The sequence below is a fragment of the Croceicoccus ponticola genome (assembly GCF_004004515.1).
In the GTDB taxonomy this organism is placed as follows: domain Bacteria; phylum Pseudomonadota; class Alphaproteobacteria; order Sphingomonadales; family Sphingomonadaceae; genus Croceicoccus; species Croceicoccus ponticola.
Map to the genome: position 1 here is coordinate 57672 of NZ_RXOL01000002.1, position 56731 is coordinate 114402.

54 protein-coding genes (2 of these 54 only partly in view) are annotated in these 56731 nt (G+C 64.0%); 24 read left to right on the plus strand and 30 right to left on the minus strand.

The features are described 5' to 3' along the window. Both rpoN and lptB read right to left on the minus strand, forming a co-directional pair. Window positions 1-388, minus strand: the 5' portion of a protein-coding gene (gene rpoN / locus EKN06_RS06295) for an RNA polymerase factor sigma-54 (protein WP_127612064.1). 1136 nt of this gene lie to the left of the window's left edge; 388 of the gene's 1524 nt are visible here — the first part of the coding sequence; it begins with the start codon at window positions 386-388; its stop codon lies beyond the left edge, outside the window. A gap of 37 nt (window positions 389-425) precedes the next feature. Further along, on the minus strand, window positions 426-1154 hold the full coding sequence (gene lptB, locus EKN06_RS06300; RefSeq protein WP_240654644.1) for an LPS export ABC transporter ATP-binding protein: 729 nt from the start codon (window positions 1152-1154) through the stop codon (window positions 426-428). Window positions 1155-1528: 374 nt separating this feature from the next. On the opposite strand from lptB, the gene EKN06_RS06305 reads away from it, so the two are divergent. The 3 genes from EKN06_RS06305 (at window position 1529) to EKN06_RS06315 (ending at window position 4789) form a co-directional block, all read left to right on the plus strand. Beyond that, the gene (locus EKN06_RS06305; protein ID WP_240654645.1) at window positions 1529-1927 is read left to right on the plus strand and encodes a hypothetical protein; all 399 of its coding nucleotides are present in this window, start codon (window positions 1529-1531) and stop codon (window positions 1925-1927) included. Window positions 1928-2018: 91 nt separating this feature from the next. Next, the gene (locus EKN06_RS06310) at window positions 2019-3362 is read left to right on the plus strand and encodes a TldD/PmbA family protein (protein ID WP_127612066.1); all 1344 of its coding nucleotides are present in this window, start codon (window positions 2019-2021) and stop codon (window positions 3360-3362) included. Window positions 3363-3364: 2 nt separating this feature from the next. Next, window positions 3365-4789 carry a mechanosensitive ion channel family protein gene (locus tag EKN06_RS06315; protein WP_240654646.1) on the plus strand — a complete coding sequence of 475 codons (1425 nt, stop codon included), beginning with the start codon at window positions 3365-3367 and terminating at the stop codon, window positions 4787-4789. A gap of 6 nt (window positions 4790-4795) precedes the next feature. Here EKN06_RS06315 and ppa read toward each other — a convergent pair whose 3' ends face one another. Next, on the minus strand, window positions 4796-5335 hold the full coding sequence (ppa, locus tag EKN06_RS06320) for an inorganic diphosphatase (protein WP_127612067.1): 540 nt from the start codon (window positions 5333-5335) through the stop codon (window positions 4796-4798). A 190-nt stretch (window positions 5336-5525) separates the two neighbouring features. On the opposite strand from ppa, the gene hisS reads away from it, so the two are divergent. The 8 genes from hisS (at window position 5526) to EKN06_RS06360 (ending at window position 15249) form a co-directional block, all read left to right on the plus strand. Next, a complete protein-coding gene (hisS, locus tag EKN06_RS06325) occupies window positions 5526-6755 on the plus strand; it encodes a histidine--tRNA ligase (protein WP_127612068.1) in 1230 nt (409 codons plus the stop codon). Window positions 6756-6761: 6 nt separating this feature from the next. Further along, window positions 6762-7835 (plus strand): peptide chain release factor 1, encoded by a 1074-nt coding sequence (gene prfA / locus EKN06_RS06330; RefSeq protein WP_127612069.1) that lies wholly within the window; start codon window positions 6762-6764, stop codon window positions 7833-7835. 1 nt (window position 7836) lies between these two features. Next, on the plus strand, window positions 7837-8691 hold the full coding sequence (gene prmC, locus EKN06_RS06335) for a peptide chain release factor N(5)-glutamine methyltransferase (protein ID WP_240654647.1): 855 nt from the start codon (window positions 7837-7839) through the stop codon (window positions 8689-8691). A gap of 296 nt (window positions 8692-8987) precedes the next feature. Continuing rightward, window positions 8988-9716 carry a DUF4167 domain-containing protein gene (locus EKN06_RS06340; RefSeq protein ID WP_127612070.1) on the plus strand — a complete coding sequence of 243 codons (729 nt, stop codon included), beginning with the start codon at window positions 8988-8990 and terminating at the stop codon, window positions 9714-9716. A gap of 33 nt (window positions 9717-9749) precedes the next feature. Continuing rightward, entirely contained in the window at window positions 9750-11354 is a 1605-nt protein-coding gene (gene lnt, locus EKN06_RS06345) for an apolipoprotein N-acyltransferase (protein ID WP_127612071.1), read from the plus strand. 43 nt (window positions 11355-11397) lie between these two features. Continuing rightward, complete coding sequence (gene metK / locus EKN06_RS06350) at window positions 11398-12645, plus strand: methionine adenosyltransferase (protein ID WP_127612072.1); 1248 nt, start codon at window positions 11398-11400, stop codon at window positions 12643-12645. A gap of 87 nt (window positions 12646-12732) precedes the next feature. Beyond that, window positions 12733-13422, plus strand: coding sequence for a lysozyme (locus EKN06_RS06355; RefSeq protein WP_127612073.1), 690 nt, complete (start codon window positions 12733-12735; stop codon window positions 13420-13422). Window positions 13423-13488: 66 nt separating this feature from the next. Next, window positions 13489-15249 carry a bifunctional metallophosphatase/5'-nucleotidase gene (locus EKN06_RS06360; protein WP_205693837.1) on the plus strand — a complete coding sequence of 587 codons (1761 nt, stop codon included), beginning with the start codon at window positions 13489-13491 and terminating at the stop codon, window positions 15247-15249. Between the two features lie 13 nt (window positions 15250-15262). Here EKN06_RS06360 and EKN06_RS06365 read toward each other — a convergent pair whose 3' ends face one another. The 4 genes from EKN06_RS06365 to EKN06_RS06380 all read right to left on the minus strand — a co-directional run bounded on the left by EKN06_RS06365 (window position 15263) and on the right by EKN06_RS06380 (window position 18084). After that, a complete protein-coding gene (locus tag EKN06_RS06365) occupies window positions 15263-15799 on the minus strand; it encodes a glutathione peroxidase (RefSeq protein WP_127612074.1) in 537 nt (178 codons plus the stop codon). 36 nt (window positions 15800-15835) lie between these two features. Further along, a complete protein-coding gene (locus EKN06_RS06370; RefSeq protein WP_127612075.1) occupies window positions 15836-16471 on the minus strand; it encodes a CoA transferase subunit B in 636 nt (211 codons plus the stop codon). Window positions 16472-16508: 37 nt separating this feature from the next. Continuing rightward, the gene (locus EKN06_RS06375; protein WP_127612076.1) at window positions 16509-17297 is read right to left on the minus strand and encodes a hypothetical protein; all 789 of its coding nucleotides are present in this window, start codon (window positions 17295-17297) and stop codon (window positions 16509-16511) included. Between the two features lie 79 nt (window positions 17298-17376). Further along, entirely contained in the window at window positions 17377-18084 is a 708-nt protein-coding gene (locus EKN06_RS06380) for a CoA transferase subunit A (protein ID WP_127612077.1), read from the minus strand. Window positions 18085-18220: 136 nt separating this feature from the next. Here EKN06_RS06380 and glnE point away from each other — a divergent pair, with 136 nt between their 5' ends. The 4 genes from glnE to EKN06_RS06400 all read left to right on the plus strand — a co-directional run bounded on the left by glnE (window position 18221) and on the right by EKN06_RS06400 (window position 23106). Continuing rightward, complete coding sequence (gene glnE, locus EKN06_RS06385) at window positions 18221-20926, plus strand: bifunctional [glutamate--ammonia ligase]-adenylyl-L-tyrosine phosphorylase/[glutamate--ammonia-ligase] adenylyltransferase (RefSeq protein WP_127612078.1); 2706 nt, start codon at window positions 18221-18223, stop codon at window positions 20924-20926. Between the two features lie 2 nt (window positions 20927-20928). After that, window positions 20929-21405 carry a peroxiredoxin gene (locus EKN06_RS06390; protein WP_127612079.1) on the plus strand — a complete coding sequence of 159 codons (477 nt, stop codon included), beginning with the start codon at window positions 20929-20931 and terminating at the stop codon, window positions 21403-21405. A gap of 83 nt (window positions 21406-21488) precedes the next feature. Further along, window positions 21489-22214, plus strand: coding sequence for a ferritin-like domain-containing protein (locus tag EKN06_RS06395; RefSeq protein WP_420810780.1), 726 nt, complete (start codon window positions 21489-21491; stop codon window positions 22212-22214). A gap of 202 nt (window positions 22215-22416) precedes the next feature. Beyond that, window positions 22417-23106 carry a M23 family metallopeptidase gene (locus tag EKN06_RS06400; protein ID WP_127612080.1) on the plus strand — a complete coding sequence of 230 codons (690 nt, stop codon included), beginning with the start codon at window positions 22417-22419 and terminating at the stop codon, window positions 23104-23106. Between the two features lie 144 nt (window positions 23107-23250). Here the strand turns inward: EKN06_RS06400 and EKN06_RS06405 are convergent, their stop codons facing one another. Further along, window positions 23251-24840 carry an MASE1 domain-containing protein gene (locus tag EKN06_RS06405; protein ID WP_127612081.1) on the minus strand — a complete coding sequence of 530 codons (1590 nt, stop codon included), beginning with the start codon at window positions 24838-24840 and terminating at the stop codon, window positions 23251-23253. Between the two features lie 109 nt (window positions 24841-24949). Next, a complete protein-coding gene (locus tag EKN06_RS06410) occupies window positions 24950-25831 on the minus strand; it encodes a UTP--glucose-1-phosphate uridylyltransferase (protein ID WP_127612082.1) in 882 nt (293 codons plus the stop codon). A 213-nt stretch (window positions 25832-26044) separates the two neighbouring features. On the opposite strand from EKN06_RS06410, the gene murA reads away from it, so the two are divergent. The 3 genes from murA (at window position 26045) to EKN06_RS06425 (ending at window position 29383) form a co-directional block, all read left to right on the plus strand. Next, window positions 26045-27328: a UDP-N-acetylglucosamine 1-carboxyvinyltransferase gene (gene murA, locus EKN06_RS06415; RefSeq protein ID WP_127612083.1), complete on the plus strand. Its 1284-nt coding sequence runs from the start codon at window positions 26045-26047 to the stop codon at window positions 27326-27328. A 43-nt stretch (window positions 27329-27371) separates the two neighbouring features. Continuing rightward, window positions 27372-29066, plus strand: coding sequence for a coiled-coil domain-containing protein (locus EKN06_RS06420; protein ID WP_127612084.1), 1695 nt, complete (start codon window positions 27372-27374; stop codon window positions 29064-29066). 65 nt (window positions 29067-29131) lie between these two features. Further along, on the plus strand, window positions 29132-29383 hold the full coding sequence (locus EKN06_RS06425; RefSeq protein WP_127612085.1) for a hypothetical protein: 252 nt from the start codon (window positions 29132-29134) through the stop codon (window positions 29381-29383). 58 nt (window positions 29384-29441) lie between these two features. Here the strand turns inward: EKN06_RS06425 and EKN06_RS06430 are convergent, their stop codons facing one another. Genes EKN06_RS06430 through EKN06_RS06440 form a run of 3 tightly spaced genes read right to left on the minus strand, consistent with a single transcriptional unit; the run spans window position 29442 to window position 30925 of the window. Continuing rightward, the gene (locus tag EKN06_RS06430; protein WP_127612086.1) at window positions 29442-29675 is read right to left on the minus strand and encodes a ribbon-helix-helix domain-containing protein; all 234 of its coding nucleotides are present in this window, start codon (window positions 29673-29675) and stop codon (window positions 29442-29444) included. Window positions 29676-29724: 49 nt separating this feature from the next. Beyond that, a complete protein-coding gene (locus EKN06_RS06435; RefSeq protein WP_127612087.1) occupies window positions 29725-30243 on the minus strand; it encodes a GNAT family N-acetyltransferase in 519 nt (172 codons plus the stop codon). A 4-nt stretch (window positions 30244-30247) separates the two neighbouring features. Then, entirely contained in the window at window positions 30248-30925 is a 678-nt protein-coding gene (locus EKN06_RS06440) for a uracil-DNA glycosylase (protein ID WP_127612366.1), read from the minus strand. Window positions 30926-31028: 103 nt separating this feature from the next. On the opposite strand from EKN06_RS06440, the gene EKN06_RS06445 reads away from it, so the two are divergent. The 3 genes from EKN06_RS06445 to EKN06_RS06455 are packed head-to-tail and all read left to right on the plus strand — an operon-like array spanning window position 31029 to window position 32899. Next, complete coding sequence (locus EKN06_RS06445; protein WP_127612088.1) at window positions 31029-31649, plus strand: ribonuclease D; 621 nt, start codon at window positions 31029-31031, stop codon at window positions 31647-31649. A gap of 43 nt (window positions 31650-31692) precedes the next feature. Next, window positions 31693-32337, plus strand: a complete 645-nt coding sequence (lptC, locus tag EKN06_RS06450) for an LPS export ABC transporter periplasmic protein LptC (RefSeq protein WP_127612089.1) — start codon at window positions 31693-31695, stop codon at window positions 32335-32337. Window positions 32338-32341: 4 nt separating this feature from the next. Then, on the plus strand, window positions 32342-32899 hold the full coding sequence (locus EKN06_RS06455; RefSeq protein WP_127612090.1) for an LptA/OstA family protein: 558 nt from the start codon (window positions 32342-32344) through the stop codon (window positions 32897-32899). 44 nt (window positions 32900-32943) lie between these two features. Here the strand turns inward: EKN06_RS06455 and EKN06_RS06460 are convergent, their stop codons facing one another. The 3 genes from EKN06_RS06460 to EKN06_RS06470 form a co-directional block, all read right to left on the minus strand. Further along, window positions 32944-34449, minus strand: coding sequence for an O-antigen polymerase (locus EKN06_RS06460; protein WP_127612091.1), 1506 nt, complete (start codon window positions 34447-34449; stop codon window positions 32944-32946). A 167-nt stretch (window positions 34450-34616) separates the two neighbouring features. Further along, window positions 34617-36854, minus strand: a complete 2238-nt coding sequence (locus tag EKN06_RS06465) for a pectate lyase family protein (RefSeq protein WP_127612092.1) — start codon at window positions 36852-36854, stop codon at window positions 34617-34619. After that, window positions 36851-37309 carry a hypothetical protein gene (locus tag EKN06_RS06470; protein ID WP_127612093.1) on the minus strand — a complete coding sequence of 153 codons (459 nt, stop codon included), beginning with the start codon at window positions 37307-37309 and terminating at the stop codon, window positions 36851-36853. Before EKN06_RS06470 ends, EKN06_RS06465 begins: the two co-directional genes overlap by 4 nt. A 142-nt stretch (window positions 37310-37451) precedes the next feature. On the opposite strand from EKN06_RS06470, the gene EKN06_RS06475 reads away from it, so the two are divergent. Then, window positions 37452-38693, plus strand: coding sequence for a glycosyltransferase family 4 protein (locus EKN06_RS06475; RefSeq protein ID WP_127612094.1), 1242 nt, complete (start codon window positions 37452-37454; stop codon window positions 38691-38693). On the opposite strand, the gene EKN06_RS06480 is transcribed toward EKN06_RS06475, so the two are convergent. The 8 genes from EKN06_RS06480 to gmd are packed head-to-tail and all read right to left on the minus strand — an operon-like array spanning window position 38690 to window position 46796. Continuing rightward, window positions 38690-40060 (minus strand): lipopolysaccharide biosynthesis protein, encoded by a 1371-nt coding sequence (locus EKN06_RS06480; RefSeq protein ID WP_127612095.1) that lies wholly within the window; start codon window positions 40058-40060, stop codon window positions 38690-38692. The genes EKN06_RS06475 and EKN06_RS06480 overlap by 4 nt on opposite strands. Next, window positions 40057-41292 (minus strand): WcaI family glycosyltransferase, encoded by a 1236-nt coding sequence (locus EKN06_RS06485; RefSeq protein ID WP_127612096.1) that lies wholly within the window; start codon window positions 41290-41292, stop codon window positions 40057-40059. The genes EKN06_RS06480 and EKN06_RS06485 overlap by 4 nt, the downstream gene beginning before the upstream one ends. Beyond that, window positions 41289-42251 (minus strand): GDP-L-fucose synthase, encoded by a 963-nt coding sequence (gene fcl, locus EKN06_RS06490; protein ID WP_276317272.1) that lies wholly within the window; start codon window positions 42249-42251, stop codon window positions 41289-41291. Before fcl ends, EKN06_RS06485 begins: the two co-directional genes overlap by 4 nt. Continuing rightward, entirely contained in the window at window positions 42248-43264 is a 1017-nt protein-coding gene (locus EKN06_RS15615; protein WP_164843972.1) for a hypothetical protein, read from the minus strand. Before EKN06_RS15615 ends, fcl begins: the two co-directional genes overlap by 4 nt. 5 nt (window positions 43265-43269) lie before the next feature. Continuing rightward, window positions 43270-44016, minus strand: coding sequence for a methyltransferase domain-containing protein (locus EKN06_RS06500; protein ID WP_127612099.1), 747 nt, complete (start codon window positions 44014-44016; stop codon window positions 43270-43272). Window positions 44017-44026: 10 nt separating this feature from the next. Further along, window positions 44027-44896, minus strand: a complete 870-nt coding sequence (locus EKN06_RS06505) for a glycosyltransferase family 2 protein (RefSeq protein WP_164843973.1) — start codon at window positions 44894-44896, stop codon at window positions 44027-44029. Then, a complete protein-coding gene (locus tag EKN06_RS06510; protein ID WP_127612100.1) occupies window positions 44893-45720 on the minus strand; it encodes an FkbM family methyltransferase in 828 nt (275 codons plus the stop codon). Before EKN06_RS06510 ends, EKN06_RS06505 begins: the two co-directional genes overlap by 4 nt. A 5-nt stretch (window positions 45721-45725) precedes the next feature. Then, the gene (gene gmd / locus EKN06_RS06515; protein ID WP_127612368.1) at window positions 45726-46796 is read right to left on the minus strand and encodes a GDP-mannose 4,6-dehydratase; all 1071 of its coding nucleotides are present in this window, start codon (window positions 46794-46796) and stop codon (window positions 45726-45728) included. A 58-nt stretch (window positions 46797-46854) separates the two neighbouring features. Between gmd and EKN06_RS06520 the strand changes: the two genes are divergently transcribed. Together EKN06_RS06520 and EKN06_RS06525 are read left to right on the plus strand one after the other, a co-directional pair. Then, on the plus strand, window positions 46855-48102 hold the full coding sequence (locus EKN06_RS06520; protein ID WP_127612101.1) for a glycosyltransferase: 1248 nt from the start codon (window positions 46855-46857) through the stop codon (window positions 48100-48102). After that, entirely contained in the window at window positions 48102-48659 is a 558-nt protein-coding gene (locus EKN06_RS06525) for a DapH/DapD/GlmU-related protein (protein ID WP_127612102.1), read from the plus strand. Before EKN06_RS06520 ends, EKN06_RS06525 begins: the two co-directional genes overlap by 1 nt. A 14-nt stretch (window positions 48660-48673) precedes the next feature. Here EKN06_RS06525 and EKN06_RS06530 read toward each other — a convergent pair whose 3' ends face one another. The 7 genes from EKN06_RS06530 to holA form a co-directional block, all read right to left on the minus strand. Further along, entirely contained in the window at window positions 48674-49852 is a 1179-nt protein-coding gene (locus tag EKN06_RS06530; RefSeq protein ID WP_127612103.1) for a tetratricopeptide repeat protein, read from the minus strand. Continuing rightward, complete coding sequence (locus EKN06_RS06535; RefSeq protein ID WP_240654648.1) at window positions 49839-52046, minus strand: GumC family protein; 2208 nt, start codon at window positions 52044-52046, stop codon at window positions 49839-49841. The genes EKN06_RS06530 and EKN06_RS06535 overlap by 14 nt, the downstream gene beginning before the upstream one ends. A gap of 73 nt (window positions 52047-52119) precedes the next feature. After that, on the minus strand, window positions 52120-52815 hold the full coding sequence (locus tag EKN06_RS06540) for a polysaccharide biosynthesis/export family protein (RefSeq protein WP_127612104.1): 696 nt from the start codon (window positions 52813-52815) through the stop codon (window positions 52120-52122). Next, complete coding sequence (locus tag EKN06_RS06545) at window positions 52812-54158, minus strand: O-antigen ligase family protein (protein WP_164843974.1); 1347 nt, start codon at window positions 54156-54158, stop codon at window positions 52812-52814. Before EKN06_RS06545 ends, EKN06_RS06540 begins: the two co-directional genes overlap by 4 nt. A gap of 88 nt (window positions 54159-54246) precedes the next feature. Further along, window positions 54247-54411 carry a hypothetical protein gene (locus tag EKN06_RS15620; RefSeq protein WP_164843975.1) on the minus strand — a complete coding sequence of 55 codons (165 nt, stop codon included), beginning with the start codon at window positions 54409-54411 and terminating at the stop codon, window positions 54247-54249. A gap of 213 nt (window positions 54412-54624) precedes the next feature. Further along, window positions 54625-56085 (minus strand): sugar transferase, encoded by a 1461-nt coding sequence (locus tag EKN06_RS06555; RefSeq protein ID WP_240654649.1) that lies wholly within the window; start codon window positions 56083-56085, stop codon window positions 54625-54627. 134 nt (window positions 56086-56219) lie between these two features. After that, window positions 56220-56731 carry the 3' end of a DNA polymerase III subunit delta gene (gene holA, locus EKN06_RS06560; RefSeq protein WP_127612107.1) on the minus strand. Its footprint extends 532 nt past the window's final position, so 512 of the gene's 1044 nt are visible here — the last part of the coding sequence; its start codon lies beyond the right edge, outside the window; the stop codon is at window positions 56220-56222.

The following is a 56731-nucleotide window of genomic DNA, read 5'->3' on the forward strand; positions in this document are numbered from 1 at the left end:
TCGGATCGAAATCCTCAGCCCCGCCGCCTCCGGACGACGACCCTGCACCAATGCCGGACCCCGTGTCGAAATCGCGGTCCAGCATGCCGTCGGGGATGTCGAGCGCGGCCTCGCCATCGCTGCCCCCTGCTTCGGGCAAGGCTTCGGGCAGAGCATCCGGGATTTGATCGCTGGTCGCGCCGCCAACTATGCCATCGCCAACTGGGGGGCCATCACTATCTGAACCGCCCGGCGCCAGGTCGACCAGCGGGTTGTCGGCCACGGCATCGACGATGAACGATTCGAGTTCGAGATTGGACAGCGCAAGCAGGCGGATCGCCTGCTGCAACTGCGGCGTCATCACCAGCGATTGCGTCTGCCGCAGGTCGAGGCGGGGCCCTATGGCCATCGGTCAACCGGATCATGGAAAAGCCGGGGCATCGAATTCAGAGCGTAAAGCCCTCACCCAGATAGAGCCGCCGCACATCCTCGTTCGCGACGAGGTCTTCCGGCGATCCGGCGAACAGCACCTGCCCGCCATAGATGATGCAGGCGCGATCGACGATATCGAGCGTTTCGCGGACGTTGTGATCGGTGATGAGCACGCCGATGCCGCGATTGCGCAAGTCGATCACGAGATCGCGAATGTCGCCGATCGACAATGGATCGATCCCGGCGAACGGTTCGTCCAACAACATGATCGAAGGTTTCGCCGCCAGCGCGCGGGCAATCTCGCACCGCCGCCGCTCACCGCCCGACAAGGCCATGGCCGGGCTTTCGCGCAACCGGGTCAGGCCGAACTCCTGCAACAGCCGCTCCAGCTCCTGCGCCCGCATGTCCTTGTCGGGTTCGACCAGTTCGAGCACGCAGTTGATGTTCTGTTCGACCGTCATGCCGCGAAAGATGCTGGTTTCCTGCGGCAAGTAACCGAGGCCTAGGATCGCGCGGCGGTACATCGGCAGTTTCGTGACGTCGACGCCGTCCATCAGGATGCGGCCCGCGTCGGGCTTCACCAGTCCCATGATCGAATAGAAGCAGGTCGTCTTGCCCGCGCCATTGGGGCCGAGCAGGCCGAACACCTCGCCCTTGGCCACCGATAGCGAAATGTCGGTCAGTACCGCGCGCTTGTCGTAGCTTTTGGCGATGGAGACGACTTCGAGACCGCCCTTGGGCATCGGGCGCGCAGCGGATTCGACCGGGGCTGCCGAGGTTTCGATCGCGGCGAGGGTTTCGATGAGTCATCTCCGTCAAATCGGTTTGCATGGGCCATCGCCGCCGTCACGGCTTGTGCGATGCCAGTCGCTTCGCCACCTTCATAAGCTGCTGCGGCCACGGTTTGAAGCCCCGCTGGCACCATTTGGCAGGAAACGTGCATGGCTGCCCCGCCATCGCAGCCTGTCCCGCCATGATGCGCGGCGGAATTCCGCGACTGCGCGCACCTTGACGGGGCCGATTGCGACGTGGTTTACTCTGCGAATGCGACAAGCTGGGCCGGGCGTGAGACGAAATCGCGCCCATTTCGACGCGGCATTCGGGAAAGGGACCATCGATGGACATCTCCGGCGACAAGACCGGCAAGGCGTCCGCCTTCTGGAAACCGCACCATGTCGCGCGCGTGCAGAAAGACTGGCGTCGGCGGATCAGCGACAATCTTGCTTACGGCCTGCTGGTTTATACCGGGCTCCAGATTTTCGTGACTTTGAAACAGCTGAAGGAAGTCAGCAACTCGATGCTGCCCTACCTTGCGCTTGTCGTTCTGGTTGCCGCAATCATCCCCGCCGCTCGCCTGCTCGAACGGCATTGGGATCGGCTGGACGACGCAGGCGCGTACGATCCAATCCATGCCGCCCGGTTCAATCGCGACCGGATCATCATCTGGGCCGTCGCTATCGGACTGCCCTTTGCGCTGGCCGGGATTGCCCGCGCTATGGCGATGATGGCTGAATAATCGCAAGAATCTCCTGTCTTGCCGAGGTCAGCGCCAAGCCCTACTGCTGTCGGCATGATCATTTCAATCGTAACTAGATACTGAGCGCCTGATGTTGAACGAGGGGGAGGCGCTCGACCGTTGCGCCGAATTGATGGCCTGCGCACGGCGGTTGGGCGCGGACGAGGCCGACGCGGTCTATGTCGGCAGCCACTCCGAAAGCGTACAGGTCCGGCTTGGCAGCCTTGAGGGCGTGGACCGATCCGAATCCGAACATTTCGGCCTTCGCGTCTTCATCGGCAGGCGGCAAGCGACCATCGGGTCGAGCGCGATCGACACCGGCAGCCTCGAGGAACTGGCAAGCCGCGCGATCGCCATGGCGCAAGTCGCGCCCGAAGACGAAAACGCCGAACTGGCGCCCGCCGACATGCTGATGCGCGGCCCCGCCCCCGATCTCGATCTGGTCTCGGACCTCCCCGGCCCGGCCGAACTGCGCCACGCAGCAGAAGAAGCGGAAGACGCCGCCCGCGCGGTTGCTGGGATCACCAACAGCGAAGGAGCATCGGCAGGAACCGGCGGCAATACGATCGCGCTGGCCACCAGCCACGGTTTTGCCAACAGCTATCGCCAATCGCAACATTCGGTTTCGGCCTCAGTCGTCGCGGGCGAAGGCAGCGGGATGGAGCGCGGTTCGGACTGGCGGGTTGCCCGCCATCGGGCCGACTTGATCGAAGCAGCGAAGATCGGGGCTAAAGCCGCGGAACGTGCGGTCGCAAGGCTGCACCCGGGATCCATGCGCAGCGGGGCGATGCCCATCGTGTTCGACCCTCAGGCCGGCCGTTCGCTGCTCGGCCATCTCGTATCCGCCATTGCCGGCCCCGCCATCGCGCGCGGCGCCAGCTTCCTGCAGGAACGCGAAGGTCAGCAGGTGTTCGACAGTGCGATCACCATCATCGACGATCCGCTCCGCCAGCGCGGGCTCGGCTCGCGCCCCTTTGACGGCGAAGGGCTGCCGACCGGTCCCGTCGCGCTGATCGACAACGGCGTGCTGACTGGCTGGATGCTAGACGCCGCATCGGCGCGAAAGCTGGGCCGTCGTCCGACCGGCCATGCCGTGCGCGCAGGCGGCACCGCGCCAAGCGTTTCTTCGTCCAACGTCGAATTGCTGCCGGGCACGCAAAGCGTTGCGGAACTGATCGCGGACATCGGCGAAGGCGTGCTGGTGACCGAAATGATCGGGCACGGCATCAACTTCGTCACCGGCGATTACAGCCGGGGGGCATCAGGCTTCCTGATCAGCAACGGCGAAATCGCCGGACCGGTCGCGGGCATCACCATTGCCGGCAATCTTGCCGACATGTTCCGCACCATGCGCGCGGCGAACGATCTCGAGATCATATATGCCACCAACGTGCCGACGCTGCGGGTGGACGGAATGACGGTCGCCGGAACCTGACCATGCGGGCCATGTTCGCCACTGCCCGCCTGATGCTGACTGCGTTGACGCTGGCGATGGTAACGGCGCTTGCGGCGCCATATCCGGCATGGGCCGCCATTGCCGCGATACCCGATGTGGCAGAGGAAACTACTACCCCCACCCCGCCAACGGCAGCCATCGAGACAGAACGCGACGCCGACGCCGACGCGCGCATCGCCGAACGCATCGGCGCGATCTTTGCCGCAATCGACGCATTGGGTGCGGTCGAGGTGGAAGCGAACGAAGGCGTTGTGACGCTCACCGGCAGCGTCGCATCCGCCTCGGACGCAAAACAGGCGGAAACCATCGCGTCGCGCGTTGCCGGCGTCGTGACGGTCGACAACGCGATAGAGCGGGATCTTGCCGTCGACCGGAATCTTGCGCCGACTATTTCGGCAATCATCGACGAGGCGCGCAAGCTTTGGCGGATGCTGCCGCTGTTCGCCGTGGCGTTGGTGATCGCGGCGATCGTGATGGTGCTGTTTCGCTGGGTGTCGGGCCTGAATTCGCTGTGGCGGCGGATCACGCCCAATCCGTTCATCGCCGAACTCCTGCAAAGCGCAATCCGGTTCGTCGGCGTGCTGGCCGGACTTTACCTCGCGCTGAAAATCTTGGGCGCGACGGCATTGCTGGGTGCACTGCTTGGTATATCAGGGGTCATCGGCATCGCCATCGGCTTTGCCGTGCGCGACACCATCGACAATTACATCTCGTCGATCATGCTGTCGCTGCGTCAGCCTTTCCGGGCCAACGATCTCGTCGTAATCGAAGGGAACGAGGGCCGCGTCATCCGCCTGACCAGCCGCGCCACTGTACTGATGACGCTGGACGGCAATCACTTGCGCATTCCCAATTCCACCGTCTTCAAGGCGGTGATCCTGAATTACACCCGCAATCCGCAGCGGCGTTTCGAATTCGATCTTGGCGTCGATGCCGACGACAATCCGCTGGATGCGATGGCGGTCGGCGTCGCGGCGCTGTCAGCGCTCGATTTCGTATTGAACGACCCCGAACCGGGCGCCCGCATCCGGGAAGTTGGCGATTCGAACATCGTCCTCACCTTCCTGGGCTGGATCGACCAGTCGCAGACCGATTACCACAAGGCGCGATCGCTCGCGATCGAGGCGGCGAAGGCGGCGCTGGAAACGAACGGCTTCGCCCTGCCCGAACCGATCTATCGCCTGCGCATCGACCCGCGCAGCGCCCCTCTGCCCGGCACGCCGCAAGAAGTGCGTGACAGACCGGATCGCGAAGTGGCGCAACCCGAAAAGCCAAGCCGGAAACCACGGACGGCAGCGGCTTCGGACAGCACGGCGCCCGAAACCCACGTCTCGGACCTGGTGGACCGAGAGCGGGCTGCGGGCGGCGAAACCGACCTGCTCGATGCGAGCAAGCCGATCGAATAGGGGCCGTCAGGCCTGTTTGTTCTCGTTATAGCGATCGATCGATTCGATCACGATACGCTTGGCTTCCGCCGCGTCGCCCCAAAGGCCGACGCGCACCCACTTTTCGGCTTCGAGATCCTTGTAGTGGGTAAAGAAGTGCTCGATCTGTTGGAAGATGATCGAGGGCAGGTCCTTCGTTTCGCCGACATCGGAATAATACGGGAACGTCGTGTCGACCGGCACGCAGATGAGTTTTTCGTCGCCGCCATGTTCGTCTTCGAGGTTCAGCACGCCGATGGGGCGGGCGCGAACGACACAGCCCGGGATGAACGGGCTGCGCGCGATGACGAGCGCGTCGAGCGGATCGCCATCGGGCGAAAGCGTGTGCGGCACAAAACCGTAGTTCGCGGGGTAGCGCATCGGCGTGTGCAGGATGCGATCGACGAACAGCGCGCCCGATTCCTTGTCGAATTCGTACTTCACGGGCTCGCCGCCGGTGGGCACTTCGATGATGACGTTAAGGCTTTCGGGCGGGTTGTCCCCGATGGGAATCTTGTCGATCTGCATGAGATTTCCTGTCGTCTCGCAAGCTTGATGGTCATGCCGCACTGCAGCACAGCCACGGCGTTGCGCCGCCTCTAGCGCGCGGGGCCGGTCGCGCCAAGGCCCGCTTTGGTCTAATTCGCAAGAAGCGTCGGGACATCGGTTCGCCTCGGGCGCTTCCCTCGCGAAGGGAACGGCGCTAAGGCGCGCGACCATGAGCGGCCCCATCGAAACACCCCAGCCGATCCGCGGCACCCAGGACATCTTCGGCGACGAGGCGGAGGCCTTCGCCTTTGTCGTCGAGACTTTCGAACGCGTGCGCAGGCTTTACCGCTTTCGCCGGGTGGAAATGCCGGTGTTCGAAAAGACCAGCGTCTTTTCGCGCAGCCTTGGCGAGACGACCGACGTCGTTTCGAAGGAAATGTACTCGTTCGAGGATCGCGGCGGCGAATCGCTGACCCTGCGCCCAGAATTTACCGCCGGAATGGCGCGCGCCTACCTGACCGACGGGTGGAAGCAGTACGCCCCGCTGAAGGTTGCGACCCACGGGCCGCTGTTCCGGTACGAACGCCCGCAAAAGGGACGCTATCGCCAGTTTCACCAGATCGACGCCGAAGTGATCGGCGCGGCCGAACCGCAAGCGGACGTCGAGCTGCTCGTCATGGCGGACCAGCTGCTGCACGAGCTGGGCATAGCGGACGGCGTGACGCTGCAACTGAACACGCTGGGCGATGGCGACAGCCGCGAAGCGTGGCGCGCCGCGCTGGTCGAATATTTCCGCGACCACCGGGCCGATCTGTCGGAAGATTCGCAGGACCGGCTGGAGCGGAATCCGCTGCGCATCCTCGATTCCAAGGACCGCCGCGACCGCCCGTTCGTCGATGGCGCGCCCAAGATCGACCAGTTCCTTTCGGGCGAAGCGCAAGAGTTCTTCGGCGCGGTGACGTCCGGCCTCGATGCCGCTGGCGTAAAGTGGAACCGGATGGATTCGCTGGTGCGCGGGCTAGATTATTATCGCCACACCGCGTTCGAATTCGTGACCGACCGGCTGGGCGCGCAAGGGACCGTGCTGGGCGGTGGCCGTTATGACGGTTTGATCGAGGCGCTGGGCGGCCCGCACACCCCCGCTGTCGGCTGGGCCGCAGGGATCGAGAGGCTGGCCATGCTGGTCGGAGAACGGACCGAAGCCGTTACCGACGTGATCGTCGTGGTGGAAGACGATGCCGCGATGAATGATGGCGTCGCCGCCGTGTCCCGCCTCCGTCGTTCGGGCGCCAGCGCCGAACTCTTCGCCAGCGGCTCACCACGCAAACGCTTCGACAAGGCGGTGAAGCAGGGCGCAAAGGCGATCTATGCGCTGTCGATCCGCGACGGTCAGGTCGCCACCCGCATCAAGGCCGAAGGCGACATGGCTGCCACGATCGAGGCGGCGCTGGCCGACTGATCGCCGATGCAGGTATCCGACCAACGCCTTTCCCAGATCGCCCACCGCTTTTCCGAGCTTGAGGCACGGCTGGCATCAGGCACGCTTGAAGGCGACGAGTTCGTCCAGGCCAGCCGCGACTATGCCGAACTGGAACCTGTCGCGCGCGAATCCGCCCATGTCGCGGCGATGCGCGCCGAGCTGGCCGATCTGAAGTCCATGCTGGCAGATCCCGAAATGAAGGCGATGGCGGCAGAGGATATCGCCCGGATCGAAGGCGAACTGCCACAGGTGGAGCAACGCCTTGCCGTCGCGCTGCTGCCCCGCGATTCGGCCGATGCGCGCCCCGCGATGCTGGAAATCCGGGCCGGCACCGGCGGGGACGAAGCCGCGCTGTTCGCCGCGGATCTGTTCCGCATGTACGAACGCTTTGCCGCCGAACAGGGGTGGAAGGTCGAAACGATTTCGATGAACGCATCGGACATTGGCGGGTTCAAGGAAGTGGTCGCCACCATTCGCGGCACCGGCGTCTTTGCCAAGCTGAAGTTCGAAAGCGGGGTCCACCGTGTCCAGCGCGTGCCTGTCACCGAAAGCGGCGGGCGCATCCACACCAGCGCCGCGACCGTCGCAGTCTTGCCCGAACCGGACGAAGTCGACGTGCAGATCGCCGACGGCGATCTCAAGATCGACATCTATCGCGCATCGGGTGCGGGCGGGCAGCACGTCAACACCACCGATTCGGCGGTGCGCATCACCCACCTGCCCAGCGGCATCGTCGTGACGCAACAGGACGAACGCAGCCAGCACAAGAACAAGGCCAAGGCGATGCAGGTCCTGCGCGCGCGGCTGTACGAAAAGATGCGCGACGAAGCCCACGGCGCAGAGGCCGAGGCGCGCAAGGCCATGGTCGGCAGCGGCGACCGTTCCGAACGCATCCGCACCTACAACTTCCCGCAAGGGCGCGTGACCGATCACCGCATTGGCCTCACCCTGCACAAGCTGCCCGAAATCCTGGAGGGAACCGGCCTTGGCGAACTGATTGACGCGCTGATCGCCGAAGATCAGGCCGCGCGGCTTTCGGCGCAGAACGAGCCGGCCTGACATGACGGGCGCCGGCGGCATGACCGTGGCCGAAACGCTGCGCGACGCCGCCCGCGCGCTGGAACCGGTCAGCACGACCCCAAGGCTCGATGCCGAACTGCTGATGGCCCATGCGCTGGGTGCCAGCCGATCCGACATGCTGTTGCGCCATTCGCTCGACGCGGTGCCTGATGGGTTCGCCCCGCTGCTGCAACGCCGCCTTTTGGGCCAGCCGGTCGCGCAGATTGTGGGAGAGCAAGAGTTCTACGGCCTCAGCTTTGCAATCACGCCCGATGTCCTGATCCCGCGCGCCGACAGTGAAACCCTGATCGAGGCGGCGCGAGAGGCGCTGACGGGCAAGCCCCCGTCGCGCATCCTCGATTGCGGGACCGGGCCGGGTACCTTGCTGCTGGCCGCGCTGTCGATATGGCCACAGGCGCAGGGCATCGGCATCGAACGCAGCCCCGCCGCACTGGCAGTGGCGCTTGGCAACGCAAGCAGGCTCGGCATGGCGACGCGTGCCGACATGCAGGCGGGCGACTGGACCATGCCGGGATGGGCCGACGCGCTGGGCCGGTTCGACCTGATCCTCGCCAATCCGCCCTATGTCGAGGATGCCGACCCCGATCTTGCCCCCGATGTCCGCGCCCACGAACCGGCCAAGGCGCTGTTCGCTGGGGCCGACGGGCTCGACGCCTATCGCGCGCTGGTCCCGCAAGTGCCCGCCCTGCTGACGCCGGGGGGCATCGCCCTGTTTGAAATCGGTTCTCGCCAGGCGGCGGCGGTGACTGCCATCGCGCTGGCGGCAGGGCTCATCGCAACACTCCACAGCGACCTTGCGGGCCATCCTCGCGCGCTCTTGTTTTCCAAGGCTTGAACAACCATTTCGCGAATGGGGGTTGGCAGGACCGGTTTTTGCCGATAACCCCGAAGCTGGACATGCGGATGGACGAAAATTCCCGTCCCGCCTGTCTATCCTTCCGTTCCGAACCGTCGGTGCCTGCCTTGGGCAGGTTCGATCTTGGACCGTGGAGAGGGTCTGTCGCCTCGCGAATCGAACTTGGGGCGGTCGGCCTGAAAAGGCCCGTCCGTTGCATTTCGCTCCGGGCGTTACCGACTGGGTGCGCGCTGAGGCGATGAAACGCCCGCGCCGGACAAGGGAACAGTCATACTTTGAACAACAACAATCGTGGCAACAATCGCCGACGCGGCCGTAACAACCGGGCGCCCGGTGGCGGCCAACCCGTTAACCGGATCGACAGTCGCGCGCGTGGAAACGCGCCGCAGATGCTCGACAAGTACAAGAAGATGGCGGAAGAATCGCATCGCAACGGCGATCGCGTGCAGGCAGAATACTACCTGCAGTTCGCGGACCACTATTTTCGCGTGATCGCGGACGGCAAGGTGCGTCAGGACGAACAGCGCCAACGCCGCGACGGCGAGCGTTTCGACCGCAACGACAACGATAGCGACGGTGACAACGATCGTGAGGGCGAGCGTGAGAGCGAAGGCTACACGCAGGATCTCGACAACGAACGGGACGCGGAGATCGAAAGCGCCGAACGCGCGCAACGTCGCAACGACCGGGATGCCGAGAGCGAGAGTTCCGAGCGTCCGCGCCGTCGGAACGACAGTGCCGAGGAAAACCCCTTTACCCGCGATAATCGCGATAATCGCGAAAGCCGTCCGCGGCGACCGCGCCGCCCAAGGGAAGACGAAGGCGGTTCCGTTCGAAGCGAGACCGAGGAAGCCGTCAGGAACGACGGTAGCCTCGACCCGCAGGCGCTGCCGCCCGCGATCGGCGAGATCGAGGACAAGCCGAAGCGTCGCGGTCGCCCGCGCAAGGTGAAGCCCGATGGGGTCGACGATGGCGCTGACGTGAAACAGGCGGTCAACGGCTGACAACCGGGCGCAAAGCCCTATTCGGCGCCCGTGATGATCGTTTCGAAAACCCGGGCCGTGCATATCCTGCGATCCTGTCCTGCCCCGCTCGCCGCGTTCCTGTCGGGCGCGGCGGCGGCAGCGGGATTTCAGCCCTTGGCCCTATGGCCGCTGACGCTCGTCGCATTGGCGGTCTTGCTGCATCTGCTGTCCCTTGCGCAAGGCGCGCGGCGCGCGATGCTGCTGGGCTGGCTGTTTGGCGTCGGTCACTTCTGGGTCGGCAACACGTGGATCGCGACCGCCTTTACGTATCAGGCTGAAATGCCCGCATGGCTGGGCTGGATCGCGGTGTTCCTGCTGTCGCTGTTCCTCGCGATATATCCCGCGATTGCCGCCATCGGCGCATGGCTTATCGCCCGGCGCGGCGGATTGGCCGTGCTGGTGCCCGCCTTTGCCGGAACGTGGATCGTGGCGGAATGGCTGCGGTCATGGGTGTTCACCGGATTTGCATGGAACCCGCTGGGCGTCGTGACGCTGGGCGGATTTGCACGGCCTGGCCTCGCGCTTCTCGCGCCGTGGCTGGGCACATATGCCCTTTCGGCCATCGTAGTGCTGTTGGCCGCGTCATGGCTGTGGGCCGTGCATGCGTTCAAAACGGGCAAGGTCGCCCCGGCCATTGCGGCTGCGTTGGTGCCTGTCGGGCTGATGGTCGCCCCCTTTCCCGCACCCGGTCAAGGCGAAGGCACCCTGCCCTATCGGCTGGTCCAGCCCGACATCCGTCAGGAAGTGCTCAACGATCCGCAGCATTACGAAGCGAACTTCGTCCAGACTGCCGTCCTGTCGGGCGATCCGGTGCCGGCCGGGCAAACCACACTGTTCCTCTGGCCCGAATCGGGCGTTCCGGATTTCCTGCGCACCGGCTACCCACGCCGCTATTACATCGCCACTACATATGCCGCCGATCCCGAACTTGCGCGCAGACGCCTTGGCGATGTCGTCGGGCCGGGCGGAATCCTGCTGACCGGTACCGTGGATCTGGTGATGGACGCGCGAGCAACCCGGGCGGTCGGAGCGGAAAACGTCGTCACCGCCGTGGCTGCCGATGGCAGAATCGCCGGTAGCTATGCCAAGGCGCACCTTGTTCCTTACGGCGAATACCTGCCGATGCGTTCGCTGCTCGAACCGCTGGGCCTTTCGCGGCTGGTGGCAGGAACGCTCGATTTCAGGGCCGGGCCGGGGCCACGCACCATGGATCTTGGCAAATGGGGCCGCGCGGGCGTGCAGATTTGCTATGAAATCGTGTTTTCGGGTCAAGTCGTGGACCGCGACAGCCGGCCCGACTATCTGTTCAACCCATCGAACGACGGCTGGTTCGGCAGCTGGGGTCCGCCGCAGCACCTTGCCCAGGCACGGCTTCGCGCGATCGAGGAAGGGCTGCCCATCCTGCGGTCGACCACCACCGGCATCAGCGCGGTGATCGACGCGGGCGGAGTGGTTCGCAACCATGCGGGATTGCATGAAGCGCGCCGCCTTGACGGCAAGGTTCCGCCTGCGCTCGCACCCACGCTTTTTGCGCGGACAGGCAATCTGTTGCCGCTTGGCTGGGCGATGCTGCTGCTTGTCGCGGCAGTGGTTGCCAGTCGCCGCGCCCGCCGCTAAAGCACCATATAAAGAAACCTTTATACGACTTTTCGGGAAACCCATGCGCAACAACTTCCTCTTCACATCTGAATCGGTATCCGAAGGTCACCCTGACAAGGTTTCCGACCAGATTTCCGACGCCATCGTCGATCTCATGCTGTCCAAGGATGCAGAAGCGCGCGTCGCTTGCGAAACGATGACCACGACGCAGCTTGTCGTGCTTTCGGGCGAAATCCGCTGCAAGCCGATGTACGACACCGCGCGCGAGGAATGGGCCGCCAACGGCTACTGGGCGCCCGGCGCGAAGGAAGAGATCGAAAAGGCCGCGCGAGATGTCGTGCGCACGATCGGCTACGAACAGGACGGCTTTCACTGGGAGCGCCTGCGGTTCGAAAACTTCCTTCACGGCCAATCGGTCCAGATCGCGCAGGGTGTTGATTCCAATGCCGATTCGGAAAAGGACGAGGGTGCCGGCGATCAGGGCATCATGTTCGGTTTTGCCTGTGACGAAACGCCCGACCTGATGCCCGCCACGCTGGATTACAGCCACAAGATCCTGCAGCGGCTGGCCAAGGATCGTCATTCGGGTGCGGCCCCGTTCCTGGAACCCGATGCCAAGAGCCAGGTCACGCTGCGGTTCGAAAATGGCGTCCCCACCGCATGTACCGCCGTCGTCGTGTCCACGCAGCACAAGCCGGGTTACGACAGCGGAGAGCGCGAGGCGGAACTGAAAAACTACGTCAGGGGCGTGATCGCGGACATCCTGCCGCACAATCTCTTGTCGGATGAAACCGATTACCACATCAACCCGACGGGTTCGTTCGAAATCGGTGGCCCCGATGGCGACGCAGGGCTTACCGGCCGCAAGATCATCGTCGACACTTACGGCGGCGCGGCACCGCACGGTGGCGGCGCGTTTTCGGGCAAGGACCCGACGAAGGTCGACCGGTCGGCTGCCTACATTTCTCGCTATCTGGCCAAGAACATCGTTGCGGCGGGCCTTGCCAAGCGCTGCACGATCCAGCTGTCCTATGCGATCGGCGTGTCGCACCCGCTGTCGCTTTATGTCGACACGCACGGCACTTGTGCCGAAGGCGTGACGGATGAGGCGCTGGAAAACGCGATCCGCAGCATCGAAAGCCTTGGCGGGCTGACCCCGCGCGGCATCCGCACCCGGCTCAAGTTGAACCGCCCGATCTATCTGCGTACCGCAGCTTATGGACATTTCGGGCGTCCGGCACAGGATGGCTTCTTCCCGTGGGAAGCGACCGACCTGATCGGCGAACTGAACGCCGCGCTGGGCCGTTAAACCGGGCCGCCGCGCCTAGATTTTATTTTCCTACAACATCGGGCACGCACCATTGGGCGGGTTTCCTATTTCACGGAGACCCGCCCAATGTCCCACCTTTACGATCCCGCGCACCCCACGATCACGCCACGCATCGCCGCCGAACTGATCCATCATGAAGGGCTGGTCCGCGAAGCCTATCGCGATTCGGTGGGTGTCTGGACGTGGAGCGTGGGGATAACCGACGCATCGGGCCATCGCGTCGGGCGCTATCGCGACCAGCCGCAACCGCTGTCCCGTTGTCTCGAGGTTTATCTCTGGGCCTTGCAGAACCGCTACCTGCCCGCCGTGCTCGACGCATTCGGCGCAGTGCGGCCCGAAGAGCACGAGCTGGCCGCCGCGCTTTCGTTTCACTGGAACACCGGGGCAATCGGGCGGGCCGAATGGATGCGCCACTTGCGCGAAAGCGACCGCAAGCGCGCGCGCCGGGCCATGCTCGACTGGTGCCGCCCGGCCAGCCTCGCCACTAGGCGCAAGCGCGAGCAGGCGTTGTTCTTCGAAGCGCGATGGGCAGGAGACGGCACGGCGATCGTCTACGAAGTCGCCAAGCCGTCATACCAGCCCACGCGAGGGAAACGGCACCCGATGCTCGACACACTGACGCTGCTGCTGGGGGGCGGCCCGGCGCGCGATGCTGAACCGACGGGGGCTGAGTTTGATCAAGGGCCGACCAAACAGTGCGCCGATAACAGCGATCAATCCGGCGAGAACTGGTTCACTCGTCTGTTCACCTGCTGACGCTTCGTCGCATGCCGCGCTTTCGCACCTGACGCGGGGCGGCGGGGGCCCTATGGCTGGCCGGACATGATTCGACCGCTGCTTCCCCTCGCCGCCCTGTCCCTCACCATTTCGGCATGCGCGACCCTGCCCGGGACAGAGCGGACAGGGCCGGTTTCATCGCCGCAGCCGGTCACGGTCCGCATCGCGGGGATGAACGATTTTCACGGCAATTTGCGCCCGTTGAAAAGCCCGATCAACGTGATGACGCCCGACGGGAAGGTCGTGCAGGCTCCCGCTGGCGGAGCGGCTTGGCTTGCCTCTGCCATTGCCGCCATTCGTGCGCAGTCGGCCTATTCGATGGTGATTTCGGCGGGCGACATGATCGGGGCGAGCCCGCTGGAATCCGCAGCATTCCTCGACGAACCTGCGATCGGTGTCGCAAACCGGATCGGGGTGGATTTCAACGCAGTCGGCAACCACGAATTCGACAAGGGCTGGCGCGAGCTGAAGCGCATCCAAGACGGCGGGTGCGAGAAATTCACCTTGCGTGAACCCTGTGCGGTGGAACCGGATTTCGCGGGCGCCCAGTTCCCGTTCCTTGCCGCCAACGTCATCGGCCCCGGCGGCGAACCGCTATTCCCGGCCTATGGCCTCAAGCAGTTTGGTGAAGGGGAAGGCTCGGTCACCGTCGGCGTCGTCGGGCTGCCGCTGCGCGATGTGCCCGATCTCGTCACGCCAAGCGGTGTCGCCGACCTGACGTTCGGGGACGAATCGGATGCGATCAACCGCGCCGTGGACGAACTCGTCATAAGGGGCGCCGACGCCATCGTCGTCACAATCCATCAGGGGCTATATACCGACCCCGGATCGGACGCGAACGGCTGCAACAGTGTGTCGGGCGACCTGCTGCCGATCCTCGCCCGGTTGGACCCGCGCGTCGACCTCGTGATTTCGGGCCACACGCATTTTGCCTATGTCTGCGATTTTGCCACCATTGATCAGGCGCGCCCCTTCCTTGTCACCAGTGCTGGATACGGCGGTTCGCTCGTCACCGATATCGCGCTGACCATCGACCCGGTCTCCAACGCGGTTGTCGCCCGTTCCGCACGCAACATCGTGGTGCAGAGCGAGGGCATGGCTAAGGACGGTACGCCTTTGCCGGTTCACGCATCGCTGGGCCTGATCGTCCCGGATTCCGCCGTGACCGCATATGTCGCGCAGTACGTGGGGGCGGTCGATGAAGTCGCGAGGCGCGTAGTCGGGCGACTTTCGGACGAGGCAATCCTGCCCGACGACGACAGCCTTGAAACCGCGCTTGGCGACATGATCGCCGATGCCCAGCTGGCCGCCACCCGGGACGTGGGCGCACAGATCGCCTTCATGAACAATTCGGGCGTGCGCGCCGGCCTCGCTCCAAACGCGGATGGCGCTGTGACCTTCGGCGATATTTATGCCGCGCAACCCTTTGGCAATACGCTCGTCACCATGACGCTGACCGGTGATCAGCTGCTCGACGCGCTTGAACAGCAGTTCAACGACAATGCAGTCAAACGGCAGATCCTGTCCCCTTCGGCCGGCTTCGCCTTCAGCTACGATCGCGCAAGGAAAGAGGGCGACCGAGTCGTCAGCGCAACGCTGGATGGCGCAGCCATCAATCCGCTCAAATCCTATCGCGTGACGGTGAACAGCTTTCTTGCCGCAGGCGGTGACGGGTTCACCGTGTTCACCACGGGCACGCAGACGACGACCGGCGGCAACGATCTCGATACGCTGCAATCGTGGCTGGGCGCGGTGCCGGTTCGCCAGCTGCCCGTAACGGACCGCGTGGCGAACCTGACCCGCTGACGCGAAACGCTGGTTAAAGCGCGTCTTCGATGGCGCCGATCAGTTCGGCATCGTCGGGCGCGGTCGTCGGCGAAAACCGGGCGATGACATCGCCGTTGCGGCCGACGAGGAACTTTTCGAAGTTCCACAGCACTTCGGGATCGGCATTGGGCGTCATGCCGAAACCGCGCAGCTTTTCGCGGAACGCTTCGGGATCGCCCATCTTCGTCGGGGCGGCTTCGATTAGTTCGGCATAGAGCGGCTGCTTGTCCGCGCCGACGACACCCGCCTTGGCAAAGACCGGGAAGGTGACGCCAAAGCTGGTTTCGCAAAAAGTGCCAATCTCGGCATCCGTGCCGGGTTCCTGTGCGCCGAAATCGTTGGCGGGGAACGCCAGCACTTCGAAACCCTGATCCGCGTATTTGTCGTACAGCGCCTGAAGCCCTGAATATTGCGGGGTCAGCCCGCATTGCGACGCTACGTTGACGATCAGCAGCACCTTGCCAAGGTGCGCCTCGATGCTGTCCGCGCTGCCGTCGCCGCGGGTGAGGGCAATATTCGAAAGTGCCATGGGAATCTCTCCAAGCTGTCAGGCCTTATCAGCCTGTCACGATACGTAGTGCGCCGTGGTCTTTTCGGCCACTTCTTCCGCCGTCACGCCGGGCGCCAGTTCGACGAGCCGGAACGGGCTGTCGTGATCGGGGCGCTGGAACACCGCGAGATCGGTGACGATCATGTCGACCACGTTCTTGCCGGTCAGCGGCAGGGTGCAGGTCGGGATGAACTTGGGATCGCCGTTCTTCGACGTATGCTCCATCACGACGATGATCTTCTTGACCCCGGCGACAAGGTCCATTGCCCCGCCCATGCCCTTGATCATCTTGCCCGGGATCATCCAGTTGGCGATGTCGCCGTTCTGGTCCACCTCCATCGCGCCCAGCACGGTGAGATCGATATGCCCGCCCCGGATCATCGCGAAGCTGGCGGCGCTGTCGAAATAAGCTGTTTGAGGAAGTTCGCTGATCGTCTGCTTGCCGGCATTGATCAGGTCGGCGTCCTCTTCGCCCTCGATTGGAAAGGGCCCAATGCCGAGCATGCCGTTTTCGGACTGCAGCGTCACGTCCATCCCGGCGGGGATGTGGTTTGCCACCAGCGTGGGAATGCCGATGCCCAGGTTCACATAGAAACCGTCCTCCAGCTCCTTGGCGGCGCGGGCGGCCATCTCGTCACGGGTCCAGGGCATTGTGGTCTCTCCTTGTCGAAACGAATGAGACGCGCCGTCAGGCGGCGTATTCGATGGGTGGGGGAAGTTCGAACCAGCCGTTGCCGATCAGTTCGTCGAATGGGGTGGGTGCATCAGGATCGCGCAGGTAATCCATCAGCGCGTCGAAATCGCCCTTGCGGTCGCCGACGATGGCCTTGATGCACCATTCGCCGGCGGCGGCATTGCGGCGCTCCGTTTTGGTTTCGGCGGGATCGCGGGTCAGCAACAGCGCATCGCGGCGGGCAGGGTCCAGCCCGCTTGCCGCCAGCGCGTCGCGAATGTCGCCTGCCCGGTTTTCATCGAGGACGCTGGTCCACAGCACGGCCAATCCCTGCGCTCGCGCGGTCGCCAGCGCGGGCGCAAGCCCAGGCGCCGCAACTGGCGCGCCCTGATCCAGCCGCAGCGCGATATCGCCCGGATCGAGATCGACGAGGATCGCCGGTATTCTGGACGAGCAAGTCAGGAGCAACGGCCCATCCGCGCTTGCCGCGGGATCGGGGATGACCGAAAGCCCGCTTTCCTTGTTACCGACCGCGAACAGGGCCATCCGGACGAAATCCTCCGTCCGGTTGGCGGCGACCGGCGAACCGAGGCCGGGGCGTGTTTGGGCGGCGGGCTGGGCGGCAACGGGCTGAGCGATAACTGCTACGCTTTCCACCTGCCCGGTTCTGGCAGCACTATCGGCCGATGTGGTGTCGGACTTGCCCACCGCTTTGGTGGTCAGCACACCGCTCGCCAGCACGGGGATTGCCGCCGCGACGCAACCACTCAGCGCTCCAGCCACAGCGACGCTGGCCAGCAACATGCCGCATAGGCGAAAGGCGCGCGCCGGACTCACGCGAACACACGCCCCGCCGCATGGTATCCGAAGCGCATCGCGGAAATCAGGCCGCTTCGCGCTGGCGCGTCGTGCGGAATTCGATCTTCTTGTCATAGGGGGCGCCGACGATCACCCGCTGCACATAGACGCCGGGCAGGTGGATGCAGTCGGGGTCGAGGCTGCCGGTGGGGACGATCTCTTCCACCTCCACGACGCAAACCTTGCCGCAGGTCGCGGCGGGCAGGTTGAAGTTGCGCGCCGTCTTGCGGAAGACGAGGTTGCCGCTTTCGTCCGACTTCCACGCCTTCACCAGCGCGAGATCGGCGAAAATGCCCTGTTCGAGGATATAATCCTGACCGCCGAAGTTCTTCACTTCCTTGCCGTCAGCGACCTGCGTGCCGACGCCGGTCTTGGTGTAGAAGCCGGGAATCCCCGCGCCGCCCGCGCGCATGCGCTCGGCAAGCGTGCCCTGCGGGCTGAATTCGACCTCAAGCTCACCTGCAAGGAACTGGCGCTCGAATTCCTTGTTCTCGCCGACGTAGGAACTGATCATCTTCCGAATTTGCCGGGTCCGCAGCAGCTTGCCGAGCCCTTCGCCGTCGATGCCCGCATTGTTCGATGCGACCGTTAGGCCCGTCACGCCGCTTTCGACCACCGCGTCGATCAGGCGTTCGGGAATGCCGCACAGGCCGAAGCCGCCGCTGGCGATGAGGATATCATCCTTCAACAAGCCTTCGAGAGCGGTCTTGGCATCGGGATAGAGCTTTTTCATCGCGAGAACGGCCTTCCTGAAAGTCGGTTCGACAATCGGGCGCTTTTAGTCAAAAATTGCGCAATGTCACGTGGGCGCGATTGCGAAGTTGTCGGCTCCGCTTGCATCATGCGCAACGCAAGTTCATCCCCATGGCATGGACAGCCAGCACCAAGCCGACTGGCCCGATGCATTGCAGCGGGCACGCGAACATGCGCCGTTTCTGGCCGACCTGATGGACAAATGGCCCGATCTCGTCGCCTTGCTGGCCGCCGGGCTGGGCGACGAGGCGCTGGATTTTGCCAAATCGGCAGGAAAGGGCATCGATGATGTCAGCGTCGCATTGCGGCGCGAAAAGCAGGCGCTGGCGCTGGCGCTGGCGATCGGCGACCTGGCGGGCGCGTTCCCGCTGCTGAAGGTCACCGGCGAACTGTCCGATTTCGCCAGCCGCGCGCTTCATGCCGCCATCGGCGAGGCGCTGGCCCACCGCGTTCCGGGCGCACCGAACATCGGTATGACCGCGCTGGCGCTTGGGAAGCACGGCGCAGGCGAATTGAATTTTTCGTCGGATATCGACCCCATCTTGCTCTACGATCCGGCCACCCTGCCCCGCCGCCCCCGCGACGAACCTGGCGAAGCGGCGCAAATCGCAGCACGGCGCATCGTGCAGACGATGAGCGGCATGACCGCCGACGGTTACGTGTTTCGCATCGACTTGCGCCTACGCCCCGCAAGCGAGGTGAGCCCGCTGGCGATCAGTTTTGACGGCGCGCTGACGCATTACGAAAGTTCGGCCCTTGCATGGGAACGTGCCGCCTTCATCCGGGCGAAATCGGTGGCGGGCGATGTGGAGGCAGGGCGCGCCTTTCTTGCCGCGATACGATCGTTCGTATGGCGCAAATCACTGGATTTCGGCGCGATTGCAGAGGTTGGCTCGCTCGTCCACCGCATCCGCGACGTTCACAGCGGACCGTCCCGCCCCGGCCCCGGCTACGATCTCAAGAAAGGGCGCGGCGGCATCCGCGAGGTCGAATTCTTCGCGCAAATCCACCAGTTGATCCACGGCGGACGCGATCCTTCGCTGCGCGTTTCGGGCACGCGCGCCGCTTTGGACGCGCTGGCCGCGGCGGGGGTCGTGTCGGCGCAGGACGCGACGGTCATGGGCGAAGCCTATGACCGGCTTCGCGTCGTCGAACACCGGTTGCAGATGGTGAACGATCGGCAGACGCATGCGCTGCCTGCGGGCGACGCGCTCGACAACGTGGCGCAGCTGGACGGATTGTCCGACGGCGCGGCGCTGGTGACAGAGCTTGAGGCGATCTGCGACCGGGTCAGCGTGCGGTTCGACAAGCTGGTCGAAGCCCATGGCGGACCGCGCACGCCGATTGCCGACACCATTGCCGCGCCCGTTGCCGAAGAAAGGCTTGAGGAACTTGGTTTTGCCGACCCCGAAGCGATGGCGCGGCGGATCGGCGGTTGGGAATCGGGGCGCGTCAAATGCCTGCGCAGCGAAGCGGCCCGCAACGCCTTTGCCGCGATCCGTCCGCAATTGCTGGAGGCGATGGCCAATGCGCCCGAACCCGAACGGGCGATCACGCGCTGGGAACAGATGCTCGCGCAGTTGCCGTCGGCGATCAATATCTTCCGTTTGCTGGAGGCGCGGCCCGCACTGCTCGACACGTTGGCGCGAGTGCTGGCGCTGTCCCCAGCGCTTGCCGATGCGCTGGCACGGCGCGGCGACCTGCTCGACACACTGATCGACAACAGCGCCTTTACCTTGCCGGGATCGGTAGACGAACTGGTCGCGGAATTCGGCGACGACGCGCTCGATTACGAAGCAGCGCTGGATAAAGTGCGGCGCAAGGTCGGCGATCTGCGCTTTGCGCTGGGCGTGCAATTGCTCGACAACGCGCACGACCCGCTGGCCATCGCGGCGGCGTTATCGCGAGTTGCAGAAGCCGCGATCGGCGTCTGCGCCCGGGTCGCGGCGCGCGAATTTGCCGAAGCACATGGGCGGATGGGCGACCGGCAGCTTGTCATCCTGGGCCTTGGCCGGCTGGGCGGCGGGGTGCTGACCCATGCGTCCGACCTTGATCTCATATATTTGTTCACCGGCAATTTTGATGGCGAAAGCGACGGGCGCCGCCCGCTTGGCGCGACGCAGTATTTCAATCGGCTAGCCCAGCGCACGACCGGCGCGCTCACCGTCCCCACGGCCGAAGGCGCGCTGTTCGAAGTCGACACCCGATTACGCCCGTCCGGCGCGCAAGGGCTGCTGGCCGTCAGCATCGAAAGCTTTGGATTGTATCAGGCCGAATCGGCTTGGACTTGGGAACACATGGCGCTGATGCGCGCGCGCGTGCTTTATGGTCCCGCGTGCGCGCGCGAGGATTTGCGTGGCATCGTCGCCAGCGTTGCAGGGGCTTCGCGCGATCCTGCGAAGCTTTGTGAAGACGTCCTGTCCATGCGGCGGGATATGGCGAGCCACAAGCCGCCCAAGGGCCCGCTGGACATCAAGCTGGCGCGGGGCGGACTGGTCGATCTCGAATTCCTCGTCCATTTCCATCAGCTTCGTCACGGGGCCTGCCTCGAGCCCGGACTGGGCACCGCGATCGGCTGCCTGATCGATGCGGGCCGCCTGCCGCCCGAAATGGCCGCCGCGCACGACCTTATGACGCGGATGCTGGTGACGCTGCGACTTGTGTCGCCCGATGCGAACCTGCCGCCGCCTGCGGCGAAGGCTGTGCTGGCCGCCAACTGCCGCGCCGGGGACTGGGACGCGCTGATGACCGCACTCGACAAGGCGCGGGCACAGGTGGCAGGGGCGTGGGCCACGACATTCGACGAAGAACTGGAGCTTTGACCATGACCGAACAGCGCCCCGACGTCGGCGACGCCTTTCCCGACATTGCGATGGAAACGCCCGAAGGCGAAATGCTTTCGATTTCCGATTTCAGCGGCAGGCCGGTCGTCGTATTCTTCTATCCCAAGGCCAACACGCCCGGCTGCACGACGGAAGCGAAGGACTTTTCGGCCCTGCTTCCCGAATTCACCAAGGCGGGCGTCGCCGTGCTGGGCGCGAGCAAGGACAAGCCCGCCGCGCAAGCCAAGTTCATCGCCAAGCACGAACTGACTGTCGACATCGCATCCGATGCCGAAGAGAACGGCGTCACCGATGCTCTGGGCGTATGGACCGAAAAGCAGAACTATGGCCGCAGCTATATGGGTATCGAGCGTTCGACCTTTCTTGTCGGTCCGAACGGCAAGATCGCAAAGGTCTGGCGCAAAGTGCGGGTAAAGGGCCATGCCGATGCGGTGCTGGAGGCTGCGCGCGCGCTTTGATCCGTTCGGTGAACGACGTGCCGCCCACTGTCGCATCGGCTATCCAAGCTGCGTTGTTAACCGGCGATCCGCGCGCCAAGGTGATGGCGACGCGCAAAGTGGCGCGCGACTGGCGGCAGGGGCGGATGGAATTCGCATTCGATTGCGCGATGCCCGACCAACCGGCGCGCCCCGCCCATCCCGAACTGCTGCCGCCCGCGCAAATGCCCCGGCGCAGCAAGGGCGGCTCCCAACGCGGGCGCATCGCACTGTGGCATTCGGTCGCGCACATCGAGTTCGTCGCCATCGACCTCGCGCTCGACATGGCGGGGCGATTCGGCGCCGAGATGGGCCGCGACTTCGTTTCCGACTTTCTGTGGGTGGCGGCGGACGAGGCGATGCATTTTGCCCTGCTCGACCGCAAGTTGCGCACGATGGGCAGTTACTATGGTGCCCTCCCCGCACATGACGGGCTGTGGCAGGCTGCGCACGAAACCCGGCACGATGTCGCCGCGCGGCTCGCAATCGTGCCGATGATGCTGGAGGCGCGGGGATTGGACGTGACGCCCGCGATGACGGACCGGGTCAGGGCGCTTGGCGACGAAAACGGTGCGCGGATTCTCGAACGAATCCTTGACGACGAGATTCGGCATGTGCGGTTCGGGACCAAGCACTTCGGTGAACTGTGTCGCACGAACGACGAAAGCCCGCAGGAAATCTGGCAAATTTTGGTGAGAAAGCACTTCCACGGTGCCCTGAAGCCGCCATTCAACGACTCGGCGCGTGCGGCAGCCGGTTTGTCGCGGGATTTCCGCGCCGGTATTGTGTGATTAACCTTTAAACCCGTAACCCTAACTCACGAGATCGACGGGGGGTTCCGAAAATCTCTACAAAAATTTCGCAATGGCCTTGCCGTTACATGCGGTGAGGCTGGCGCGCCGAGGGGGATCACACAGCGTTTATCGCACCTTTTAGGGGGGTCGAGGCGCTGGGAAACGAGGTACTTGGCAAATGACGGACGGGTTTCGGTTTATGACTTTCAACGCTGGCAAGGGCCTGTTCCTGAGCATGATGGCCGCCGTTTCGATGGCGATGGCTCCTGCTCCGGCCCTGGCAAACACCAGCGCTGCCGTAAGCGCCGAGATGAAGGCCCCGGTTCGTGAAAGCGCCGAAATCCCCGCCGGCAACACCCAGAATAGCGACATCCGTTTCAAACAGCTCTTCGCGAGCTGGAAAAAGGCCGAAAACGACAAGCCGGCTCTCGGCGTCGCTTCGATCCCTTCGCGTATGCCGCTTGAAACCGCCCGCTTTTCCAGCCTTTACGGTTCGCGCGTCCATCCCGTGACGGGCGGTCGCAAGAACCATGACGGCATCGACATGGCTGCGCCAAGCGGCACCCCGATTTACGCAACGGCCGACGGTCGCGTCGAAATGGCGAAGTGGCACGGCGGTTATGGCAACTACGTTCAGATCGAGCATGGCGACGCCGTGGAAACCCGTTACGGCCACATGAGCCGGATGAACGTTTCCGCCGGCCAGTCGGTCAAAAAGGGCGAGCTTATCGGATGGGTCGGCAGCACCGGCCGTTCGACCGGTCCGCACCTTCATTACGAAGTGCGCATTTCGGGTGAGCCGGTCGATCCGCAGCCCTACCTCCACGCCGACACGTTCCAGCAGGCTTTCGCCGATGCGAGCAACATGGGCGTTGGCGGTCCTGAATAAGCCGACCATTTCGACCTAACGGCCCGATTGAGGGCATGAGCGGCCCGGCTTTCCATCTCGGAAAGCCGGGCCGCACGTCGTTTGGGGGCACACTGCGTAACGCAGCCAACGAAGATCCCGGCTGCCGCCGATCGTTTGCGCCGATCAGGCTGCCTCGTGCATCGTTTTCCATTCGGCCCGCACGAGATGCAGCCTCGCTGTCGCGTCCTCAGCCCGGCGAAGGCGATCTTCCAGCGACCGGGCAAGCTCGCCCAACCGCGCTTCGCCGAAATAGGCTGCGGTCCCCGCCAGCTTGTGCAACTGCATGGCCAGCACGTCCCATTGGGGCGATCCGATGCCCGCCGCCACTTCGGCCAGTTCGCGCAACAGCATTTCCTTTCGCGCGCGATAACGCACGGCAAGCGCGTCCTCGGTTGTCGCGCCTGTTGCCGGGACCGGTGTCGGGATGCCGATTGCAGGCGTCGTCCCTGCTGCATGGACATAGCGATCGATCGCATCGGTAAGCTCGTCCATCTGCATCGGCTTGCCAAGGTGGCCCTGCATGCCGGCTTCGCGACAAGCGGCGATATCTTCGGGAAAACAGTTGGCCGTCAGGGCGACGATGGGCAGCATGTCAGCGCCATATCCGGCTTGGCGCAAGCGGCGGGTCGCTTCCAGCCCGTCGAGTTCCGGCATCATCATGTCCATCAGCACCAGCCGATAGGGACGACCCGACTTGTGCGCCCGCTCCCAGGCCATGTTCAGCGATTGCCAGCGCCCTTCATTGGTTATCGAAAACAGTACCTCGTCGATATTGTCGAGCACGCGGCGCTTGTCATCGCGGCTCGCGCGCAGGGCTTCGCGATTGCGCAAGCCGCGTTCGATCAGGCCGGCCAGCGGAATGCCGACGAGCGTGAGGCTGGCAAGGAACATCTGCAGAGAGACGATCTGAAGGGATGCTCCGCCCCGCGTCAGCACGATCGGGCCGCTGCCCATCGCGGTCGCGACCGTGGCAATGGCCGCCATTGCGACAAGGACAAATGACGTGCCGCCGATGCCCGAACTGATCCCGGCCAGCACCACCAGCGGTGTCGCGAGGAACAGGAAAGGGAAGTTCGATTGCCCGAAAATCATGAAGGTTCCGGCAAGAACCACGGCCATGACCGGCATTGGCACCAACGTTCCGCCGCGCGCGCGATGGCGCCAGGTTGCAAAGACCACCATGACCAGCGGGCCGAGAAAGACGAGGCTGCTGGCATGGCGGGCAAGGTAGAGGGGCCCGACGCTGCCATCGATCATAACGCTGCCGGTTGCGACGACGGCGACGACGGCCGATATCGATGCCGCGACCAACAGCGCGCCGACAAAACGAAAAAACCCCTTGGGATCGGTGAAATCGATGCGCAATCCGCACCATCGGCGCGACAGTTGTACAGCCAGCGCAATTTCAACCGTATTCGCGGCGGTCAACACCAGCGATCCGTTCAGCGGCACATTGCCAAGTATTTCTCCGGTGAAGAGGCCAATTGCGGCGCCGGCCAGCGCGGCGGGAAAATCGGCGCGCCGGATCGACAGCGCAACGCCGACGACAATCGCATTGGGTAGCCACAGGACTGCAAAGATCCCGCTATGCGGCACGGCCAGCGACACCATCGCGAACATACCAGCCAGCACCGCGCATGCCATGGCAACGACGGCCATCGTGAACCAGTCCGCGCGCCCTGAGCCGGCCTTAGGGACCTTGTCGTATTCCATGGACCTGCTCCCTGCGGCAGACTTCGGCGAAGTCCGGCAGCATAATGCCGACCATCGAAAGTCATGGGAAACAAGGACCTAGGTATTATCCCAAGGTAAGCCGCACCGCCTATCGCGCGAGCAGGCGCATCGCCAGTGCCCTGACATCGCTGCCCATGTCGTCGCGTTCGAGCGCGAGCGCCAGGGTCGCTTCGATGAAGCCCAGCTTGGATCCGCAATCGTAACGCGCGCCGTCGAACGTGACGGCATGGAACGGTTGTGTGCCGATCATCCGGGCCATCGCATCGGTCAGTTGGACTTCACCGCCCGCGCCCTTTTCCTGCGTTTCGAGCGTGCGCATCACTTCGGGTTGCAGGATGTAGCGGCCCGACACGATCTTGTTCGACGGCGCGTCCTCCACCTTCGGCTTTTCGACCAGGCCCATGACCTCGGTCAGGTTACCGCGCTGCTCGCCCGGCGTGATGACGCCGTAATTCGACACTTCGGAATGCGGCACTTCCAGCACCGAGATGAGATTACCGCCGACTTCGTGATAGGCATCGACCATCTGCTTCATGCAGCCGGGCTTGCCCCACATCAGTTCATCGGGAAGCAGGATCGCAAAGGGTTCGTCGCCGACGACCGCGCGCGCGCACCAGATCGCGTGGCCAAGCCCCAACGGCACCTGTTGCCGCACGGTGATCAGGTCGCCCGGCGTGAAGCGCGTATCGTCCAGCGCGCCCATGTCCTTGCCGCGCTCGCGCATCGTGTGTTCAAGTTCGTATGCGATATCGAAATGTTCGACCAGCGCGGTCTTGCCGCGACCGGTAACGAAGATCATCTGCTCGATCCCCGCTTCACGCGCCTCGTCGATCGCGTACTGGATCAGAGGGCGGTCCACCACCGGCAGCAATTCCTTGGGGATCGCTTTGGTCGCGGGCAGGAAACGGGTGCCGAGACCGGCGACGGGAAACACGGCCTTGCGGATCGGCTTGCGTTCGGAAGAGCTCATGGGTTGGGCCGGCGTCCTTTTCACAGTCATGCTTTTCGTGGGCAGGCGGGCCGATCGATCGCACCGCCGATGCAACCCTTTCTAGGCGCATCATCGCGCCCTCATCAAGGTTGCCCGAAAGGTCGACCCCGATATCGCGATTGCCCTTGCGCCTGGCCCGAACCGGCATATCCGTTCGCTTGCCCCGTCGGCAAAAGCGGTTAAAGGCGTGACATGGACAAGATCATTATCGAAGGCGGCAAGCGCCTTGAAGGCACGCTGCCGATTTCCGGCGCGAAGAACGCGGCACTGACGCTGGTGCCCTGCGCGCTGCTGACCGAAGAGCCTTTGACGCTGCGCAACCTGCCCCGGCTGGCCGACATCGACGGGTTTCAGCACCTGATGAACCAGTTCGGCGTGTCCACGACCATTGCCGGATCGCGCCCCGAAGATTTCGGCCGCGTCATGACGATGCAGACCCCGCGTCTCACCAACACGACGGCTCCGTACGAACTGGTGCGCAAGATGCGCGCCTCGATCCTCGTGCTCGGCCCGCTGCTGGGCCGCGCGGGCGAAGCGACGGTGTCACTGCCGGGCGGGTGCGCCATCGGCAATCGCCCTATCGACCTTCATCTCAAAGTGATGGAGGCGCTGGGCGCGACGATCGAATTGACCAGCGGCTATGTCCGCGCCCATGCTCCCGACGGCGGATTGCCGGGCGGCGAATTTTCATTCCCGGTCGTGTCGGTCGGCGCGACGGAAAACGCGCTGATGGCGGCGGTTCTGGCAAACGGCACCAGCCGGCTCGACAACGCGGCGCGCGAGCCGGAGATTGTGGACCTTTGCAACCTGCTCGTGGCGATGGGCGCAGAGATCGAGGGCATCGGCGAATCGCTGATTACCATCCACGGCGTGAAGCGTCTGCATGGCGCGACCTACCGCGTGATGCCCGACCGGATCGAGGCGGGCTCATACGCCTGTGCCGCTGCGATCACCGGCGGTGACGTGACGCTGGCCGGCGCGAACATGAAGGACATGAGCGCGACCAACCACGCCTTGCGGAATGCGGGCGTGCACGTTGAGGAAGTGAAGGGTGGCGTGCGCGTCTATAGCGACGGACCGATCCGCCCCGTTAACCTGTCGACTGCACCCTACCCCGGTTTCCCGACCGACATGCAGGCGCAGATGATGGCACTGCTGAGCATGGCGCAAGGCACCAGCGTGCTGACCGAAACGATCTTCGAAAACCGCTACATGCATGTGCCCGAACTCAACCGCATGGGCGCGCACATCGAAACGCAGGGCCGCACCGCCATCGTCCACGGCGTCGAAAAGCTGACCGGCGCCGAAGTCATGGCGACCGACCTGCGCGCTTCGATGAGCCTTGTGATCGCGGGCCTTGCGGCAGAGGGCGAGACGACCGTCCACCGGCTCTACCACCTCGATCGGGGTTACGAACGGCTGGAAGAAAAGCTCGGCCTCGTCGGCGCGAACATCCAGCGCGTCGGCGGCGACTGACGCGGGATTGGATGCGCGGGCATGAGCGGTTAGGCTGGCGTCCGTGCTGATCCTGAAGAACATCGTTGGCTGGATCGCGCGACACTTTGTGCTGTGGATGCTGCTGATCGCGGCGATCTTGGTCTTCAACGCCTGGCACGCGGGCGCCCGCCACGATGCCAAGGCCGACGGGCTGGAACAGGTCGCGGCAACGGTCGAGACCGAGCGCACGACGGCGCAACGCGAGTTGCTGGCCCTGCAGAGCCGCACCGCCACCGCGTCGCGAGAGACGCTGATGGCAGAGCGGCAGCGGCGGCAGGTCGATCTCGTATCGTTCGAAAATCAGCGTCGATCGGATGCGCGCCGCAAACTCAGCCTGGTTACACTCGACACCGAAGCAGTTCTGGCCGACCAACTGCTTGAACTGCGGATCGCTGCCATTGGCCGCGAGATCGCGATCGTCGACCGCGCGCTCGCCGCCGCCGACGCACGCTCTGCAGCCGAAGCGGCGGGCAATGAACTTCGCCGAGCGCAGGCGCCGGTGCGCGCCGCCGCGCAACGCTGCGTCGCAGCCGACCGCGCCAACGATGCGTTCGAAGCGCAAGGCGCCTTGCGCACGATCTCGGGCGAAATGCTCGGTCAGGCAGAACGCCTGCGCCGCGCCGAGCGTGAGGCCTGCGACGACTACGTCGCTGCCAAGAGCCGCCGCGACGAAGCCGAACGCGCATTGGCAAAGGCGCGCGAGAAGGCCGCGACGATCGCGGCCGAAGCCGAGCGCGCTGCCACCGCCCGGATCGCGGGCGGCGAGGCGGGACTCAAGGCAGCCATCGCCTCCGAGCGCGAGGCGGCAGAGGGCTCACTCCGCGGCTACCTCCAGCGCATATGGGACGAATGGGGCCTGGCAGCGATCGTCTGGCAGGCGCTGGCGGCACTGCTGCTGATCGTCGCGACGCCCTACCTTATCCGCCTGCTGTTCTGGTTCGTCCTCGCTCCTATGGCCGAGCGTCGGCCGGCGATCCGCATCCACGTGCCTGGCGGGGTCGCGGTGCCGATGCCGCCAGCCGAACGCTCGCGCACATCCGTCAGCGTGGTGCTGGAGGCGGGAGAGGAGCTGCTGGTGCGACAGGATTATCTGCAGAGCAGCGCGGCGGGCGGCACGAAGCATACGCGCTGGCTGCTCGACCCCAAGCATCCGTTGTCCAGCATCGCGAGCGGGCTCTATTTCCTCACCCGCGTGCGCGGCGAGGGTACGGCGACGACGATATCGGCGGTTACCGACCCGTTCGCCGAAGTGACGCTGGTGACGCTGCCCGATGGCGGCGCCGCAGTGCTGCATCCGCGCGCGCTTGCCGCCGTGATCCAGCCGATCGGCCGCCCGCTGCTTATCCGCAGCCATTGGCGGCTATTCTCGCTCAACGCGTGGTTGACCCTGCAACTGCGCTATTTCGTCTTTCACGGCCCGGCGCGGCTGGTGATAAAGGGCGGGCGCGGCATCAGGGTCGAACAGGCGGGCGCGGGTCGCATATTCGGGCAAGACCAGCTTGTCGGCTTCAGTGCCGATCTGGCCTATTCGGTCACCCGCACCGAAACCTTCTGGCCCTATTTCCTGGGTCGCGAACAGCTGTTGAAAGATCGCGTGCTCGACGGCGAAGGGATGCTGATGATCGAAGAAGCGCCGCTTGCCGGTCGGCGTGGAGAAGGCGCGCGCGACGGGCTCGAAGGGGCTTTGGACGCGGTGTTGAAGGCGGTCGGCCTCTGATCCTTAATTTCTCGAAACAAATCGAGCCCTTGGTGCGTTCTCACATCAAACAAAGGAGAATTTCCATGGGTCTTATCAAGATCGCAACGCTCGGCGCACTTGGTTACGCCGGTTACAAGTACTATCAGGGCCAGCGCGGTGAAAACCTGCCCGCCGCTTATGCCAAGGGTGGCCCGACTTCCAACGCAACCACCACGCTGACCCCGGTGCGCGACGCGGGCGTCGACGCCATGCGCGACACGCCGCAAACATGGTCCAAGACCGACCAAGCCATCGACGAAAGCTTCCCGGCAAGCGATCCTTCCGGAAATTATTGATCATTTTAAGACAGCATTCTACGAAAGGCCGGCTCCCACATTGGGGGCCGGCCTTTTTTCATGGGCGGCGGGCGGTCACCAGCCAGACCCTGATCGCGCTGGCCAGTCCGGGCGGCGTTTCGCTTACGATCCGCTCCGCGTCGATCCGCGCGACAAGCGCGTTGATCGACACGCCTTCGTCCGCCGCGACATCCTTCAGCATGTCCCAGAATACCGGCTCCAGACTGATCGACGTGCGATGCCCGGCGATATCGACCGAACGTTTGACCGGAGGGTGATAGGGCGCGCTCATCGTGCGGCCTGCCAAGGCGGCCTTGCGCTTTTGACAATTGGTACGGCCATCACTTCTGCCAATCCTCTTGCGTCAGCGCCCAGCGTTCGTGATCGCGCCAGTCGCCGTCGATCATCAGGTAACGCGGGCTGAAGCCTTCGTGTCGAAACCCGACGCGCCGGACGAGCGCGATTGAACGGAGATTGCCGGGCTGTATATTGGCCTCGATCCGGTGCAGCCCGATGTCAAGGAACGCGAAGTCGACCGCTTGGCGCACCGCTTCGGTCATCAGCCCTTCGCCGGAGCAAGCGGTGTTGCCGTGATAGCCGAGATAGGCGCTGCGAAAATTGCCGAGCGCGATCTGGCTGAAATTGATGACGCCGGCGATGGTACCATCACCCGTTCGCCGCGCGATCAGCGTCCGGTGATTGGGCTTCCCTGCGGTTTCAAGCCATGCGGCAAAACCTGTGGGATCAAGGCACGGTGCGGCCCACGGGGTATGATATTCGCGACTGGCCACATTGGCGGCAATAATGTCCGCCTCGTCCTCCGGGCGCAGGATGGCCAGCCGTACGCGGTCCGCGGTCATGGGCCTACCACCGGATCGGTTCCCGCCCGTGCGCGATCAGGAAATCGTTGGCCCGACTGAACGGTCTTGACCCGAAAAAGCCACGATGCGCGGAAAGCGGACTGGGATGCGGGGTCGCGATGACGCAATGGCGTGTCCCCGGCCCCAGTTCGGACACACGCCGCGCCTTGGCCTGTGCATGACTGCCCCACAGGATGAACACCGATGGCTTCTCGCGCCGGGCGACGGCAGCGACGCAGGCATCGGTGATCGCGTCCCAACCGCGCTTCTGGTGCGAACCGGCGCTCCCCGCCTCCACCGTCAGCGCGTTGTTCAGCAGCAGCACGCCCTGTTCGGCCCAGTGCGTCAGATCGCCGCCATCGGCGGGCACGACGCCGCAGTCGGCCTCCAGCTCCTTGTAAACGTTGCGGAGCGAGGGGGGCAGTTTGACGCCGTCGGGCACCGAAAACGCCAGGCCATGCGCCTGGCCCGGCCCATGATAGGGGTCCTGCCCCAAAATCACGACTTTCACCTTGTCCAGCGGCGTGAGTTCCAGCGCCCGCAACCAGTCGGCGCGCGGTGGATAGACGGTTCGTCCGGCCTCCTCCTGTTCGTCCAGCCAGCCGTGCAGCGCCCGCGCCTGTTCCGAGGCGAAAACAGGTTCGAGCACGGGCGCCCAGCTTGCCGGAATGGCGCCGGTCATGGCGTCGGTCTTGGTGTCCGTCATGGTGCCTTCGGTAAGCCTTCATGCAATCACATGCCAGCGGGCTCTTTTCCTATTTCCCCAATGCGCCTAAGGGCCGTGCATGACAGTATACTTCCACGAAGAAGACCTTCCCGCAGATGTGCTCGCCCCCGGCCCCGTTGCGGTCGATACCGAGACGATGGGCCTGATCACCCGGCGCGACCGTCTGTGCGTCGTGCAGATTTCCGACGGCAAGGGGGACGAGCATCTCGTGCGCTTTGCCGCGGGCAGCAAGTACGATGCGCCGAACCTGAAGGCGGTGCTCGCCGATCCGGCGCGGGAGAAGTATTATCACTACGCTCGCTTCGATCTGGCCGCCATCCACTACTATCTGGGCGTGATGGCCGGACCGGTGTTCTGCACCAAGATCGCGAGCAAGCTGACCCGCACTTATACAGACCGTCATGGACTGAAGAACCTCGTCACCGAATTGCTGGGCAAGGACATGTCCAAGCAGCAGCAGTCGAGCGACTGGGGCGCCCCCAAGCTGATCGACGCGCAAAAGGAATATGCCGCGACCGACGTGCGTTTCCTGCACGAAATGGTCGAGATTTTCCGCGAACGGCTGGCGCGCGAAGGGCGCACCGAAATGGCGCAGGCCTGTTTCGATTTCCTGCCGACCCGCGCCCTGCTCGACCTTGCCGGGTGGGAAGACAAGGATGTGTTCAGCCACGAGGGGTGAAACGGGGTGAAAGCAGGACGATGCAGCCCCATATGATCAGACCATGACCGCGCAAGCCGACATCATCCGCGACAAGCGTCGCCACATGGCTACCCCCGGCGGTGCGCACGACCGGCTGGTCCGCTTTCTCGTGCTGACCCTGCCGCTGATCATCGGCGTGCTGTTCGCGCTGATGATCCTCGCCCCGCTGTCGCCGCGCGGGGAAATCAGCTTTTTGCTCGACCGCGACAAGGTTCAGGTTACGCCCAACCGCATTTCGGTGAACAAAGCGATGTATCGCGGGCTGGATTCAGATGGTCGGCCATTTGCGGTCATGGCGGGCAACGCTGTGCAGAAAACACGCCAGTTCAAGCAGATCGAGATGGAGGACCTGACCGCCCGCATCCTGCTGGACAATGGCCCCGCCGAACTGACCGCGCAGGCGGGCACGTACAACTTCGCCGACGAGATCGTCACCGTGCCCGGCGCGGTCAATTTCGTCGCCGCCGACGGTTATCGCATGATCGCGCGCAACGTTTCGCTTAACCTGTCCCAACGCAGGCTTGTCGGCACCGGCCGGGTCGAGGGGCGCATTCCTGCCGGCACATTCAGCGCCAACCGGCTCGAAGCCGATTTGCAGGCACGCACCATTTCGCTTATCGGCAATGCCCGGCTGCGCATGCAGCCCGGATCGCTCAGGATGCCATAACCCCATGAAGACGCTCGTTTCATCCCGCACCCTTCGTATAGGTCTGGCCGGTTTCGGCGTTGCGGCCGCGGCCATCGTCGGCGTGCAGCAGCTTTCGGCGCAATCGATCGCGGGGTTCAATTCGAATCAGCCCGTCGACTACGCGGCGAACCGGATCGAATTGCAGGATCGCGAAAATCGCGTCGTCCTGTCGGGCAATGTCGACATCCGTCAAGGCGACTTGCGGCTCACCGCCGGGCGCACCATCGTCAATTACACCGACGCCGGCACACTGAAGATTCAGCGCATCACCGCCACGGGCGGCGTACAGGTCAGCCGGGGCAATGAAACCGCCAGCGGCAATGTCGGCGTCTACGATTTCAACCGCCGGATCATCACTCTGGTCGGCGGGGTAAAGCTGCGGCGTGGCGGCGATACGCTGAACGGCGGACGCATGGTTATCGACCTCAACACCGGGGTGTCGAGCGTCGATGGTCGGGCCTCGGGCTCCTCGTCCTCGGTCGGCGACACGACATCTTCGGGCGGCCGGGTCAGCGGCAGCTTCTCCGTTCCCGGCAACTGATTGAGGGCCTTTCCGCGGCTGACCAAGACTGGTCGGCCAGGCCGCTATTCCGCCCCGACGATCGCAGACAGGCGCTTGCGCCGCTGGGCCGGCGTTTCGCCTGCTACCATGTCCTGGACCTGTGAGTCCCTCACCGTGGGCGCGGCGACCGCAGGGTTGCCGGCCCCTGAGCGACCCGCTGCACGCATTCGCATCGTCTGCGCATCGGGATAACCGAAGGCCCGCATCGTCATGTAAGTCAGCAGGATCGGCGTGAGGTAGAACATGCACATCTTGGCCAGCGACACGAAACTGCCGTCGCGATAGCTGATGACCGTCATAGAAACCATGCATAGCGAAAACACCAGCGCGAAGTTCGACTCACGCCGCTTGATCATGACATTGTAAAAGCCCGCGTAGGCCGCACCGAACAACCCGCACAGGATGACAATGCCTGCCCAGCCGAGTTCATACCATCCGTAGCCCGGCAGGGAGAACGTCATGCCCACAGGGTTTCCATAGTCGAACAAGTTGAAGAACTGGATCGGCGGTCCGACCGGCTTGCCGCTCCACCACTTGCGCGGAATGGGTTCGGTGAACAGCTGCAGGATGCTTGCGCCGTAATCGAAGCTCTTGGTTCGTTGCGGAATCGCCCAGACGAGATACTCGTAGTATTCCATGTTGGCGAAATCCATGTGCTCCATCGGAGCCATTTCATAGCCGCTGTCGTAGGCAACGGTTTCGTCCTCGATGAACAGGCTTCGCACTGCCGCGCCGCGGTCCTGCACCACTGTCACGAACATCACGAGAGCAAGGATCGCCAAGATGGCGCTGCGCCATTCCGGCCATCTGCGACGACGATCGTAAAGGAACAGAAGGATCATCATCGCGGTGGCAAAAATCAACGGCCCGCGACCACCCGTCCCGGCACGCAAGAGGAAAAAGACCCCAAAGGGGATCAGCGCAAGCAGCCGGAAACGAAACAGCCAAGCGCACATCACCGTAAGCGTCGAGAGCATCAGCTGCAGATCGAGGAAATAGCCCGTGCCGCTCGTATTGACGCGCACGCCGGTTTCGGTGTCGATCACCATGGTGGTCGCGTCCGCGGCGCTGTACATCCAGTTATCGATGATCGAATAGAGCGCGATCGGCCCCAGCAGCGCGCTTACCACCAAAAACGGCTTGATCATCATGTCGCGGTGAATCTGGTCGAACCGGTCCTGCGCAAACGTCACGGGTTCGGGCGCAAGGCGCCAGCACACGCCGACAAATGCCAGCAGGCCAAGGTTCGCACCGGCGATCACCATGATCCTGTCCCATAGCGCCGGCTCGAAATCGTACAGGATGTAGACGAAGCGATAGTCGAAAATGCGCGAGAGTATCGGACGGATCACGAAGATCAGGCCGTGAAACGCAAGATAGAACGTCACGGGATGGTAAATCGTCGCAGAAGGCTGATGCAGCCAATACCACGTCAGAGCCGCGAACAGGCCGGCAGAGGCCAGCAGGACGATATCGTAGGCGAACACGCCGCGCGGGCTCCATTGCTGGGCGCAAGGCAGTGCGGACAATGCTTCGTCCGCCGCACAAGCGATTTTACATCCGCGACTTAGCCCGGCTGACGCAACAGATAAAGCCTTGATCTCGCCGCGCCGCGATTACTGCCCTGTCTGCACGGACTTAAGGCCCGGCGATACAGGCCATCCGGACCGACGGTGCAGCCCGGATGGCCCATGAATCACCGTTCCGCGCGCACTGTTACGGTGCTGGTCGTCGCCGTCGTACCGGTGGCGCCGATGTTGTACAGGCTGATCCTGACCTCACCTGCCGTCACCACCATTGCTGACGCCATCAGCGTGGCAGGCAGGGCCGAAAATCCGACCGTAACCTGATCGCCCGGCAAGGCGTTGGCGAGCGGTTGGGTCAAAGTCGTTCCCTGGTTCGCGGCGATTGCCGGAATCGCCACTCCCGAAAGTTTTGCGCGAAACCGGCTTGGCGCATTGGTCCTGAAAGAAACCTCTTCCCACGCGTTGTAATGCTTGTTGAACCGCAGCTCGAGACAGTCGCTCACCCGGCTGAGCAGGCGATCTTCGCGCAGCCGCATTCCGCTATAGGGCTCGTCCTTCAGGAACATGAGGCCCTGCCCGCTGGCAGCAGCGTCGGAGACGGAGTAGATCCGCAGCTTCTGCCCATGGGCGTAGCCATATTCCGCGCCCCCCGCCGGGGTGGCGGCAAGCGTTATGGTGTGCGGACCGCCCGTAAAGCTGTAACACAGTTCAGGCCCCGCCGGAGTGAGCTTCGTCGTGGCGGAGATATCGCCGCTGTATCGCGCACCGTTGACGGGATTGTTGTCGGTGTCGCCATGGCGGAAGTTGCGCATCTCCATCAGCGGCATCGCGACTTGGGTCCCGGCACCCAACGGTGCAAAGGCAAAGGCGCAGTCTTCCATGACGATCGCCACGCTGTGATGGACATAGCCCGACCACGAAGCGGGATACCATTGCCGGTTTTGGCGCCGTGCCAATTCGGTTAGCATGGCACGTACGGTGACGCGAATGTTGCGCGGCGCTTTCTGATAGGTGCCCGCCGGTGCTCCGCCGACCTGAGCCGTCAGGCTGTCGGGTCCCGAAATCGTCAGCGGCTCGATCGCATTCTTGCGGTCGAGCCAGGTGTCGACTTCCAGTTCGATATCGCGAAGTTCGCTGTGCATGAACGTCGACAGGTGGACGGTCGTGTCTACCGTCTTGATCCTACCGCGGGTCCAGCAACCGACATAGGCCGCCTCGACATTGTCGATCCGGCACATGTCCAGCAAGGTCAGGGGCGGATTGTCCGTCTCGCTGCGCGTAGGGTAGAGGTAATTGTGAAGCAGTCCATTTGCAGGACCACTGCCAAAGATCATCGCTTGCGCATCGAACCAGCGACATGCGGAATAATGCGCCAGATACTTGCCGGTATCCTCATGCGCCTGAAACGCGTCGCCGAATTCGCAATCGCGCGCGATCAGCGGGCAATTGGTGCCCGGATTGAACGCATTGCCGTTGGTATGAGTAAAGCGACAACGTTCGACGTGCAGGCTGCGTTGCGTAAGCGCGGCGCCATAATAGATCTCGCCGCGCCAGCCGGTCATCTCGCAATCGAACAGGGCAATGTCGCCAACGTGAGTATCCTGCATCCAGAAAGCGCGATCGGTATCGTCCCAGCCATCGCCCGTCGCCGGATCGGCTGGCCAATGACCGGACGGCCATCCGCTGGTCGGCGTTCGGCTGCGATTGCCGCGCAGGACGAGCCGGTGCATTTCCAGCCGGTCGACCGATAGCGTTTCGGGCGCGCCGGCCCATGCGATGTCGCCCAGCACGAAAATGCCGCCGCCGCGCCACACGCCTAGCGCCGCACCGGCATCGCCCGTCGTCGGGACGAGCTGAAACCAGTCGTCGGGATTTTCACCGTTCGGCCCCATGAAGTCGATGATGGACCGTTGCAATCCGATACCGCGCAATACCACCGAACTCGTAATCACGAGCGGGTGTCCATCAGGCGCGAACTGCGCGCTGATCGGCGACGTGCGAGGGCGCGCAAAAACCATGTATTTGCCCGCGCCGAACCGAACTTCGGCAATGCCGACTGCGGCGGCGTAATCGATGGCGGACTGGATCGCGACGCGGTCGTTCGTCGTGCCGTCGCCGGCCGCACCGCCCTGTTCGACGGTCAGCCCGTTGCCGTCGCCCAGCAGCCGGAAAATTCTGCCCCCGGCCGTTCGCGCAACGAAAAGCGGGTGGGTCGAAAGCAGGTCGGCAGTGCACAGCGTGTCGCAGACATATGTGCCCGCGCCGACACCCGGCCGATCATGGCCACTGGTTTCGACGCGGCTGGTCGACGCCGGCACGTTGCGACGGGCGAGATCGGCAAAAGTGACGGGTCCGTCGGCTAGCGCGCGAGCTGCAAGGCCCCGCGCAACGATGTCCGCGCCGCTCATTGGGCGAGCCTGTAGTCGACGGTGCCCGAGGCCAGCTCGACCCGCAGGTAGAAAGTCACGTCCTGTTCGGTTTCGGTCCAGACAGGTTCGCAGGCATTTGCGCCGAACGTGCCCCAGGTCGTCCCGGCAATTGTCAGCGGCAGCTTGGTGACACCGCCGTCGACGGACCGCAGCAGCTGAACGTCGCCCGCCCAGATTCCGGTAAGAGATACGATGATCGGCAGCCCGGGCGTGGCGGCGAACGGCCCGATAGTGGCGCTCGTTGCAGTGCTCCCGGAAATGGCAGGCGCGGGCTGCGGCGTCGAACCTCCACCGCCGCCGGTGATTGCGCCGTCGAACGAAACGGGAAGCGGGTTGGCGTCGTCGACGATCAGGATATTGCCGTCAGCGTCCCTCGTGCCGATCGCCACGGCCGTCGCGTATCCGGACGGAAATGAAACAGGATATTTATTCATGGGTTAGTTCCTCGTGAATCGGGAACCAAATCGGTTATACGCGGCAGGGCTTGTAGGAAAATGTTTTTTGCCCCGGCGTTAACAGCTATGGGCGCGGCATGTCCGTCGCCTCACTCGTGCCCTGTTGCCAAAGCCCGATCGCATGAACAACGTCGGCGTGTTCCACCCGGGCACGCAACACAGCTGGCAAACGGCCAACGCGTTGCAGGATCTTGGCCGGCTGGCATGGTTTGCGACCAGCATCTTTTATCGGCCGGATCGCTTTCCCTACGTCCTCGAACGATTTGCGCCCGGCGGGATGAAGCGCAGGCTCACGCACGAATTCGGACGCTTCGCCCATCCCGGACTCGACCCTGCGCTAGTCCACACTTTCGGCTTTTACGAATGGGCCGAACGCGCAGCGCGCAGGGCTGGCGCGCATGGCATGGCCCGCGCGCTCGACGCGAGGGGCAATCGTCGTTTTTCCAGATCGCTCGCCCGGTTGGTTAGTTCCAGCCAAGACCTCACCGCTTTCTGGGGTTTCGACGGCGTGTCCCGCCAACTGTTCGAACAGGAACAAGGTAGCGGGCGGCGGCTCATCCTCGACCGGACGACGCCTGACATGCGGACCTTCATCGCCATTCAGGCCGAATTGCGCGCAACGCACGGCGAATGGTTCCGATCGCGCAGCGAAACGATCGACGATGCGCGGATCGAGCAGGACGAGGCGGAATATGCGCTTGCCGACGCCATCGTGTGCGGCAGCGATTTCTGCGCGCAGACCTTGCGCGAACACTCCCCCGCCAATGCCGGTAAAGTTCGCGTCCTGCCCTATTGCTATGACGAGCACCTGTTCGGGTCGCAGCCCCCGCCAGCGCCGCTGGCCGACGAAATGCCAGTCAGGTTCCTGTTTTCGGGCCGGCTTTGGCCCGCAAAGGGCATTCACCATGCGCTCGAGGCGATTGCTGCCATCCCGCGTTCGCAGGCGGAACTGACCCTTGTCGGCGATCTCGACATCGAGCCGAGCATCTTTGCGCGATACACAGACCGCGTGACGCTGATCCCGCAAGTGCCGCGCCGGGACATGCCGCGTTTGATGCAGGACCATCACGTCCTGCTGTTTCCCAGCCATTTCGAAGGCGGCGGTCTGGTCCTGCACGAAGCGCTCGCATCGGGCATGGCGCTGATCCAGACACGGCGCGGCGATGTCGTCGCCACGAACCGCACCGGCATCGTGCTGGACGAACCGCGGACCGATCTCGTGCTGGATGCGATGCTCGCGCTGATCCACGACCGCGACAGGCTCAATGCCATGCGCAGCGCAGCGCAGGATGAGGCTGGCAGACGTTCGTTTGCGCGTTATCGCGACGGTGTCGCGACGCTGCTGGCCGACCTTAACATCTAGCGCAAATCGAACCTTGCGCGCATCATCGCCAGCGTCCGGCCCGGTGCGGCCCGCAGCGACGATCCCGCCAGCATGTCCTGACGCCGGACCTGCCGTACGATCCAACCAAGCATGCAGAGTTCGAGCATGAGCACCGCCACGCCCGCACCCGTCACGCCCATTTCGCGCACCAGCAGATAGGCCAGCCCCAATGCGCAAGCCGACAGGGCGAGGAAAACGTAAGTGAAGCTTTCGTGCCGGTTCACCGCGATGAGCAGGTTCGACAGCGGCAGCCACGTGCCATTGGCCAGCATCGCACCGGCAAGAGCGAGGATCAGCCAATAGGGCGGATCGATCGCACCGCCTGTCCATGTCTCCATGAACCAGGGGCCGAGCAGGGCCAGCCCGACAAACGCGGGGATCAGCGCGACCGCGCTCGTCACCACGGTCAGCGCGGCCAGATCCGCCTGACGCGCCGTGTCGCGCTGCGCGACCGCAACCGTAAAGTTCGGCATGATTGCATTGCTGACGATAGCCGTCACCTGCACCGCAAATCGGGTCAGCGTCCGGACCGAGGTGAACAGCGGCACCATCGCCACGCTGGACGCGGCGGCAATGACCGGGGCCATCGACTGGATTGAAAGCGTGAAGCTGAGCGGCATGATGGCCAGCGCAGCGGCGGGACGCGCCATCCCCTTCAGCCGTGCAAGAGAGGCATGCCACGGACCCGAGAGCAGCCAGCGCGCATGGCCACGCACCACCAGCCAGAGCAGCACCGTCGCCACCGCGCGCAGGGAGGCATAGGCGATGACTGCGTTCAGCAGGCCGCCTCCCGACAGGGCGACTGCGATGACGGCGATGTTCTCCGCCAGGATCGCGGCGGCGATCGCATGGGTATATTTGGAATAGGCGCCCGTCGCGCGCAGCGCCGCATTGGCCAGCCCGTTGACGAGGTTCAACAGGCCATAGCCGAGCATCAGCAACGCGACCGTCGTCGCATGCCCGCCGCTCGCCCCATCGGCAAACGACAGCAGATGCGCCAGCGGCCCCGCCACGAGCAGCACACCAATAGCCAGCAGCACGACGACGACAATCGCGGTCAACGTGGCCAGCGAATGAAAGGTCGCCAGCGCTTCGGCCCGTTCGCCGCGGGCGACCTGCGCCGTCATTTCGTTGGCGGCGACACCTTGAAACCCCAGATCGCCGCTACCAAGCCACGCCGGGATGGTCAGCAGGATGAGCCAGACGCCATAGGTTTCCAGCCCCCATGAATGGGCGAGGATGGGGACCGAGGCGAGCTGGATGAAGACCTGCACCAGCAGGCCGAAGCCGTTCGCGCCGATATTGCTGACCAGTCCGGCACCGAAGATGCGGTCGCGCCAGTTCAAGCGATACGCTCCCGCAGCAAGGCATCGGCCTCGGCAACGATGGCATCGCGCGACCAGCGTTCGCGCGCCCGGCGGCCCGCCCGCTGACCCAGATCTTTGGCCAATGCCGGATCATCGCATAACCGTTCGATGGCGGCGGCAAAGGCCGACACATCCTGCGGCGCAACGATGAGGCCGCATCCTTCGACCTCGACGGCCAGCCCGGTTCCGGCGTCCGCCGTGGCCACGGTTGGCCGGGACGAAGCGAGCATGTTGGTCAATTTGGACGGCAGCACCAGGTCCGCCGCGCCTGGAAGCTGGGGCAGCAGGTGGATGTCGGCCAATCGCAGCAGTTCGCCAACCCGTTCCGCCGGTTGCAGATCGTGGAACAACAAGTTCGCAAGCCCCGCACCCTGCGCTTCGAGCCGCGCCCTGTTGGGCCCGTTCCCGCACACGACGAAGACGAGGTCTTCGCGATGACGCAGGCGCTTTGCCGCCTCGATCACGATTTCCAGCCCCTGCTTGTTGCCGATATTGCCGGAGTAGAGCGCGACGCGCCGTTCGCCTAGGCCCCATTCGCGGCGATAGGCATCGCCCGAAGCGTCGGCCACGCTTTCCATGTGGTTCGCCCAGTTGCGAACGATGGCCACGTCGGTGCCGGTCGTGCGCCGCCGCAAGCCCTGTGCCATCGGCTCGCTGATCGTGGTGAGCAGGTCGGCGGAATTGAGGATCGCGCGTTCGGCGCGACGCGCCGCGCCCGCGGTCTTCGCGCCTTCCTTCAACAGGCCGGTGGCAAAGGCGGCATCGACTTCGAAATCCTGAAGGTGGACCCACAGTTTCGCCCCCGCCGCCCGCGCCGCCAGTCGCGCTATCGGGACGCTGAGCAACGATGGAGCAACCGCAAGGACAAAATCGGGACGCGTGGCCCGCGCCCGGCGCAGCGCGGGGGCAAAGGCAGACGCGGCAAAGCTGGCATGGTGGACCAGACGCTTCGGACCGCTGGGATCGGCAGGGATGTAATGCGGGCATCGGGTCACGCCGACCCCGCCTTCGCGCGTGTGCGACCAGCCGCGCGCCGCATCGGGATGGCGCGCCCATTGCGGGTAATAGGGTTGGCCGACCACGGCATCGACCGTCCAGCCGCGCTGGACCAGCCCTTCTGCCAGCCCGGTCGTATAGGGGCCGATGCCGACCAGTTCGGGCGCGTAGTTGAGACCGACGATCAACAGGCGCGGGCTTGTCCGCCCGTTCACTGCGATAGCGACACGGTCCTCGCGCCACCCTCCAGGAAATGGGCGTAGGCACCCGCGATGCCCGTTTCCAGATCGACCGAAGGCCGCCACCCCATGCCGCGCAGCAGGCTGCTGTCCATCAGCTTGCGCGGGGTGCCGTCGGGCTTCGTCGCATCGAACGCGATGTCGCCGGCAAACCCGACGGCTTTCGCCACGGTCCGGGCAAGGTCGGCGATCGAGATGTCTTCACCATAGCCGACGTTGACATGGCTTTCGCCGGAATAGTGCCGCATCAGGAAGACACAGGCATCGGCCATGTCGTCGACATGCAGGAATTCGCGCAGCGGCTTGCCCGAACCCCACACCGGCAGCGCGGCATCGCCGGCCAGTTTCGCTTCGTGCGCCTTGCGGATCAGGGCGGGCATGACGTGGCTGGTGGCAAGATCGAAATTGTCGCCGGGGCCATAAAGATTGGTCGGCATAGCGCTGATGAAATCGCAATCGTATTCGCGGCGATAAGCCTGACACAGCTTGATGCCTGCGATTTTCGCAATTGCGTACCATTCGTTGGTAGGTTCAAGCGGGCCGGTCAGCAGCGCATCCTCGACAATCGGCTGTGGCGCCATGCGCGGATAGATGCACGACGAACCGAGGAACAACAGTCTCGAAGTGCCGAACTGCGCGGCCGCGTCGATGACGTTCGCCTCGATCATCAGGTTGTCGTACAGGAACTGCGCCGGGTAACGGTCGTTCGCGTCGATCCCGCCAACGCGGGCGGCGGCAAGGAACACCGCGTCGGGCCGATTGGCGGCGAACCAGTCGCGAACCGGCGCCTGTTCGCGCAAGTCCACCGCGCGGTCGGCGGTCAGGATCTCGCATCCTTCGCGCTGTAACCGGCGAACGATGGCGGAACCGACCATGCCGCGATGCCCCGCGACATAGACGCGCTTGCCGGTCAGATCGTAAAGGGCATCGGTCACGAGCGGATTTTCTCCATGATCTTCAAGGTAAGGTCGCGGGCGAACTTTCTTGGGTAGCGGCGCGGAAAGCCGAACAGGCGACGATATGTCGGCTCTGTCAAACCCATCGCGCCGGCATCGACACGCGGATCGCCCGAAGATGAAACGATGATGGCCGCAAACAGGTCGGCAAAGCCGGTACGCTTTTCGGCAGGAAGGTGCCAGATGGCAAGGTCCGCGTCCGCGTCGCGCAGGTTGTTGTGCCGGAAAGTGGTCCACATCCGACGGATGAACGCGTTCGCGGTGCCCGGCGCGATATCGAGCAGGGCATAGATCGCGGACAACAGGTGCGCCTCTTCTCGCGGGCTGTCGTCGGCCTGCGCGACGACATCGGGCCATAGCTTGCGCGCCAGTTCCGCCACCCGGCGGTTCGTTTCGGCACTGGCAGCATAGATTTCGCCGCCAAAATAAGCGCGCTTTGACCGCACCTCGCCGCCATGGCGCGCCACGAAAGAGGCCAGCCCTTCGCGCGTCAGCCCGTTGATCGCTTCGCCTTCGGGATGTTCGTCGTGGCCCAGTTCATAGGTGAGCGCGCCATGCCGGTCGATCGCCGCTTCGAGTCCGCCGACCGGTTGCCGCCAGATGCAATCGCTGTCGAGCAGGATCAGGCGATCGTCGCCGTCCGACGCGGCGACATGGGCAATTACGTCAAAGACATAGAACTGGTTACCCCAACTGCCGACACTGCCTCGCGGAAGTCGCCAGCTGATCGGCAGGGTCACGATCTCCACCCCCCACCGTTCAAGCGCGGCGCGGCAATCGAAACCGTCGATCACGGGGACGGGTCCGTTGGTATAGAAGACGTGCCGGGCATCGGGATTGACCGCCAGGGAACTGGCATAGAACGCGACCGTGCAACGCCAATAGACCGCCTGCGCGCCGGCATCGTCCGAACGGGACACGACCTGCGGGAAAAAGGTCGCATCCTCGGCCGTGTCGCCAACGAACCACGTCGCGATGATCGTCGCGGCCACGCGCGTCAGTCCCCGCCGCCGATCCCGATTCGGCGCAGCGCCCAGCCCGGCAGGCGGCGCAGCAGTTTCTTCATCGCAATCGATTCGTAGGATGCCATCTCGATATATTTTTCGGGATGGACGGCGTCGAACAGCGCCAGTGCGCCGCCACTCTCCCGCTCGGCCTCCTGCGCGGTGGCCAGCGCCGCGGCATCGCTTTCGCGCACGTAGACGAACGTGTTCTGCCGATACCAGTAATGGATCGATGCATCGTCCCAGTGCCGCGGGCGAACCAGATCGAACGCACGGTACCCGCGGGCCGCGAACAGGTCGCGCCACCAGCTTGGCCACTGTTCGTTGATGTGGCCATAGCCGCCCTGCAAGGGGATGGCCGCGCCGAATAGAACCACGTCCGCCGCGTCGCACAGCGATGCGACAAGCGTGGCGGCGCTGGCCTGCTGCACGTGTTCGGCAACTTCGAGACAGATCGCCATGTCATATCGGCGGCCAAGCTTCAGCGGCACGGACAGGTTGGCTTCGATGAAGCGGTCGTTTTCGACCAACAGGTGTTCGCGGTTGTTCCACGGGCCGTCGACCACGTTGTAGTCGTCGATCCCGACATCGCGTGCCGACTGGGTCCAGTGTCCGTTGCCGCAGCCGACTTCGAGCAGCGAGTGCGCATCGAACAACCGCAGCAGCGGCGGCAGGATCGCGCGGGCCGAAGCGCCCGTCTTGTCGCCATAGGTCTGGTGCCATTGGGCGGGGTAGGTCATCGGGGGAACCTCATGATTTCAGGGCGCGCAGATAAGGCGCCAGCCAATGGGACAGCCTTTCGACCGGGCCGGCATGAAGCGCGACGAAACGGCGCCAGTCGCGGGCGTGAAGTTTGTTCGCCTGTTTATGGGCGGCTCGGATGCGCGCGAACAGCGGCTTGCGCGGCGCCGACCCGCTGTCGTCGTTTGCTGCGCAACTTCCGGCCACGCGGCTGGCAAGGACGACCGGAATGCCGGCGGCCACGGCGCGGAACCCGTAATCGAGATCGCCGAAGATATGCACCAGCCTGTCGGTCAGGTTGCCAAGACGCGCATGCGCCGCCGCAGAAACAAGGACCACGTTCCCGCTGACCGCCACGGCCGGTTGCGGCGTGCCGACTGGTTGCATGACTTGCAGCCGAAAGCGACGGCGTGGATCGGGTCGCCGCTGCGCACCGTATGTGATCGTCTGCGGATCGCCCGGTTCGTGCATCGCGCCCGCCACGATCACCGCACCGTCGCGAGCCACGGTGGCATCGGCATCGGCGACCAGCATGGCCAGCGCGTCTTCGGCCAAGATGACATCGTCATTGAGCCACAGATAGAAATCGTAGCGCTTGCCCGCATTTGCCGCCGTGTCCCAAGCCAGCCGCATGCCGCCGTTCCAGAACAGCGAACCGTCGCCTTCGATGACATGTGCACCCGGCAATATCGCGCGGACCATGTCGCCGGTGCCGTCGTCGGACCCGTCGTCGACCAGAAAGAGATCCTCGGCCCTGAAACCGTGCTGTCCGCGCAGGGCGAGGAGGCACGCCTGCGTCAGGTCACGACGGTTGTGGCACGTCATGATGACCGCGATGCGCGCGTCGGCTGGCGCGGCAAGCGGATCGAGTCCGGTCAAATCCGATCGCTCCCCCCTGTCGCGCGGGCGGCGGACGCCTGCATGGACGCGGGCAGGACATAGTCCGGAAGGCTCGCCACGTTCGTGGCATCGAGCGGGTGCGGAAACCCGGCCGCCATGCCCAGCACGTCGGCCCGGTCCTTGCGCAGCAAGGTAACTTCGACGAAGCTGGGTATGTCCATCCCCGCCAGGTTCACTGCCGGAAGCGCGTTGTTCGGGTGCGCGTGCACCACGTGGAACAGGCTTCCCAACAATTGGATCGCACTGTCGAGAGCGACGAACGCGGTGGGGTTGAACGCGTCGGGAAGTCCATGGATTTCGAGCACTATGACGCGAAAGCGGGCAAGCACGTCGACAGGCGTGCTCAACAGCACCGGCCATTCATGGCCTTCGATATCGATCTGAAGGAGCAGATCGCCCGGCCCTGGCATCTTGTCGTTGACCCATGTATCGAGCCGCACCGTCTGGCCGCCGTCCACCGCGCCGAGGAACTTCTTTTCGAAATCGAACAACGGATTGTTTTCCGCCGGCCCATCGACCGATGCATCGGCAAGGAAACAGGGAATGCCGCGTGCGGCGACCGCCCCTTCGAATTCGGAGATCTGATCGACACCGGGCGAGAAACAGGCGACGATGCCATCGAAATCGTCCGGCACCAGATAGCCGCCATCGGCCGCGCCGCCCATCCGGATGAGCGGGACGGATGTCGTCACCGGCGCAAGACGGGCGAGCAGTCGGCGCACATCGTCAGCGGGGGTCGAACGCGATACGTAATAACCGCGATCGATCGCGAAGTTACGAACGATGCTCCGCAGGTCGGCCACCGCCGTCAGTCTCCGTTCGCGATGGGCGCATCGCGCATCGTCCTGAGGTCGGCTTCGACCATTTCGCGGGCGAGTTCACGAACGCTGGTTTCGTGCCGCCAGCCCAGCTTCTGGTGCGCCTTGGCCGGATCGCCGAGCAGAAGCTCAACCTCGGTCGGGCGGAAATAGCGGGGATCGACTTCGACGATGCACTTGCCTGTTTCGCGGCAATAGGCCTTTTCGTCGACGCCCTCGCCCCGGAAATCGAGCATGATGCCGGCATCCTCGAACGCCCAGCGCACGAAGTCGCGCACTTCGGTCGTCTCGCCCGTCGCCAGCACGAAATCCTCCGGCTCGTCCTGTTGCAGCATCATCCACATGCCGCGCACGTATTCGCGGGCATGCCCCCAGTCGCGCTTGGCATCGAGATTGCCGAGATAGAGCCGGTCCTGCCGCCCCAGCTTGATCGCGGCAGCGGCGCGGGTGATCTTGCGCGTCACGAAAGTTTCGCCGCGCAGGGGGCTTTCGTGGTTGAACAGGATGCCGTTGCAGGCATACATGCCATAGGCTTCGCGGTAGTTGACCACGATCCAGTAGGCATAGAGCTTGGCCGCGCCATAAGGGCTGCGCGGGTAGAACGGCGTCGTTTCGCGCTGCGGCACTTCCTGCACCAGACCGTACAGTTCAGACGTCGAAGCCTGATAGAACCGGGTCTTTTTCTCCATGCCCAGGATGCGGATCGCCTCAAGCAGGCGAAGCGTTCCGATGCCGTCGGCATTGGCGGTATATTCTGGCGTCTCGAAGCTCACCTGCACATGGCTTTGCGCGGCAAGATTGTAGATTTCGTCCGGTTGGGTTTCCTGCACGATACGGATCAGGTTCGTGGCATCGGTCATGTCGCCGTAATGGAGATGAAAGCGCCGCTCGGCCTCGTGCGGGTCCTGATAGATGTCTTCGATCCGGCCGGTGTTGAACGACGACGAACGCCGCTTCATGCCGTGGACCACATAACCCTTTTCCAGCAGCAGCTCGGCAAGGTATGCACCGTCCTGCCCGGTTACACCGGTAATCAGTGCGACCTTGCGCCTGTCATCCATAACGATGCTTTCTCTATTCCGAAATTCGTTGTAAGTCGCGGCACTTAGAGGCGTGGGCATGAAGGTTGCAACCAGCAATTTCAGCTTCATCGCGAAAAATGCCGCACGAAAATTGCGTGGCTATCCATCCGGTTCGGAGCGGTATCGTCAATTGGTTCAGAATCCGGCATTTCCCCTGAACGGCGCGCGGATCGGCCTGTTGACGGCCAGCGCGTCTAGGTTGGGCGGCGGAGTGTTCGAAGCGGTCGCCGCGCATGCGGTGCTGCTGCGCGATCAGGGGGCGGTGCCGGCGATCTTTGCGCTGGAGGATGAATTCAGCGCGCAGGACCGCGACCGTTTTCCCGGATGCGAAGTCACCGTCCTGCCGGTCAAAGGCCCGCGCCAGATCGGTTTCGCACCCGGTTTGGTCGATGCGCTTCTCGCCGCAAGGCTCGATACCCTGCACCTGCACGGCATCTGGATGTATCCTTCGGCAGCCGGCTCCATTTGGGCGGCGCGGACGGGCAAGGCTTATGCGATTTCGCCGCACGGAATGCTCGATCCCTGGATCACCGGGCGCGGCAAGTTGAAAAAGGCATTGGCTCGCGCGGGATACGAACGGCGCAGCTGGGCGCGCGCAACCGCCTTCCACGCGCTGACCGAACGCGAAGCGGCGGATATCGCGCGAGAGTGCGGCGAGGACAAGTCGGTGGTGATTGCCAACCCGGCCCCGCCATTGGCAATCAAAGCGAACCGGGTCCGTGGGCCGCAAGTATCGTTCGTGGGCCGCATTCATCCCAAGAAGAACCTTGCTTCGCTGATTGCCGCATGGTCGGCGCTGTATGCGCGGGGCGCTTTGCCCGAGGGCGCGCGGCTGACGCTGGCGGGTTGGGGTGATGACGCGCACGTCGCCGACCTTCGCGCCTCGCTTTCCCATGCACCGGGCACCATCGAATATATCGGACCCATTTATGGCCAGGCGAAAGCGGATCTGCTGGCGCGCAGCCGTTTCGTCGCGCTGCCTTCGTTGAGCGAAGGCCTGCCGATGGCCATTCTCGAGGCTTGGGCGGCGGGCGCACCCACCCTGATGAGCAGCGAATGCAACCTGCCAGCGGGCTTTGCGACCGGGGCAGCAATCGACTGCGGCATGGACGAGGGGACGGTTGCCGCCGCACTGGAAAGAGCGCTCGCGCTCGATGCCTCTGGCTGGCGCACGATGCAGGACGCGGCGCTGGCGCTGGCCGGCGGTCCGTTTTCGGGTCGGGATATCGCTTTGCGCTGGGCCGGCTTCTATACCGCGTTGAAATCGCGTAGTCCTGCCGATTGATGGACGTTCTCGACGCAAATCGCAGCAAGCCGCTCGAAGGTGGAGCCAGCTTTTCGCTCGGCAACCGGTTATTCCGCGTCGTCTGGATGGCGGCATGGCTGGTGCTTTGCCGGTTTACGCCGCCACCGCTGCATGGCTGGAGGCGGCTGGTGCTGCGCTTGTTCGGGGCCGACGTCGCGCACGGGGCACGCGTGCACGCAAGCGTCCGCATCTGGCACCCGCGCAACCTGTCGCTGGGGGCCAACACGCTGATCGGCCCGGGTGCCATCCTATATAATCAGGGGCACATCCGCATCGGCGCGCGCGCGGTCGTGTCGCAACGCGCCCACGTCTGCGCCAGCAGCCACGACGTTCGCAGCGCCGATTTCCAGCTTATCCTGCGGCCCATCACCATCGGCGCGGGATGCTGGATTGCGGCAGAGGCCTTTGTCGGACCGGGCGTGACGATAGGCGACGGAGCGGTGCTGGCGGCGCGCGGCGCTCTGTTCAGCGATGCCGATCCGCAAACGATCTATCGCGGCAATCCGGCCGAAGCGGTCCGGTCACGTCAGGGCTGAACGGCAGGCCGCCTCTAGCGTGGTTTTGCCGCAATCGATCGCACGGTCACCGGTCCCGATCCGCTGGCCACCCAGATCCCGACCGTCTTCACACCGCACTCGCCCGCAGTGACCGTGCGTGATGTCGCGCCGCCAAATGGTGGGCGCGTCGGCACCCCGCAATCGAGCGAAAGGTCGATCTTGTCGCTGCGATCCCCGTCCGCATCGCGCGCATCCCAAGTCAGCGTCACCGCGCCGGGATCGACCGCATAGGGGCGGCTGGCGACGAGTTGCGCGCTTGGCGACAGGTTTTCGACCGTGACCGCGCGGCCATCGCCCTCGACCGTGTAGCGCACTTCGCCGCCGGGCACCCGCTGCCAACCGAACGGATCATCGGATTGTCCGAACCCGCCCGATGTCTGTCCGGACCCAAGCTTGGCCAGTCCCGTCGCGGCGGGGCAATGGGCTCGCCAGACGCGATCCGCTGCGGCGCCTTTGCCCAATTGCAGCAAGGTCGCCGTCAAAGTGCGCACCAGTTCACACCCGGCCGGACCGGAAAGCGCGCCGGCCCGCTCCATAACCAATCCGCGCTGCACCAGCATGTCTGCGGGCATGCTGGTGTCGACACTGAGATAGCTTTGCAGCCAAGGTGGGTGCCGAGCGATGAGTTGCGCCAGCGCTTCGAGCCCGCGAGGATCGTTTTCCAGCTGCGCGCGAAATTCGTCGATGCCCGGCAGACGCGGATGGGCCCGCATGAGCGCGTCAACCCGCGAAGCCGCAAGATCCCAGTCGCCTGAGCGGATCGATTCGTTTGCCCAGTAGATCTGCGTCATCGGGTCGCGCCATCCGCCGGCCGCCGCCACCCGGAATGCGGCGTCAGCTCCCGCCAGATCGCCCTTCAGCGCCAGCGCCGTGCCCAGTAACGAAGGACCCGCCGCGTCGATAGGTCGCGAACGTATCGCCCGGGCCGCGGCGTCAAGACCCTGGTCGGCCGCCTGCGAATTGAGCGCAAGCCGGGCCTGCGCGATGTCGGCGAAAGCACGGAACGGCCCCGGAACGGAGGCTTGGGCGGCCAGCGTCCTTTCGCTGGTCCGATCCATCGCGCTGCCAAACGCGGCGACGCAATAGGCAAGGGTCAGCGCCGCAAGGCCCCAGCGCGCGACGGCGCGTGGTTTGCCTTGCGACCTCTGCTGGGCTTGATCAGGCTTTGGCATCGTCCGCGTTCGAATAGCGATAGTACTCGTAACCGTAATATTCGGAGTACCGGTTCGCACCCGCTGCCGGATCGAACTTGGTCAGCACCGCACCCAGGATGACCGGGTTCATCGCCCGCAAGCGTCGAACAGCGGTCTTGAGCATGCCGCTGCGACTGCGCGATGCCTCCACCACGAAGACCACGCCATCGGCCAGCGCGCTCATGACCGGGGCATCGGCGAGGCCCAGTACCGGCGGGCTGTCGATCACCACGCAGTCGAACTGCGCCGAAAGCTGTTCGAGCAGGTGTGCGAAACGCGGTCCGCTCAACAGCTCGGTCGGGCTTGGCGGGATGGGACCGGACGTGATGACGTAAAGGTTGGGCGCGACCTCGTGCATGATCGTGGCATCGAGTTCGCGGGCGCCTGTCAGCAGGTCCGACAGACCACGGTCGTTCGGCAGGTTGTGATGCTTGTGTTCCGACGGACGGCGAAGATCGGCATCGATCAACACGACCCGCTTGCCCATCCGGGCGAAACCGCGCGCGATCGCGTTGCTGCTGGTGCTCTTGCCTTCGCCCGGTTGCGAACTGGTGACCTGCAGGATGCGGGGCAGCCCGTTTGCCGTCGAGTACATGAGCGCGCCACGCAACGAGTTGTAGGCTTCGGACATGGGCGACTTGGGGTCGAGCAGCTCGTTTGTCGGATTGTCATCCTGCGATGTCGGGACCACGCCCAGCAGAGGCATGTGCATCTTGGCCTCGACATCCTCGGGCACCCGGATCGTGTCGTCCAACTGGTCGCGCAACAGGATGAACGCGGCTGCTGCCATCAGGCCGAGCAGAATTGCGATCATCAGGTTCTTGATCAGGTTCGGCGAAGACGGCGAACGAGGCACCTGCGCCTTGTCGACGATCGACAGGTTGCTGGTCGAGATGCCGGCCGATGCATTGAGCTCGCGATAACGCTGCAGCAATCCGTCATAGATCGAACGGTTGGTGTCGGCTTCGCGCGCCAGCGTGTTGTAACGCACCGAACGATCCTGTTCGGCCAGCGTTTCACCCTGAAGGGTGCCGACCTGATCGCGCAGGCGGCGCTCTGCCGTCTGTGCGCCAAGATATTCCGAACGAATGCCGTCGCGCACCGAACGGGCGACCGACTGCAACTGTTGGTTGATCGACGTGCGTTCTGCCTCAAGCTGAACGATTTCGGGATAATCGTCGAGATAGCGGGCGCGCAGCGTCTGTATCTTTGCGTCGACGCGAGCCCGATCGGTCATCAGCTGCTGCACCGTGGGGTTGGCCAAGACCGTGGGGGAGGAGAGCGGAGCCTGCGCCTCTTCGGCGCGCCAGCGTGCTTCGGCCTGAATGCGGGTCGCGCTCGCTTGGTTGGCGGCTTCGTTCAACTGGTCGAGGCTGGCGATGGTCACGCTGCCCGAACCGTTGACCGACGAATTGCCCTCTTCCTGCGCGCCGCGATTGCGCAACAGTCCGGCCTGACGGGCATAAGCGTTCAGTTCGCGTTCCGACGCTTCGAGCTGTCCGCGCGACTGGGCCAGCTGATCCGCGATGAATTTGCGGGCATAGGACGAACTGTCATAGCGGCGTTGCAGGCTCGACTGAATGAACTGGTCCGCAAACCCATTGGCAATGCGGGCCGACATTTCCGGGTTGGCGCTAGTCACCGAAATTCGCACGACACGGGTTTCGCGCGGCAGGTCCACGCCGATGCTGCCCTGCACCAGTCCGACGACGGCTTCACGCCGCAATGTCGCGTCGGCCGCGCCGTCCGGCACCGGCACTTCCATAGCCGCGAAAAAAGCAGGATCTTCGAAGAGGTTCAGTTCGTTGGCAACCCGTTCGGCCACCTCCCGGCTACGCAGCACTTCGAGCTGGGTGTTGAGAAAACGCTCCACATCCCAACCGGCGTTGACGTTCGCCTCGGTGTCCATGTCATCGCCCAGAACCTTGTCGCTCTGATCGTTGATCTGCACTGTCGTCGTCGCGGTATAGCGCGGGGTGTCGAGCATCGTCAGAACCACCGCGGCGGCAACGGCGGCAGCCAGAATCAGCGCGATGGGAATGATGTTCCGCCGCACGAGAGACAGGCCATAGCGGATGAACGCACTGATATTCGTGCCGGCGGTGGGATAGCCGGGCGGCATGCCGAAATCGGCACGCGCTGCGTTCAGCGGAGAATCGGGGAGCGTTGCCAAAAGTCGTGTTCCATTCCAGTCAGCGAGCCGCTCCCTTTACGGGGCGGCGAGCCGGATAGCAGTAGGCCGGGTATCAGTAGTATGCGAAAACGTTGAGCAGCGGGACCGTCTTCAGGAAGTCCTGAAAGACGCCGCGCGTGCGCGAGTAGCCGACAACGACGACGTCGCCGGGCAGAATCTGCGGGTCTGGCGAGGCACCGGCGCGGATTTCCGCGGCATCGAAGCGGCCGCCCATGCGCCGCCCGTCGACCGTGCGCATGATCAGCACTTCATCCATCTTTGCGTTGTCGGTCGGGCTGCGAGCAAGCGCCAGCGCGGTCAGCAGTGTGTAACCGGGCGCAATCTCGTAAACGCCGGGCTGCTCCACTTCACCTTCCACCGATACGGTGGCGAGCGCCGGAGTCTCGACCATGACCGACACGCGTGGATCGCGCAGGTAGCTGGATGCCAACCGCGCGCGAATATCCGCCGCCAGCGCATCGGAAGTCTTCCCCTCGGCATGGATCGTGCCGAGCACCGGCAGGGTGACGTTCCCGGTCGAATCGATCAGCAGCTTTTCGGCGCTGAACGCCTCTTCGCGAAAGACGTCGAGGTTGAGGCGGTCGCCCGGACGCAACACATAAGTGGCGGGCCGGGCCACTTCGGGCGCGACGGAGATCGCGGTATAGGCGTCGGCGCCCGACGGGAGCCGGCTCTCGACCGTTTTCTGGCACGCGGCCAGAGCCATTCCGGCCACCAGCAGAACGAGCAGATTCGCAATCTGTTTCAAGTTGATCGACCTTTTCGAAACTCGGGGGATAGAGCGGGGCAGAGCATCGCAACAGCCATCGCAAAAAGACAGGCTATCGACATGGAACGCAAGGGATAATCCACGAGCGAGTGTGCCGCAACCACGCCGATCGTTCCAAGCGCGAACGTGATCTGTCGCGACGCATGGCCACCTGCACGCAGCGCACGCCAGGCGAGCCAGCCGATTACGGCGATTGCCATGGCGAGCAGCACCATCCCGGGTGCCCCCGCTTCGATGAGCAGTTCGAGGTAGTCGTTGTGGGCCCGATTGGTGCGCAGACCATCCAGCACCTCGAGCCGTTCAAACGGCATGAACAACGATATGAAACCGCCCATTCCGCCACCCGCCGGCCAATAGGCCAGCGCCGCAGCCCAGGCATCGGCCCAGATGTCGGTCCGTATGGATTCCAGCGAATCGAGCCGCTCCAACGAGCGTCGTGCGGCAGGTGATGTCAGGAGCGCCATCACAGCCCCCACCGCCGAGAGGAAGAATCCCGCTACGGCAAACAGAAGCTTGCGGCGGGGAATTGCGCGAAAAGTGCCCGCCAAGTGGAACGCCAGGGGAAGGACGATGACCATGATCGCGATACCCGCACGCGATCCGGTAAACAACACGCCCAGCGCCAGCAACGCGATCCCGGCCGCCCCCACGAACCTGCCCGCTGCTCCGAAGATCCGCATCGGCTGAATTGCGGCCCATGCCAGCATCGCGATCGTCAGCATGTCGGCGGCAAGGTTTCGCCCGGCCTGAAAACCGGTCAACCAGCCTGCACTGCTGTCGGCATAGAGGTAAAAACGTTCCGATCCGCTAGTTACCTGCAAGACGCCGAGCATGAACGCCGCGAGGCCGGACCACGCCACCAGCGGCAGCAACCCTGCACGTTCATCGGCAGAAAGCTTCGCGGTCATCAGCAGGACCAGCAACGGCGGGCCGAGCGACAACAGCGATGCAAGCGTTGCGGACGGAACCAACGAAAGTGGCATCCAGTCGTTCTGCGCACCGATCAGGGTCAGCGCGGCGATCTCAGTCTCCCGCCCAGGGAGTGATTGCCACAACGATGGCGGAAGCGGTACGAGATGCAAGATCGGCAAGATCGCCGTCACGCCAGCAAGCACGTAGATCGCGCCCGGCACCGGCCTTGTCCGCCACGAAGCAGCGAACAACATGAACAGCAGCGTGATCGCGCCCAGAACCTCAAGCGCCAACTCAGCCCTTGGCGCTGGTGTACCGCCTCCGCCCAAGACGATTGCGGCAACCACGAATGCTCCGGCCAAGGCAGCCGGGGCAAGCAAGACTCGATCGTGCCGGCTATTGGATTTCATGTGCATGGCACTGCCGTAAACGGTCGTTGCGCCAATAAGAAAGGCCCCGCCGAACGGCGAGGCCTCTCATAATCGGCGTTAAACCGAATCAGTTGCTGGACTTGTCCTTGCCGTCAACGGCAATCAGAATGCCAACGGCCACAGCAGCGGCTGCTGCGATCGCGATGACCAGACCACCACGACGATTGGCGAGTTCGCTTTCCGATTCGGTCGGGGCAGTGCCGCGCTTTGCGACCGAGCTGGTCGGCAGCATGTTAACCGAACGCGAAGTGTCTGCATGAGCAACGCCGCTCAGGGCGAGGCCAGCGACTGCGACTGCACAGGTAAGGTTCTTAAGGGTCCGCATAGTAAACTCCGTGTTCGGCTTTCGGACAAGCTGCGCCCGGCCTTTGTGCTGGTTAATCAGAAATACTGAGCAATTGCAACCACAACAATCTCACAGATGCCATATAAATCAGAACCATGGCTAAAATGCACGCTCGTGGATCACTACGCGCAAGGTCAGCAAAAGGATCCCGATATCGCGCCAGATTGTCCAGCCGTCGAGATATTCGAGATCGGACTGGAGCCGGGCGACCAGATCGCTTTCGCTTTCCGTTGCGCCGCGATGCCCGCGAATCTGCGCAAGTCCGGTGAGTCCGGGTTTCAACGTGTGCCGCTGCCAGTAGCGCTCGTCTATTTCCCAGAACAATTTGTCGCCCGCCTGTGACCCCATGGCGTGAGGGCGCGGCCCGACAAGGCTCATGTCCCCTTTTATCACGTTGAACAGCTGCGGCAGTTCATCGATCGAAGTCTTGCGAATGAAACGTCCGATGGGAGTGATTCGCAGATCGGTGCGCGACGCCGATTGCTCGCCGCTGGCGTCTGCCTGATCGACACGCATCGAGCGGAACTTGAACACGCTGAAAAAACGGCTGCCACGGCCCGTTCTGCGCTGGATGAACAACGCAGGCCCGCCGTCCTGCAAGCAAATTATCAGTGCGACAACGATCATCAACGGCGCCAGCAAAATGAGGGCCGGAATCGTCAGCGCAAGATCGAAAAGACGCTTCAAGGCACGCATGCGCAAACCGAGCGGTCGGTGCGACACAAGCAGGGATCCGTTTGCGCCATAACGCCGAGCCCCCAATGCGCCCAGTCTCGAAACCGTCTGATCCACCACTTCGCCTTCGACGGCGAGCCCCTTCAATGCCTGAGCCCAAGCGAACCTCTTGTCATCGGCACAGCTGACGATGACCCGGTCCATCGGCTCGAACCACCGGCTGAGATGATCGAGCGCGACAGGATCGTTGAGCACAGGGGTAAATCCCGCAGCTCGCGCTTCGACGCGATAGGCGTCGTCGATCGCCAGCGGCGGGCCACCGTCTTGAACCACCAGGATGTTTTCCACGCGGTTGCCGCAGCTCCAACGCACAAAACCGTACATCGCGAGGCGCGCGGGAACGAGGAATATCGCAGATACCAAAAGTCCGGAGACGAAGACGAGACGCGAATAATCGCCACCGGTCTTCGCCAGGTAAGCCAATAGCGCCACGCCCAGCGCAGCAACAGCAAGCGCTTGCAAAGGAAGGATAATGCCGCTGAATTTATCGCGTAAGGCGCGGATCGAATAGCTGCTGTTATAAAGCGCTACGGTAAGGAACAGCGGGATTAGCATCTGCGCTTGCAGCAATGCGTGCGCCACACTCTCGTCCCGTGGCAGGACGTAGCCGCCGATGGCAAAGCCCCACACCACCGCCGCGATGTCGGCCAGCATGATGCCTATGTAACATTGCAGCCGCCGCTTCTCCAGCGACTGTATCCCTACGGGTTTGAGAAGGGGGCTCTGCGAGATCGCGGCGCTGTCGCCGGGCGGCAAGGGGATGGTGTGAGCGTTGGACCGGTCCCCATCGCTTCGCGCTTGCAACTGGGCCCGGTAAGCATTCATGGATGTTGCAAGCCTATAGCAGTCTTGGTGAAAAAACTTATGAATATAAACGCCTAGTTATCGCATCGGTTCCGCGACACCAAGCGGATTTGCCCAAATGCCGCATTGCGACACAATCCCGAGATTTAGACTGCTCAGCTTCTGGCCGCGGCGGCACGAGCGATCTGGGCGCAACCGGCGGCAAAAAGCAGTGGCGCGGCCTGGCTGTCGGCCAGCAACGCGCGGTGCAGTTCGATCAACCGTTCGCCCAGCCGCGCCAATCGCGCACCCCGCCAGCATTGCAACTGGCGGGTAATGGCGGCCTGATCGCGAAAGAAGATGCGGTGAGCCTTTACTTCGCCATTGACGAAACCGGCGACATCGCCGCGCCCCTCCAGGCGCGAAGCGATCTGCGCCAATTGCGCGACCCGCCGCTCCATCGCGAGCAAGGTTCCGACAGGATTCAAACCCAGTTGCCCGAAACGCGCCAGTTCCCCCGGCACTTTCGCCCCTTCCCCCGAAAGCACCGCATCCACCAGCGGCATCATCCCGTCGTCTTCGGTTTCGGCGGCGATGGCGTCGAGATCGGCTGCGGTTGCATTGCGCGGTGCCTGTGCATCGGCATCGAGATAGAGCGCCAGCTTGGTGACCTCCGATGCCGCCATCC

Excerpts from the sequence above, each read along its gene's own strand:
- EKN06_RS06380 (WP_127612077.1), bottom strand. The coding sequence starts at position 18,084 with ATGAAAAAGCTCTATCCCGATGCCAAGACCGCTCTCGAAGGCTTGTTG.
- EKN06_RS06500 (WP_127612099.1), bottom strand. The coding sequence starts at position 44,016 with ATGACCTACCCCGCCCAATGGCACCAGACCTATGGCGACAAGACGGGC.
- EKN06_RS06520 (WP_127612101.1), top strand. The coding sequence starts at position 46,855 with ATGAAGGTTGCAACCAGCAATTTCAGCTTCATCGCGAAAAATGCCGCA.
- EKN06_RS06545 (WP_164843974.1), bottom strand. The coding sequence starts at position 54,158 with ATGAAATCCAATAGCCGGCACGATCGAGTCTTGCTTGCCCCGGCTGCC.
- EKN06_RS06375 (WP_127612076.1), bottom strand. The coding sequence starts at position 17,297 with ATGTTGCTGGCCAGCGTCGCTGTGGCTGGAGCGCTGAGTGGTTGCGTC.
- lptB (WP_240654644.1), bottom strand. The coding sequence starts at position 1,154 with ATGCCCAAGGGCGGTCTCGAAGTCGTCTCCATCGCCAAAAGCTACGAC.
- murA (WP_127612083.1), top strand. The coding sequence starts at position 26,045 with ATGGACAAGATCATTATCGAAGGCGGCAAGCGCCTTGAAGGCACGCTG.
- EKN06_RS06410 (WP_127612082.1), bottom strand. The coding sequence starts at position 25,831 with ATGAGCTCTTCCGAACGCAAGCCGATCCGCAAGGCCGTGTTTCCCGTC.
- EKN06_RS06430 (WP_127612086.1), bottom strand. The coding sequence starts at position 29,675 with ATGAGCGCGCCCTATCACCCTCCGGTCAAACGTTCGGTCGATATCGCC.
- EKN06_RS06370 (WP_127612075.1), bottom strand. The coding sequence starts at position 16,471 with ATGCCCTGGACCCGTGACGAGATGGCCGCCCGCGCCGCCAAGGAGCTG.
- EKN06_RS06555 (WP_240654649.1), bottom strand. The coding sequence starts at position 56,085 with ATGAATGCTTACCGGGCCCAGTTGCAAGCGCGAAGCGATGGGGACCGG.
- EKN06_RS06435 (WP_127612087.1), bottom strand. The coding sequence starts at position 30,243 with ATGACCGCGGACCGCGTACGGCTGGCCATCCTGCGCCCGGAGGACGAG.
- EKN06_RS06305 (WP_240654645.1), top strand. The coding sequence starts at position 1,529 with ATGGACATCTCCGGCGACAAGACCGGCAAGGCGTCCGCCTTCTGGAAA.
- EKN06_RS06315 (WP_240654646.1), top strand. The coding sequence starts at position 3,365 with ATGCGGGCCATGTTCGCCACTGCCCGCCTGATGCTGACTGCGTTGACG.
- EKN06_RS06405 (WP_127612081.1), bottom strand. The coding sequence starts at position 24,840 with ATGGAATACGACAAGGTCCCTAAGGCCGGCTCAGGGCGCGCGGACTGG.
- EKN06_RS06440 (WP_127612366.1), bottom strand. The coding sequence starts at position 30,925 with ATGACCGGCGCCATTCCGGCAAGCTGGGCGCCCGTGCTCGAACCTGTT.
- lnt (WP_127612071.1), top strand. The coding sequence starts at position 9,750 with ATGATCGTTTCGAAAACCCGGGCCGTGCATATCCTGCGATCCTGTCCT.
- EKN06_RS06475 (WP_127612094.1), top strand. The coding sequence starts at position 37,452 with ATGAACAACGTCGGCGTGTTCCACCCGGGCACGCAACACAGCTGGCAA.
- EKN06_RS06465 (WP_127612092.1), bottom strand. The coding sequence starts at position 36,854 with ATGAGCGGCGCGGACATCGTTGCGCGGGGCCTTGCAGCTCGCGCGCTA.
- EKN06_RS15620 (WP_164843975.1), bottom strand. The coding sequence starts at position 54,411 with ATGCTGCCGACCAGCTCGGTCGCAAAGCGCGGCACTGCCCCGACCGAA.
- ppa (WP_127612067.1), bottom strand. The coding sequence starts at position 5,335 with ATGCAGATCGACAAGATTCCCATCGGGGACAACCCGCCCGAAAGCCTT.
- glnE (WP_127612078.1), top strand. The coding sequence starts at position 18,221 with ATGGACAGCCAGCACCAAGCCGACTGGCCCGATGCATTGCAGCGGGCA.
- EKN06_RS06400 (WP_127612080.1), top strand. The coding sequence starts at position 22,417 with ATGACTTTCAACGCTGGCAAGGGCCTGTTCCTGAGCATGATGGCCGCC.
- EKN06_RS06455 (WP_127612090.1), top strand. The coding sequence starts at position 32,342 with ATGAAGACGCTCGTTTCATCCCGCACCCTTCGTATAGGTCTGGCCGGT.
- EKN06_RS06365 (WP_127612074.1), bottom strand. The coding sequence starts at position 15,799 with ATGGCACTTTCGAATATTGCCCTCACCCGCGGCGACGGCAGCGCGGAC.
- EKN06_RS06445 (WP_127612088.1), top strand. The coding sequence starts at position 31,029 with ATGACAGTATACTTCCACGAAGAAGACCTTCCCGCAGATGTGCTCGCC.
- EKN06_RS06530 (WP_127612103.1), bottom strand. The coding sequence starts at position 49,852 with ATGCCAAAGCCTGATCAAGCCCAGCAGAGGTCGCAAGGCAAACCACGC.
- EKN06_RS06470 (WP_127612093.1), bottom strand. The coding sequence starts at position 37,309 with ATGAATAAATATCCTGTTTCATTTCCGTCCGGATACGCGACGGCCGTG.
- gmd (WP_127612368.1), bottom strand. The coding sequence starts at position 46,796 with ATGGATGACAGGCGCAAGGTCGCACTGATTACCGGTGTAACCGGGCAG.
- EKN06_RS06525 (WP_127612102.1), top strand. The coding sequence starts at position 48,102 with ATGGACGTTCTCGACGCAAATCGCAGCAAGCCGCTCGAAGGTGGAGCC.
- EKN06_RS06355 (WP_127612073.1), top strand. The coding sequence starts at position 12,733 with ATGTCCCACCTTTACGATCCCGCGCACCCCACGATCACGCCACGCATC.
- EKN06_RS06360 (WP_205693837.1), top strand. The coding sequence starts at position 13,489 with ATGATTCGACCGCTGCTTCCCCTCGCCGCCCTGTCCCTCACCATTTCG.
- EKN06_RS06395 (WP_420810780.1), top strand. The coding sequence starts at position 21,489 with ATGGCGACGCGCAAAGTGGCGCGCGACTGGCGGCAGGGGCGGATGGAA.
- metK (WP_127612072.1), top strand. The coding sequence starts at position 11,398 with ATGCGCAACAACTTCCTCTTCACATCTGAATCGGTATCCGAAGGTCAC.
- prmC (WP_240654647.1), top strand. The coding sequence starts at position 7,837 with ATGACGGGCGCCGGCGGCATGACCGTGGCCGAAACGCTGCGCGACGCC.
- EKN06_RS06390 (WP_127612079.1), top strand. The coding sequence starts at position 20,929 with ATGACCGAACAGCGCCCCGACGTCGGCGACGCCTTTCCCGACATTGCG.
- prfA (WP_127612069.1), top strand. The coding sequence starts at position 6,762 with ATGCAGGTATCCGACCAACGCCTTTCCCAGATCGCCCACCGCTTTTCC.
- lptC (WP_127612089.1), top strand. The coding sequence starts at position 31,693 with ATGACCGCGCAAGCCGACATCATCCGCGACAAGCGTCGCCACATGGCT.
- EKN06_RS06310 (WP_127612066.1), top strand. The coding sequence starts at position 2,019 with ATGTTGAACGAGGGGGAGGCGCTCGACCGTTGCGCCGAATTGATGGCC.
- hisS (WP_127612068.1), top strand. The coding sequence starts at position 5,526 with ATGAGCGGCCCCATCGAAACACCCCAGCCGATCCGCGGCACCCAGGAC.
- EKN06_RS06425 (WP_127612085.1), top strand. The coding sequence starts at position 29,132 with ATGGGTCTTATCAAGATCGCAACGCTCGGCGCACTTGGTTACGCCGGT.